This is a genomic window from Corynebacterium sp. HMSC035E02, from assembly GCF_001836065.1.
GTDB classification, from domain to species: Bacteria; Actinomycetota; Actinomycetes; order Mycobacteriales; family Mycobacteriaceae; genus Corynebacterium; species Corynebacterium hiratae.
This window is the reverse complement of sequence record NZ_KV827333.1, coordinates 55900-111953: the sequence shown is the minus strand read 5'-3', so window position 1 is coordinate 111953 and position 56054 is coordinate 55900. Positions and strand designations below refer to the sequence as shown.

General features: G+C 63.5%; 55 protein-coding genes and 1 tRNA gene (2 of these 56 only partly in view). 33 read left to right on the top strand and 23 right to left on the bottom strand.

The features are described from left to right. The 12 genes in view from tilS to HMPREF2635_RS04840 are tightly spaced (at most 48 nt apart) and all read left to right on the top strand, a layout consistent with a single transcriptional unit that may run on beyond the window. Positions 1–942 carry the 3' portion of a tRNA lysidine(34) synthetase TilS gene (gene tilS / locus HMPREF2635_RS04895; RefSeq protein ID WP_083321279.1) on the top strand. It extends 12 nt beyond the left edge of the window, so 942 of the gene's 954 nt are visible here — the last part of the coding sequence; its start codon lies off the left edge, out of view; it ends in the stop codon at positions 940–942. Then, positions 932–1519, top strand: a complete 588-nt coding sequence (hpt, locus tag HMPREF2635_RS04890; protein ID WP_046647197.1) for a hypoxanthine phosphoribosyltransferase — start codon at positions 932–934, stop codon at positions 1517–1519. The genes tilS and hpt overlap by 11 nt, the downstream gene beginning before the upstream one ends. 48 nt (positions 1520–1567) lie before the next feature. Then, a complete protein-coding gene (gene ftsH, locus HMPREF2635_RS04885; RefSeq protein WP_070821352.1) occupies positions 1568–4024 on the top strand; it encodes an ATP-dependent zinc metalloprotease FtsH in 2457 nt (818 codons plus the stop codon). After that, on the top strand, positions 4014–4604 hold the full coding sequence (gene folE / locus HMPREF2635_RS04880) for a GTP cyclohydrolase I FolE (protein WP_046647199.1): 591 nt from the start codon (positions 4014–4016) through the stop codon (positions 4602–4604). Before ftsH ends, folE begins: the two co-directional genes overlap by 11 nt. A gap of 5 nt (positions 4605–4609) precedes the next feature. Beyond that, positions 4610–5539, top strand: coding sequence for a dihydropteroate synthase (gene folP, locus HMPREF2635_RS04875; RefSeq protein ID WP_046647200.1), 930 nt, complete (start codon positions 4610–4612; stop codon positions 5537–5539). Between the two features lie 3 nt (positions 5540–5542). Beyond that, complete coding sequence (folB, locus tag HMPREF2635_RS04870) at positions 5543–5914, top strand: dihydroneopterin aldolase (RefSeq protein WP_070821351.1); 372 nt, start codon at positions 5543–5545, stop codon at positions 5912–5914. Beyond that, positions 5914–6387 carry a 2-amino-4-hydroxy-6-hydroxymethyldihydropteridine diphosphokinase gene (folK, locus tag HMPREF2635_RS04865; RefSeq protein ID WP_070821350.1) on the top strand — a complete coding sequence of 158 codons (474 nt, stop codon included), beginning with the start codon at positions 5914–5916 and terminating at the stop codon, positions 6385–6387. Before folB ends, folK begins: the two co-directional genes overlap by 1 nt. After that, positions 6387–6860 carry a DUF3180 domain-containing protein gene (locus HMPREF2635_RS04860; RefSeq protein WP_070511118.1) on the top strand — a complete coding sequence of 158 codons (474 nt, stop codon included), beginning with the start codon at positions 6387–6389 and terminating at the stop codon, positions 6858–6860. Before folK ends, HMPREF2635_RS04860 begins: the two co-directional genes overlap by 1 nt. Positions 6861–6865: 5 nt before the next feature. Beyond that, the gene (locus HMPREF2635_RS04855) at positions 6866–8146 is read left to right on the top strand and encodes a DUF6779 domain-containing protein (protein ID WP_070821374.1); all 1281 of its coding nucleotides are present in this window, start codon (positions 6866–6868) and stop codon (positions 8144–8146) included. Continuing rightward, the gene (locus tag HMPREF2635_RS04850) at positions 8147–8824 is read left to right on the top strand and encodes a Rossmann-fold NAD(P)-binding domain-containing protein (protein ID WP_052750503.1); all 678 of its coding nucleotides are present in this window, start codon (positions 8147–8149) and stop codon (positions 8822–8824) included. A 23-nt stretch (positions 8825–8847) separates the two neighbouring features. Then, positions 8848–9579: a pantoate--beta-alanine ligase gene (locus HMPREF2635_RS04845; RefSeq protein WP_046647273.1), complete on the top strand. Its 732-nt coding sequence runs from the start codon at positions 8848–8850 to the stop codon at positions 9577–9579. 39 nt (positions 9580–9618) lie between these two features. Then, positions 9619–10566, top strand: coding sequence for a 2-dehydropantoate 2-reductase (locus tag HMPREF2635_RS04840; protein ID WP_070821349.1), 948 nt, complete (start codon positions 9619–9621; stop codon positions 10564–10566). Positions 10567–10593: 27 nt separating this feature from the next. On the opposite strand, the gene HMPREF2635_RS04835 is transcribed toward HMPREF2635_RS04840, so the two are convergent. Beyond that, the gene (locus tag HMPREF2635_RS04835; protein WP_070821348.1) at positions 10594–12690 is read right to left on the bottom strand and encodes a PhoX family protein; all 2097 of its coding nucleotides are present in this window, start codon (positions 12688–12690) and stop codon (positions 10594–10596) included. 170 nt (positions 12691–12860) lie between these two features. Between HMPREF2635_RS04835 and lysS the strand changes: the two genes are divergently transcribed. Both lysS and HMPREF2635_RS04825 read left to right on the top strand, forming a co-directional pair. After that, complete coding sequence (gene lysS / locus HMPREF2635_RS04830) at positions 12861–14435, top strand: lysine--tRNA ligase (protein ID WP_070511110.1); 1575 nt, start codon at positions 12861–12863, stop codon at positions 14433–14435. 147 nt (positions 14436–14582) lie between these two features. Beyond that, entirely contained in the window at positions 14583–15521 is a 939-nt protein-coding gene (locus HMPREF2635_RS04825) for a hypothetical protein (RefSeq protein ID WP_070821347.1), read from the top strand. Position 15522: 1 nt separating this feature from the next. On the opposite strand, the gene HMPREF2635_RS04820 is transcribed toward HMPREF2635_RS04825, so the two are convergent. Then, complete coding sequence (locus HMPREF2635_RS04820) at positions 15523–15864, bottom strand: hypothetical protein (RefSeq protein WP_070821346.1); 342 nt, start codon at positions 15862–15864, stop codon at positions 15523–15525. A gap of 269 nt (positions 15865–16133) precedes the next feature. Between HMPREF2635_RS04820 and HMPREF2635_RS04815 the strand changes: the two genes are divergently transcribed. Continuing rightward, positions 16134–17534 carry an MDR family MFS transporter gene (locus HMPREF2635_RS04815; RefSeq protein ID WP_070821345.1) on the top strand — a complete coding sequence of 467 codons (1401 nt, stop codon included), beginning with the start codon at positions 16134–16136 and terminating at the stop codon, positions 17532–17534. On the opposite strand, the gene HMPREF2635_RS04810 is transcribed toward HMPREF2635_RS04815, so the two are convergent. From HMPREF2635_RS04810 to HMPREF2635_RS04795, 4 genes are all read right to left on the bottom strand, one after another. Next, positions 17531–18778, bottom strand: a complete 1248-nt coding sequence (locus HMPREF2635_RS04810; protein WP_070821344.1) for a serine/threonine-protein kinase — start codon at positions 18776–18778, stop codon at positions 17531–17533. The two genes, HMPREF2635_RS04815 and HMPREF2635_RS04810, sit on opposite strands and share 4 nt — an antisense overlap. 111 nt (positions 18779–18889) lie before the next feature. Continuing rightward, positions 18890–20368 (bottom strand): serine/threonine-protein kinase, encoded by a 1479-nt coding sequence (locus HMPREF2635_RS04805; RefSeq protein WP_070821343.1) that lies wholly within the window; start codon positions 20366–20368, stop codon positions 18890–18892. A gap of 2 nt (positions 20369–20370) precedes the next feature. Beyond that, entirely contained in the window at positions 20371–21036 is a 666-nt protein-coding gene (locus tag HMPREF2635_RS04800; protein WP_070821342.1) for a hypothetical protein, read from the bottom strand. A 122-nt stretch (positions 21037–21158) separates the two neighbouring features. Continuing rightward, positions 21159–21845 (bottom strand): hypothetical protein, encoded by a 687-nt coding sequence (locus tag HMPREF2635_RS04795; protein ID WP_070511101.1) that lies wholly within the window; start codon positions 21843–21845, stop codon positions 21159–21161. A gap of 234 nt (positions 21846–22079) precedes the next feature. Between HMPREF2635_RS04795 and HMPREF2635_RS04790 the strand changes: the two genes are divergently transcribed. Beyond that, positions 22080–24857, top strand: coding sequence for an ATP-dependent Clp protease ATP-binding subunit (locus HMPREF2635_RS04790; RefSeq protein WP_070821341.1), 2778 nt, complete (start codon positions 22080–22082; stop codon positions 24855–24857). A 484-nt stretch (positions 24858–25341) separates the two neighbouring features. On the opposite strand, the gene HMPREF2635_RS04785 is transcribed toward HMPREF2635_RS04790, so the two are convergent. Together HMPREF2635_RS04785 and HMPREF2635_RS04780 are read right to left on the bottom strand one after the other, a co-directional pair. Next, complete coding sequence (locus HMPREF2635_RS04785; protein WP_046647215.1) at positions 25342–26232, bottom strand: cation diffusion facilitator family transporter; 891 nt, start codon at positions 26230–26232, stop codon at positions 25342–25344. A 71-nt stretch (positions 26233–26303) separates the two neighbouring features. Continuing rightward, positions 26304–27482, bottom strand: coding sequence for a lipase family protein (locus HMPREF2635_RS04780; protein WP_246824850.1), 1179 nt, complete (start codon positions 27480–27482; stop codon positions 26304–26306). 79 nt (positions 27483–27561) lie between these two features. On the opposite strand from HMPREF2635_RS04780, the gene HMPREF2635_RS12935 reads away from it, so the two are divergent. Together HMPREF2635_RS12935 and HMPREF2635_RS04775 are read left to right on the top strand one after the other, a co-directional pair. Continuing rightward, complete coding sequence (locus tag HMPREF2635_RS12935; RefSeq protein ID WP_080975064.1) at positions 27562–27732, top strand: DUF4236 domain-containing protein; 171 nt, start codon at positions 27562–27564, stop codon at positions 27730–27732. Next, positions 27732–29048, top strand: coding sequence for a threonine/serine exporter family protein (locus tag HMPREF2635_RS04775; protein ID WP_049154726.1), 1317 nt, complete (start codon positions 27732–27734; stop codon positions 29046–29048). Before HMPREF2635_RS12935 ends, HMPREF2635_RS04775 begins: the two co-directional genes overlap by 1 nt. On the opposite strand, the gene HMPREF2635_RS04770 is transcribed toward HMPREF2635_RS04775, so the two are convergent. Next, on the bottom strand, positions 29014–29874 hold the full coding sequence (locus HMPREF2635_RS04770; protein ID WP_070821339.1) for an HhH-GPD family protein: 861 nt from the start codon (positions 29872–29874) through the stop codon (positions 29014–29016). The two genes, HMPREF2635_RS04775 and HMPREF2635_RS04770, sit on opposite strands and share 35 nt — an antisense overlap. A 41-nt stretch (positions 29875–29915) precedes the next feature. On the opposite strand from HMPREF2635_RS04770, the gene HMPREF2635_RS04765 reads away from it, so the two are divergent. Further along, the gene (locus tag HMPREF2635_RS04765; RefSeq protein ID WP_046647221.1) at positions 29916–30539 is read left to right on the top strand and encodes a carbonic anhydrase; all 624 of its coding nucleotides are present in this window, start codon (positions 29916–29918) and stop codon (positions 30537–30539) included. Between the two features lie 114 nt (positions 30540–30653). Further along, positions 30654–31379: a hypothetical protein gene (locus HMPREF2635_RS04760; protein WP_070821338.1), complete on the top strand. Its 726-nt coding sequence runs from the start codon at positions 30654–30656 to the stop codon at positions 31377–31379. On the opposite strand, the gene radA is transcribed toward HMPREF2635_RS04760, so the two are convergent. Beyond that, complete coding sequence (gene radA, locus HMPREF2635_RS04755; RefSeq protein WP_070515862.1) at positions 31366–32748, bottom strand: DNA repair protein RadA; 1383 nt, start codon at positions 32746–32748, stop codon at positions 31366–31368. The two genes, HMPREF2635_RS04760 and radA, sit on opposite strands and share 14 nt — an antisense overlap. 169 nt (positions 32749–32917) lie before the next feature. On the opposite strand from radA, the gene HMPREF2635_RS04750 reads away from it, so the two are divergent. Together HMPREF2635_RS04750 and HMPREF2635_RS04745 are read left to right on the top strand one after the other, a co-directional pair. Beyond that, positions 32918–33127, top strand: a complete 210-nt coding sequence (locus HMPREF2635_RS04750; RefSeq protein ID WP_049154730.1) for a hypothetical protein — start codon at positions 32918–32920, stop codon at positions 33125–33127. Positions 33128–33170: 43 nt separating this feature from the next. After that, positions 33171–33404 (top strand): hypothetical protein, encoded by a 234-nt coding sequence (locus tag HMPREF2635_RS04745; protein WP_070821337.1) that lies wholly within the window; start codon positions 33171–33173, stop codon positions 33402–33404. A 123-nt stretch (positions 33405–33527) separates the two neighbouring features. Here the strand turns inward: HMPREF2635_RS04745 and HMPREF2635_RS04740 are convergent, their stop codons facing one another. Next, on the bottom strand, positions 33528–34103 hold the full coding sequence (locus tag HMPREF2635_RS04740; RefSeq protein WP_070511090.1) for a hypothetical protein: 576 nt from the start codon (positions 34101–34103) through the stop codon (positions 33528–33530). Between the two features lie 288 nt (positions 34104–34391). On the opposite strand from HMPREF2635_RS04740, the gene HMPREF2635_RS04735 reads away from it, so the two are divergent. From HMPREF2635_RS04735 to HMPREF2635_RS12930, 8 genes are all read left to right on the top strand, one after another. After that, positions 34392–34976: a CarD family transcriptional regulator gene (locus HMPREF2635_RS04735; protein ID WP_046649265.1), complete on the top strand. Its 585-nt coding sequence runs from the start codon at positions 34392–34394 to the stop codon at positions 34974–34976. Beyond that, positions 34948–35700: a 2-C-methyl-D-erythritol 4-phosphate cytidylyltransferase gene (gene ispD / locus HMPREF2635_RS04730; RefSeq protein WP_070821336.1), complete on the top strand. Its 753-nt coding sequence runs from the start codon at positions 34948–34950 to the stop codon at positions 35698–35700. The genes HMPREF2635_RS04735 and ispD overlap by 29 nt, the downstream gene beginning before the upstream one ends. Further along, positions 35693–36184 (top strand): 2-C-methyl-D-erythritol 2,4-cyclodiphosphate synthase, encoded by a 492-nt coding sequence (gene ispF / locus HMPREF2635_RS04725; protein ID WP_070511084.1) that lies wholly within the window; start codon positions 35693–35695, stop codon positions 36182–36184. Before ispD ends, ispF begins: the two co-directional genes overlap by 8 nt. A 444-nt stretch (positions 36185–36628) precedes the next feature. After that, the gene (gene cysS, locus HMPREF2635_RS04720; protein WP_070511082.1) at positions 36629–38035 is read left to right on the top strand and encodes a cysteine--tRNA ligase; all 1407 of its coding nucleotides are present in this window, start codon (positions 36629–36631) and stop codon (positions 38033–38035) included. A gap of 59 nt (positions 38036–38094) precedes the next feature. Further along, positions 38095–39045, top strand: a complete 951-nt coding sequence (rlmB, locus tag HMPREF2635_RS04715; RefSeq protein ID WP_070511080.1) for a 23S rRNA (guanosine(2251)-2'-O)-methyltransferase RlmB — start codon at positions 38095–38097, stop codon at positions 39043–39045. An 18-nt stretch (positions 39046–39063) separates the two neighbouring features. Further along, positions 39064–39798, top strand: a complete 735-nt coding sequence (locus tag HMPREF2635_RS04710; RefSeq protein WP_010188884.1) for an AAA family ATPase — start codon at positions 39064–39066, stop codon at positions 39796–39798. Beyond that, positions 39795–40445: an AAA family ATPase gene (locus tag HMPREF2635_RS04705; protein ID WP_010188886.1), complete on the top strand. Its 651-nt coding sequence runs from the start codon at positions 39795–39797 to the stop codon at positions 40443–40445. Before HMPREF2635_RS04710 ends, HMPREF2635_RS04705 begins: the two co-directional genes overlap by 4 nt. A 305-nt stretch (positions 40446–40750) precedes the next feature. Continuing rightward, positions 40751–41032 (top strand): ATP-binding cassette domain-containing protein, encoded by a 282-nt coding sequence (locus tag HMPREF2635_RS12930; RefSeq protein WP_080975062.1) that lies wholly within the window; start codon positions 40751–40753, stop codon positions 41030–41032. 33 nt (positions 41033–41065) lie between these two features. Here HMPREF2635_RS12930 and HMPREF2635_RS04700 read toward each other — a convergent pair whose 3' ends face one another. Genes HMPREF2635_RS04700 through HMPREF2635_RS04685 form a run of 4 tightly spaced genes read right to left on the bottom strand, consistent with a single transcriptional unit; the run spans position 41066 to position 44681 of the window. Beyond that, positions 41066–41905 (bottom strand): CE1 family esterase, encoded by an 840-nt coding sequence (locus tag HMPREF2635_RS04700; protein ID WP_049154736.1) that lies wholly within the window; start codon positions 41903–41905, stop codon positions 41066–41068. Between the two features lie 9 nt (positions 41906–41914). Continuing rightward, the gene (locus HMPREF2635_RS04695) at positions 41915–42877 is read right to left on the bottom strand and encodes a metal ABC transporter permease (protein ID WP_210401589.1); all 963 of its coding nucleotides are present in this window, start codon (positions 42875–42877) and stop codon (positions 41915–41917) included. Further along, the gene (locus HMPREF2635_RS04690; RefSeq protein ID WP_070821334.1) at positions 42855–43556 is read right to left on the bottom strand and encodes a metal ABC transporter ATP-binding protein; all 702 of its coding nucleotides are present in this window, start codon (positions 43554–43556) and stop codon (positions 42855–42857) included. The genes HMPREF2635_RS04695 and HMPREF2635_RS04690 overlap by 23 nt, the downstream gene beginning before the upstream one ends. Then, positions 43557–44681: a metal ABC transporter solute-binding protein, Zn/Mn family gene (locus tag HMPREF2635_RS04685; protein ID WP_070546305.1), complete on the bottom strand. Its 1125-nt coding sequence runs from the start codon at positions 44679–44681 to the stop codon at positions 43557–43559. Positions 44682–44752: 71 nt separating this feature from the next. Here HMPREF2635_RS04685 and HMPREF2635_RS04680 point away from each other — a divergent pair, with 71 nt between their 5' ends. Next, positions 44753–45838, top strand: coding sequence for a LacI family DNA-binding transcriptional regulator (locus HMPREF2635_RS04680; RefSeq protein WP_070511070.1), 1086 nt, complete (start codon positions 44753–44755; stop codon positions 45836–45838). Here HMPREF2635_RS04680 and otsB read toward each other — a convergent pair. The 5 genes from otsB to HMPREF2635_RS04655 are packed head-to-tail and all read right to left on the bottom strand — an operon-like array spanning position 45835 to position 50616. Further along, entirely contained in the window at positions 45835–46578 is a 744-nt protein-coding gene (otsB, locus tag HMPREF2635_RS04675; RefSeq protein WP_070821333.1) for a trehalose-phosphatase, read from the bottom strand. The genes HMPREF2635_RS04680 and otsB overlap by 4 nt on opposite strands. A gap of 30 nt (positions 46579–46608) precedes the next feature. Then, positions 46609–47121, bottom strand: coding sequence for a hypothetical protein (locus tag HMPREF2635_RS04670; RefSeq protein ID WP_046649275.1), 513 nt, complete (start codon positions 47119–47121; stop codon positions 46609–46611). Then, the gene (locus HMPREF2635_RS04665; RefSeq protein WP_046649276.1) at positions 47118–48539 is read right to left on the bottom strand and encodes an alpha,alpha-trehalose-phosphate synthase (UDP-forming); all 1422 of its coding nucleotides are present in this window, start codon (positions 48537–48539) and stop codon (positions 47118–47120) included. The genes HMPREF2635_RS04670 and HMPREF2635_RS04665 overlap by 4 nt, the downstream gene beginning before the upstream one ends. 2 nt (positions 48540–48541) lie before the next feature. Then, positions 48542–48889 (bottom strand): hypothetical protein, encoded by a 348-nt coding sequence (locus tag HMPREF2635_RS04660; protein WP_046649277.1) that lies wholly within the window; start codon positions 48887–48889, stop codon positions 48542–48544. A 50-nt stretch (positions 48890–48939) separates the two neighbouring features. Next, positions 48940–50616, bottom strand: coding sequence for a threonine/serine exporter ThrE (locus tag HMPREF2635_RS04655; RefSeq protein ID WP_046649278.1), 1677 nt, complete (start codon positions 50614–50616; stop codon positions 48940–48942). 186 nt (positions 50617–50802) lie between these two features. Between HMPREF2635_RS04655 and HMPREF2635_RS04650 the strand changes: the two genes are divergently transcribed. Continuing rightward, a tRNA-Thr gene (locus tag HMPREF2635_RS04650) sits at positions 50803–50875 on the top strand. A gap of 40 nt (positions 50876–50915) precedes the next feature. Here HMPREF2635_RS04650 and HMPREF2635_RS04645 read toward each other — a convergent pair. Next, positions 50916–51443 (bottom strand): TetR/AcrR family transcriptional regulator, encoded by a 528-nt coding sequence (locus HMPREF2635_RS04645; RefSeq protein ID WP_046649279.1) that lies wholly within the window; start codon positions 51441–51443, stop codon positions 50916–50918. Beyond that, positions 51430–52929, bottom strand: coding sequence for an MFS transporter (locus HMPREF2635_RS04640; RefSeq protein ID WP_070546760.1), 1500 nt, complete (start codon positions 52927–52929; stop codon positions 51430–51432). The genes HMPREF2635_RS04645 and HMPREF2635_RS04640 overlap by 14 nt, the downstream gene beginning before the upstream one ends. A gap of 169 nt (positions 52930–53098) precedes the next feature. On the opposite strand from HMPREF2635_RS04640, the gene HMPREF2635_RS04635 reads away from it, so the two are divergent. After that, positions 53099–54844 carry a pyruvate dehydrogenase gene (locus HMPREF2635_RS04635; protein WP_070546757.1) on the top strand — a complete coding sequence of 582 codons (1746 nt, stop codon included), beginning with the start codon at positions 53099–53101 and terminating at the stop codon, positions 54842–54844. 82 nt (positions 54845–54926) lie between these two features. On the opposite strand, the gene HMPREF2635_RS04630 is transcribed toward HMPREF2635_RS04635, so the two are convergent. Beyond that, positions 54927–56054 carry the 3' portion of an MFS transporter gene (locus tag HMPREF2635_RS04630; protein ID WP_070546754.1) on the bottom strand. It continues 162 nt past the right edge of the window, so 1128 of the gene's 1290 nt are visible here — the last part of the coding sequence; its start codon lies beyond the right edge, outside the window; its stop codon occupies positions 54927–54929.

The following is a 56054-nucleotide window of genomic DNA, read 5'->3' as shown; positions in this document are numbered from 1 at the left end:
AAACCTTTTTGGCCGCGCAGAAGCCCCAACTTTTTGGCGTGCCGCGTCGCCGCCCGCGCCGTGGTCGGTGAGCAGCCACGCGCCATCGCCGTGGGCTTGTCCGGCGGGGCCGATTCCTTGGCGCTGACCGCCGCTCTCGTGGCCGAAGGACACGAGGTGACAGCGCTCTGCGTCGACCACGGCTTACAGGAAGGCTCGGCCGCGCAGGCGCGCCGGGCTGCCGAGCAGGCCCACGCCTTGGGAGCGGGGGCGGAGGTGTTGCGGGTGGACGTCGGCAAGCAAGGTTCCGTGGAGGCCGAAGCCCGCGCCGCCCGGTATCGTGCCTTCGCGCCCTGGGGTGAGGTGGCGGTGGCGCATACCGCTGATGACCAGGCCGAAACCCTGCTGCTGGGTGCCCTGCGGGGGAAGGTCGCGGGCATGCGCGAGCGCTCCGAGGTGGAGGGCGTGCGCGTTGTGCGCCCCCTGCTGAGCGTGCGCCGCGCCCAGACCGAGGCCGCCTGTGCGGAGCTGGGGCTGGAGGTCTGGCAGGACCCCCAGAACCAGGATGCGTCTTTCCGCCGCGTAGCACTGCGCCGCGAGATTCTCCCGCGCCTGCAGGAGATCGTGGGCGGAGACCCCGTTCCGGCCTTAGCCCAGGCAGCCCACGACGCCGCGCTTGACGACGCCTTCCTCAGCACCCACCCCACCGCCGACTGCGCCGAGCTGGCCGTTCTCCCCGAACCAAAACGCCGCCGGGCGATCGCTGCGTGGCTGCGCGTGGAAGGAGTGGAGGTTACGCGCGAGGCAGTGCGCGGCATCGATGCCCTGTGCACGCAGTGGCATGGCCAAGGCCCCGTCGCCGTCCGTGGGGAAAAGAAAGGTACAAGGTTGGAAGTCGCACGCGTTGGTGGCAAACTGTCACTATTGCCTCGGTCAGCAAAGGAGCGCTCACGTGCACGATAACCATGATTTAGCCGTCCCCGCCCATCCTTATGGAGAGGACATCAAAAACGTTCTCATCACCGAAGACGATCTTCAGGCGCGCATCCAGGAAATGGCGGATCGCGTGGCGGAGAAATACCGCAACACCGACGAGGACCTCATCTTGGTCTGCGTGCTCAAGGGCGCGGTTTTCTTCCTGACGGATTTCGCCCGCAAGCTTGCTATCCCGTCCCAGCTGGAGTTCATGGCGGTGTCCTCCTACGGTAACTCGGCCTCCTCCTCGGGTGTGGTGCGCATTTTGAAGGACTTGGACCGCGATATCGAGGGCCGCGATGTGGTCATCGTGGAGGACATCATCGATTCCGGCCTGACCTTGTCCTGGCTTATCCGTAACCTGCAGGGCCGCCAGCCACGATCCCTTGAGGTGGTCACCCTGTTGCGCAAGCCAGAGGTGGTTAAGGCAGAGCTTGACCTGTTCGATGTAGGCTTCGATATCCCCAACGAGTTTGTCGTGGGGTATGGCCTGGATTTTGCCGAGCGCTACCGTGACCTGCCCTATGTAGGTACGCTGCATCCGGCGGTCTACAGCAACGATTAATCTTTATTCTTGTCCGGCGCTTTAAGCCGCAATTGTGCAAGGTAGTTAATGAAAAACAAGAACATCATCCGCTACGGCTCCATCGCGGGCCTGGTTCTCATCCTGCTGTACGCATTCACGTTCTTTACCAACGATGCCCGCAGCTTCAAGCAGGTGGACACTTCGGTGGCCATGCAGCAGTTAGCGGATAAGAACGTTGAGGAAGCGCAGATCGATGACCGCGAGCAGCAGCTGCGCCTCAAGCTCAAGAAGCCGGTAACGGTAGAAGAGCAGGAGGGCATCGAGGAGGTCATTGCCAAGTACCCGGCACGTGCCTCCGAGCAGGTCTTCAACGCGGTCAAGGATTCCGGTGCGGATAAGTACCAGACCAAGGTCACGCAGGATTCCTTCATCGGTTCCATGATCAGCTTCCTGCTGCCCATGCTGATCCTCTTCGCGTTGCTGTTCTGGATGATGACCCGCATGCAGCAGGGCGCGGGCGGCATGTTCGGCATCGGCGGCTCCAAGGCGAAAGAGCTGACCAAGGACATGCCCACCAACACCTTCGCGGATGTGGCCGGCGCGGATGAAGCGGTGGATGAGCTCCAGGAGATCAAGGACTTCCTGGATGATCCGGAGCGCTACCATGCGCTGGGCGCGAAGATCCCGCGCGGCGTGCTGCTCTATGGCCCGCCGGGTACCGGTAAGACGCTTCTGGCCCGCGCCGTGGCGGGCGAGGCCGGCGTGCCTTTCTATTCCATCTCCGGTTCCGACTTCGTGGAGATGTTCGTCGGCGTGGGTGCCTCCCGGGTGCGTGACCTGTTCAAGCAGGCCAAGCAGAATAGCCCGTGCATCATCTTCGTCGATGAGATTGACGCCGTGGGCCGCCAGCGCGGTTCCGGCACCGGCGGAGGCCACGACGAGCGCGAGCAGACCCTGAACCAGCTGCTCGTGGAGATGGACGGCTTCGGTGACCGTGAAGGCGTCATCCTCATCGCCGCGACCAACCGCCCCGACATCTTGGACCCAGCGCTTCTGCGCCCGGGCCGCTTCGACCGCCAGATCCCGGTGACCAACCCGGACCTGGCCGGCCGCGAGCAGATCCTGCGCGTGCACGCCAAGGACAAGCCGTTGGCCAAGGAGGTCGACGTGGCGCAGCTGGCCAAGCGCACCGCCGGCATGTCCGGCGCGGATCTGGCCAACGTACTTAATGAGGCCGCCCTGCTTACCGCCCGCATCGGTGGCAACGTCATTACCTATGACGCGCTGGAGGAGGCCACCGACCGCGTCGTAGGCGGCCCGCGCCGCCAGGGCAAGATCATCTCCGAGCACGAGAAGAAGGTCACCGCTTACCACGAGGGCGGCCACACTCTGTCCGCGTGGGCGCTGAAGGATATCGAGCGCGTCTACAAGGTGACCATCCTGGCCCGCGGCCGCACCGGCGGCCACGCCATGACCGCGCAGGAAGACGACAAGGGCATGTACACCCGCGATGAGCTGTTTGCTCGCCTCGTCTTCGCTATGGGCGGGCGTGCCGCGGAGGAGCTCGTGTTCGGCGCACCCACCACCGGTGCGTCCTCCGATATCGAGCACGCCACCAAGATCGCGCGCTCCATGATCACTGAGTACGGCTTCAGCCCGGATTTGGGCACCGTCAAGTACGGCAAGGAGCAGGGCGATCCCTTCGCCTATGCCGCCAGCGGCGGCTCCATCGACTACTCGGATGCCGTGGCCGCCAAGATTGATGAGCAGATGGCCTACCTGCTGGACCGCGCGCACCAGCAGGCCTATGACATCCTGTCCGAGCACCGCGACTACCTGGATAAGCTCGCTGAGATGCTATTGGAGAAGGAAACCCTGCGCCGCCCGGACCTCGAGGGCATCTTCGAGGGCATCGAGCCGCGCGAGGCTTTCGACGTCTTCCCGAACGAGGACGCTCGCTTCCCGCGCCAGGCCGGCCGCGAGCCGGTAAAGACCCCGGTCGAGCTTGCCCAGGAGCGCGGCGAGGAGCTGCCGAAGCGCATGACGCTTCTCGACGCCTCCCGTGCCGCCCGCGAGCGCCGCCACGCGGAGCTCGAACGCGCGAAGGAAAACGGTGACGAGGCCGCCGCCGCGACATCGGAGGCGCCGGTCGAGGAGATTGGCTTCAGCTTCGGCCAGCACGCGGGTGACTACGTGGATCCGGAGAAGGGTAATACCTTCTTCGGCGAGTCCGATATCACCGAGCCCACCGGTCGCGAGCTCAGCGCAGACGAAGCGGTCAGCGATGGGGCGCAGGAAGAAACTGTTGCCCCAGAACAGGCTGGCCCCAGCCACGAGGACACCCAAGAGATTCCGCGTGTGCCGGATGCCGCCGCATCGCAGCCAGAATCCCAGCCCCAACCAGAACACCAGCCGCAGCCACGCGAACCGGAACGCCGCGGCCGCCACGCCAAGCCGGAGGAGCACGCCTGGGGCGCTCCCGGCTGGGGAGAACATGAACACCGCAACAACCCGTACAAGGATGGCGACACCAATGAGCGATAACATCCCGGCGCAGCGCGACTTCGACCACGAGCGCGCCGAAGCAGCCATCCGCGAGCTGCTCATCGCAGTGGGCGAGGACCCCGACCGCGAGGGCCTGCGCGAGACCCCGGCCCGCGTGGCCCGCGCCTATGCCGAGGTCTTCGCAGGTCTCCACCAGGACCCGACTGAGGTCCTGCACAAGACCTTTGCCGAGGAGCACCAAGAGCTCGTCCTCGTGCGCGATATCCCCATCTATTCCACCTGCGAGCACCACCTCGTGCCCTTCTACGGCACGGCGCACATCGGCTATATCCCTGGCTCCGACGGCCACGTCACCGGCCTGTCCAAGCTGGCTCGCCTGGCGGACATGTACGCAAAGCGCCCGCAGGTCCAGGAGCGCCTCACCAGCCAGATCGCCGATGCGCTGGTGGAGGTCCTCCACGCGCAGTCCGTCATCGTCGTCATCGAGTGCGAGCACCTGTGCATGGCCATGCGCGGTATCCGCAAGCCGGGGGCGACCACGACGACATCCGCGGTGCGCGGCGGATTCAAGAAGAATGCGGCCTCCCGCGCGGAGGTCATGAGCCTGATTAGGAGCTAGCAGCAATGGCAGTCAGTGATCTCACCGTTCCCGGCCGCACGCTGGTCATGGGCATCGTCAATGTCACCGAGGACTCCTTCTCCGACGGCGGGCGCTGGATCAACATCGACGATGCACTTACCCACGCCCGCCACCTTGTCGCCTGCGGCGCGGACATGATCGATGTCGGCGGTGAGTCCACCCGCCCGGGTGCGGTGCGCGTGGCTGCCGAGGAGGAAGAACGCCGCGTCGTGCCCGTCATCAAGGCGCTGCGCGAGGAGGGGATTAAGACCTCGGTGGACACGATGCGGGCCTCGGTTGCTCAAGCCGCTGCGGAGGCCGGCGTGGACATGATCAATGACGTCTCCGGTGGTGCGGCCGACCCGGACATGTACCGCACCATGGCCGAAACCGGCCTGCCGGTCTGCCTCATGCACTGGCGCACCGTCCAGTTCGGCTCGGCCGCCGGTGTGGCCGACCATGGCGGGGATGTGGTGCGCGATGTCCACGAGTCCCTGGCGAAGCTCGCTGATAACGCCCTGCAGGCCGGTGTTAGCCACGACAATATCGTCGTGGATCCGGGCCTGGGTTTTGCCAAGTCCCCGCAGGATAACTGGGCTTTGCTCAAGGCTCTGCCGGAGTTCCTCCAGGGCGAGTTCCCGCTGTTGGTGGGCGCGTCCCGCAAGCGCTTCCTCGCCGCCATCCGGGAAGATCGCGGCGCCGAGTCCAGCCCGCTGCTCGCGGACCCGGCCACCGCGGCCGTCACCGCCATCTCTGCGCAGATGGGTGCGTGGGGCGTGCGCGTGCACGAGGTGGAAGTCTCGCGCGATGCCGTGGATGTCGCCGCGGCCTGGAACGCGGGCGCGGCCTACACCGGCGGCGCGCATGCCTCCGGCAGCTACGCCAACGGCGCGGACGGCGGAACAGTGGTGTCCACTTCTTTGGGAAAGGCATAAAACATGGCGGATCGCATTGAACTCACCGGCCTGGAGTGCTTTGGCTACCACGGCGTCTTCGAGGAAGAGAAGAAGACGGGGCAGCCCTTCATCGTGGATATCACCTGTTGGTTGGACACCGCGGGAATCGGGGATGACCTGTCCCGCACGGTGAATTACGCCGAGCTTGCCGACGTCGCCGCGGACATCGTCGAGGGCCCCTCCCGGGACCTTATCGAGACGGTGGCTGAGGAGGTCGCCGAGACCGCGATGCAGCGCTTCGGGCTTCTCCATGCCATCGAGGTGACCATCCACAAGCCGAAGGCGCCCATCCCGCGCACCTTCGCGGACGTGGCAGTCGTGGCCCGCCGCTCCCGAAAGAGGATGGCAGGCTAATGCGCGCCGTGCTGTCTATCGGCTCCAACATGGAAGACCGCTGCGCGCTGCTGCAGACCGTCTTCGACGAGTTTGCCGATGAGACCATCGCCGCCTCTCCGGTCTATGCCACCCCGCCGTGGGGCGTGACTGACCAAGATGAATTCCTCAACGCGGTGCTCATCGTGGACGTGGACTGCACCCCGCTGGAGCTGCTGCGCCGCGGCCAGAAGTTGGAGGAGGCCGCTGAGCGCGTGCGCGTGCGGCACTGGGGCCCGCGCACCTTGGACGTGGACATCGTGCAGATAGACGGCGTGACCTCTGAAGACCCCGAGCTTATCCTGCCGCACCCTTATGCCCACGAGCGCGCCTTTGTGCTCGTGCCGTGGCTGGCCGCGGATGAGCACGCGGAGCTCAACGGCACCCCGGTGCGCGAGCTCATCGCCGACCTCGATGAGGACGAGGTCGCTGCGGTGAAGGAACTGGGGGAGTAATGACGAGGACGTCGATTGGCGCGCTTGTCGGCACCGCCCTCTTCGTGGCTGCGGCGGCTGCCACCCTCACCACCCGCTTTTATGGCTCCATGCTGGCCATTCCGGCAACCGTATCGATTTCTCTGTGGGCTATGGCGCTGGTGTGCGTGCTGTTGACGCTCAAGGTGCGCGGTGCCAAGGAGGACGAGCACGGTATCGGCCTGGATAACTCGCAGCTCAATCCCATGACCATCGCGCAATTCCTGCTTGTCGGCAAAGCCTCGGCGTGGACCGGGGCCATCGTGGGCGGGGCCTATGCTGGCATGGCGGTCTACGTGGTGCCGCGCGCCGGTGAGCTCGTCGCTGCGGCTGGTGACCTGGCCGGGGTGGTGTCTTCGGCGCTGGGCGGTGCCGCGATGTGTGTTGCCGGAGTGGTGTTGGAGCGACACTGCGAGGTGCCACCTCCAACTGATGGGGCACAAGCGGTAAGTTAGTGGGCATGACGAGCCCGCACCACGCCCCTGATCCCCAGTACGAGTCGGCCCCGGATGATCGCCCGACCACCCAGTTTTCTGCGCAGCCGGACTCTCAGCCACCGACAACGGCGGAGTCTTCCCAGGACGGTTCGAAGACGGATGCTGGTTCTATTGGGCTTATCATCCTCGTCATCCTCGCGGTCATCGCCAGCCTGGTCATGTTGATTTCGGGTTCGGCGAACGCACTGAAGATTGCCCTGCTGGCTGCCCTGTGGGCCGCGGTGTTGGGCTTCTTCTTGGTGGTGCGCTATCGCCGTCAGGCCCATGAGGCCAAGGAGCTTCTGGCGGTGGAGCGCGCCCATGCCGCATCCACCTTGACCGCTTCCGGTGCTTCGAGCGCGGATAACAGCAAGGTCCTGGCGGAGATCCGATCGGAGCTGGAAGCCATCCGCACCCAGATCGAGGAGATCTCCGGGCGCGAGTGGGTCTACGAGCCGGCCGCCCTGTATGCGGAGGCTCGCCGCATCCAGGAGCTGGAGCGCAAGGCTGGCGGCGCTGGCGTGGATGAGCGCGGCGATGCCCCCAACGTGAACTTCACCCAGAAGTCCGGCGGCGCGCCGTCTGCCGACGCCGTCGCAGGCCGCCTCGGCTCGCAGCCGACCCACCCGGTGAGCAACCCGCTGGATAACCTGCTCGCGGATAACGCCCGTTCCAACACCCAGCAGCCTGCTGCGAAACCCGCCGAGCAGCCTGCTCAGCAACCCACTCCGAAGCCAGCCGAGCAGTCTGCCGCGAAACCCGCGGAGCAGCCCGCGGATCAGCAGGGCACCCGCCCGGCACCATCCCCGTTCGGCGCACCGCAGCCGTCGCAGGGCCGTCCTCCGGCGTTTCGCCCTATGGGAGCACCGCAGCCTCAGCCTCAGCCAAAGGCCGACAAGCCCCAGCCCAAGGATGACAAGCCACAGGCAAAGGCAGAGAAGCCGCAGGCGCGCACCGAGCAGAAGCCGCAGCAGTCGAAGCCCCAGACTCGGTCGCAGCAGAAGGCGCCGGAGTTCAAGACCGATAGCTTCCAGGCCGTGCAGTGGAACCAGGGTGCTGCGGGTGCGCAGCACGTCAAGGAGGATGCTAGCCCCGCGCAGCAGCCGCACCACCGCCACCGCAAGCCGGAAGCAGATACCGCACAGCCCGACACCCGTGGCCGCCGTCGTAGCGATGAACACCGCGAGGGCGCGGTCTCCGTGGCTGAACTCATGGCGCGTAGCAAGCGCCGGAAAGAACAGCAGAACAAGGACGTGAAGAAGTAGATGTCTGCTCCGCGCATGCGAGTGGCGGTCTGGGGTAATTCCCGAGCCGGCATTAACTTCGCCCTCCGTCTGGAGATGGCTGGCCACACCATTGAGAAGCTTGAGGACCCCGCCCAGCTGGACCGCTTCGATGCGCTGATTCTCGCCGCGACGGCGAGGGAGCTGGAGGGGGCAGTGGGGGACGTCGAAAAGCACGTGCGCCCCAAGCAAATCGTCATCCACACCTCATTGCTGGCTGGGGTGGAAGCCCTTGATGAGCTGGAAACGCGCGGGTGCCTGACGATTGCCGCAGCTCCCCTGGGCGACTCCTACGCGGTGGGCACCCTCGATGAGGTGGCGGAGACCGTCATTGGGTTGCTGCTCTCGGAGATTCACCAAACTGCAGAAACGGTGCCGGCGGCACAACGTGCCGAGCGAGCCGCGCGGTTGTACTACGCGGAGATGCTCGGTGAACTCAGCGCGTGGGCGGCGCTTAAGGCGGGGATTATCGAAGATTTTATGGGCAGTTCCTTCGACCTTGACGCTGGCGACATCATCGATGCTTACCCCGCCGCCGTGGAGCTGGGCATGGCGCGCAACTACCGCGACGTCGCCCGCATGGTGGGTGAGAAGAAGAACATGGAAGAACTGGAACTGTGGGCAGTAAGAAAGGAAGCGCCGTGGCAGAGCAACTCCTAGTGGAGGACAACGAGCGCATCCGCATGGTCGGCAGCGCCTACCGCAAGACCGGCAAGCGCGTAGTGCTGGTGCCACTCGGCCGCGATATTCACGCCGGGCACCTGGCACTCGTGCAGGCAGCACAACGCGTGCGCGGTGGCATCGTGGTCGTGGCAGTGGACCCGGAGACGGACATCTCTTCCCTCGATGGGGTTGATGTGGTGTGGCGCTACGACCAGCAGAGTCAGCGCACGCGGGTCCTTGCACCCGACCACGGCATGGAGGACGTGAGCGCGGAGCTGACCCGCATTGTGGCGCTGACCTGCGCGCTGGGTCCCAGCGATGTGTTCATGGGGGAGAAGGACTACGAGCTGCTCGTGGCCACCCAGCAGGCCTTTACGGACCTCCACATTGCGGCGCGTGTGCAGGGCGTGCCCTCGGTGCGTATGCCCGATGGGGTGGTGATGAGCCTGCGCAATGCCGACGTCGCACCGGAGGCCCGTGAGCAAGCCAGCGCCTTGTCAGCGGCACTCACCGCCGGTGCGTACGCGGCGGAATCCGGAGCCGAGGAAGTTGTCCGTGTGGCACGTGAAGTGTTGGCCGCCGCGGGCGTCGAGCCGGAGTACGTGGAGCTGCGCGGACGCGACCTGGGTGAAGCCCCAGCAGAGGGCGATGCCCGCCTCTTTATCGCCGCCACCATTGGCGGCGTGCGGCTCATCGATAACGCGGGCGTGCCGTTGGGCATTGGCTTCCGTAACTTAGAACAGCGCGGATAAAAGTCTGTGGCGCAGGTCTCCACCAGCTAGGTTGGAGACATGAAGATTGGAATTCTGGGAGCCGGCGCCATCGGCGGATACTTTGGCGGAAAACTGAAAGCAGCGGGCCACGACGTCGCCTTCGTCGCCCGAGGTGAGACCTTGCGGGTGCTGGGGGAGACGGGCGTGACGCTGATCGACGCCCACGCAGAACCTACCACCACCGAGGTCATTAAGGTCCCGGCTGCGCGAACCTTTGCCGAGGTCAAAGAACTCTTGGGTGGGCTGGACGTGGCGATTATCGCGTCGAAGGCGCTGCCGGGTAATGAAACCTTTGGAAGCGCGGAGGACCGCGAGGCCCTGCGAGGAACCCCGGTGGTGACCACACACAACTCGGTCGAGATTCCGTACCTAGCGGCCGAGGAGTTCGGGGAGGAGAACATCCTTGCCGGTGTCGCGCGCGTTTATGCCACCCGTCTGGGGCCGGCGCAGATCAAGCGCAACCCGGGGCCCTTGGCTTTGGCTTTCGGGCCGCTGAGTGACGATGCGCCGGAGTCACTGCGCCGCACGGGCGAGGAGCTGTCGGCAGCGCTGAAGGAGGCGGGTGCCTCCAGCAAATTCCACGACGCCGCGCTTGTCGACGTCTGGTCGAAAGCCATGTTCGTCACCCCGACAGGCACTCTGGGCGCCTTGGTGGATAAACCTATCGGCTACCTCTGCCAGGAAATCCCCGGCCAGCTTGAGGCATTCATGAGGGAAGTCGAGGCTGTCGGGTGCGCACTCGGCGTGAAGCTGCCGGAGAACGTGGTGGAACAGACCATGGAGTTCGCCCGCCAGCAGCACCCGGACAGTACGTCCTCGATGCAGCGCGACATCAAGGAAGGGCTTCCCAACGAATTAGACGCCCAGGTCGGAGCGATCCGACGCATGGGCGTCAAGGCTGGGGTTGCAACCCCGTTGTGGGATTTTGCGCAGGAGGTGCTGGAGGCACAGTTGCGCACCGCCTAAGAGTGCGCACTGCGCAACGTCGGTGCCTTATTCGGTACCGATCTTGCCGTCCTTCTTCCACACCACAACCACGGCCGGGCGCGGGGTGGACTTGCCGCCGTCAGGCCAGTGGGAGGTGGCGTTCTCAAAGGTGGCGTCGTCAGCCTCGCCCGGGTGTTGAACGTTGACCATGACGCGGTCATCGTCGACGATCGGTCCACAGGTCTCCGCGCCCGCCGGGACGGTGAGGAAGCACTTGAGTTCGCCGCGGGTCTCACCCTCGGTGGTCACGGCGTAGAGGCCATCGTTGGAGTCCAGCGCGTTGCCGTCGGTAGAGATCCACAGGTTGCCGTGGTTGTCGAAGGCCAGGTTATCCGGGCAGGAAATCGGGGAGACCTTCTCCTTATCGAAGCCACCGAAGTAGGTGCTGGCCTCACGCGGGTCACCACACACCAGGAAGAGGTTCCAGGTGAACTTCTCGCCGGCGTGGTCATCCTCGAGCTCCATGACCAGGCCGTTCTTGTTCTCCTTGACCGGAGCCCATTCCTTGGCGTCTTCCTTGTTCTTCTTGGCGTTCTCGCCGGTGGCGCCGCGGTACTTGTTGTTGGTCAGCGCGATGTAGACCTTCTCGGTCTCCGGGTGAACCTCAACGTCTTCCGGACGGTCCATCTTGGTGGCGCCCACCTTGTCGGCGGCCTCACGGGTAAAGACGGCGACTTCTTCGGCGGACATGCCGTCCACGTGGGACTCGAACTTGTTGTTCTCCGTATCGGAGGTCAGCAGCTTGACCCACTCGCCGCTGCCGTCGAAAGCGCCGTCCTCCGGCAGGACACCGGAGCCGTCGATTTCCTTCTCCGGGGAGTTACCTTCCATCTTGGCCACGTACAGGGTGCCGTGGTCCAGGATGGTCATGTTGTGCTCAAGGTCGCCTTCCTTGTACTTCTTGGAGGAGACGAACTTGTAGACGTACTCGAAGCGGGAGTCATCGCCGGAGTAACAGACCACAGTGCCATCCTTGGTGATGTGGATGTTGCCGGCCTCGTGCTTGAAGCGGCCCACAGCGGTGTGCTTAATCGGGGTGGACTTCGGGTCCAGCGGATTGATCTCCACGAGCCAGCCAAAGCGGTTCGGCTCGTTCGGCTCCTTGGTTACATCGAAGCGGTCATCGTACTTTTCCCACTTGCGGTCGGACGGACCTTCCTCGATGCCGAAGCGCTTGAGGGATTCAGCGGCCTTCTCATCCTTGACATCGCCACCGGCGAAATACTGGTCGAAGTTCTCTTCGCCGGAGAGCATGGTGTTCCACGGGGTCACGCCACCGGAGCAGTTGTTGAGGGTACCAAGGACCTTCTCACCCTTCGGGTCGGCGGAGGTCTTCACCAGGTCGGTGCCCTTAGCGGGGCCAACCAGGGTGAACGGGGTGGTAGCGGTAATACGGCGGTTGAGCGGGCCGAATTCGCGCTTGAGTTCGCCGGAGCCCTTCACCTTGGAAACCTCAAGGATGGTGTGGCCGTGGCCAGCCCAACCGATCTTTACCTGCTCCTCGGTGGGGTTCTCCGGGTCGTAGTCCGGGAACATCATCGGCTCGGTGGTGTACTCATGCGAGCACATGTAGATCATGCGGTTCTTGTCATCCGGGTGCTCGATGAGGCCGGCGAAGTCATTGTTGAAGCCGAACTGCTTCTCCGCATCCGCGGCAGTCTGGTTGTTGACGTCGAATTCCGGCGCGCCCTCGATGACCGGGTCACCCCAGGCAATCAGGACGGACTGCTCATAGCCCTTGGGGATGACGACCTCATCCTTGGTGTTGGCCTCCACGGCTTCAAAATGCATGCCCTCGGCAGAGGTGAGCTCGATGTCAGAGCCCTTAACCTCGCTGGTCTTGTCGGAGGAGCCGCCAGCCGCAGACCCGTTGTCATCCGGCGCGGCACACGCAGCCAGCGCAGAAGAACCACCGACGGCGACGACGGCCAGACCACCGGCGCGCAGAGCAGTGCGGCGGGAGAACTGGTCACCAAAGTAAGGGTTATCGGAGGTGTTCTCGCACTCGCCGAAGCAGGCATTACCGCACTTGTAGGTGCAGGTAAGAGAAGAACGAGAAGAGGTAAACATGTTAGCCAAGAGATTGCGGCCGTTGAGTGCCATGAAAATATGCTCCAAAAATCGAACTCGTTGGTTGCGCGGGGATGTCGCAACGGACGCACTGAGTTAATACGGTTGAGATGGCCGCGCGGTTGATACTGTCTAACGGCTAGATGAACACTCTGTGAACCGGGATCGCGCCAGCGTATGGGGATCGACTACCCTAGACAACCGTGAGCGAGAAGAAGAATACTGAAGTTACTGACGTCCCCGAGCAGCTGCGCATCCGCCGCGAGAAGCGCGCCCGACTGTTGGAGTCCGGCACCGAGCCTTATCCGGTGACCGTGGACCGCACGATCTCCCTGCGGGATCTCCGCCAGCAGTTTCAGGTCGTTGCAGAGGGCGAAGAGCCGGCCGCGGAAGAGGGCGTCACCTACCTCAGCGCGGGTGAGGAGACTGACGTCGAGGTAGCCATCGCCGGCCGCCTTATCTTCATGCGTAATACCGGCAAGCTCTGCTTTGCCACCTTGCAGGATGGTGATGGCACCCAGGTACAGGCCATGCTGTCGCTGGCGGAGGTAGGGGAGGAGCGCCTCGCCGCGTGGAAGTCTGACGTTGACCTGGGTGATTTCATTTCCGTACGCGGCCGCGTCATTGCTTCGCGCCGCGGCGAGCTCTCCGTCATGGCTTCCGAGTGGACCATGGCGGCGAAGTCCTTGCGCCCGCTTCCGGTTTCCTTCGCTGACATGAACGAGGAAACTCGCGTGCGCCAGCGCTATAACGACCTCATCGTGCGCGAGGAGGCCCGCAAGAATGCCATGACCCGCGTGAAGGTCATGCGTGCGTTGCGCAACTACCTGGAGGATCAGGGCTTCGTGGAGATCGAAACCCCGATGCTGCAGACCATCCACGGTGGTGCGGCGGCCCGCCCGTTCGTGACCCACTCCAATGCCCTGGACATCGACCTCTACCTGCGCATCGCTCCGGAGCTCTTCCTGAAGCGTGCTGTTGTCGGCGGCATTGACCGCGTCTTTGAGATCAACCGCAACTTCCGCAACGAGGGCGTTGACCGCTCCCACTCCCCGGAGTTCGCCATGCTGGAGACTTACGAGGCGTGGGGCGACTACAACGACTGTGCTCGCACCATTCGCGAGTCCATCCAGTCGGTGGCCCGCGCAGTCTTCGGTTCCACCACCGTCACCCTGGCGGATGGCACGGAGTATGACCTCGGCGGCGAAGAGTGGCCGGAGATTGAAATGTACCCCTCCCTCAACGAGGCTCTGCAGCGCAAGTTCCCCGGCCAGCCGGAAGTGACCATCGACTCCACCGTCGAGGAGCTCAAGGCGATTGCCGACGTCATCGGGCTCGACGTCCCGAAGAACGGCGGCTGGGGCCACGGCAAGCTGGTGGAGGAGATCTGGGAGGTGCTCTGCGAGGACCAGCTCGAGGGCCCGATCTTTGTGAAGAACTTCCCGGTTGAGACCTCCCCGCTGACCCGCCAGCACCGCTCCCAGCCGGGTGTGACGGAGAAGTGGGACCTGTACGTGCGCGGCTTCGAGCTGGCCACGGGCTACTCGGAGCTGGTGGATCCCGTAATCCAGCGCGAGCGCTTTGAGGATCAGGCTCGCCTTGCCGCCGGCGGCGATGAGGAAGCCATGGTGCTGGATGAGGACTTCCTGGCCGCTATGGAGCAGGGCATGCCGCCGACAGCCGGTGCTGGCATGGGTATGGACCGCCTGCTCATGGCCCTGACCGGCCTGGGCATCCGCGAGACCGTGCTCTTCCCGATCGTGAAGCCGGAGCACTAGTTTCTCCTAGCTTCCACCTGCCCGCGCCCGCCACTGTGGTGGCTGCGCGGGTTTTCGGGTTTTCTCATTGCTGCGCCTCCAGCCCCCAATGAGGGAAAGTTGCTGCGGCTAGCCGCAGGATTGACCAATCCATGAGAAAATGCAGGTGTGACAAAGCTTCTGAATGCCCTGCCCTTCGCACTGATCGCCTGTACAGCGGCAGCGTGTTCTGCTGCCGAGGATTCCACCAGCGGTGAGCCGCAATTCCACAACACCTCCACCGCCGAGACTTCCGCCGATAACACTGAATCTACGGAATCGAGCCCGGCTCCGACGTCCGCGAAGGACAAGGAAGGTGACTCGGGCCTTAAAGAATTAGATAAGGAAGACTTCATCGCCACCAACTTGGGACACGCGACCTCCACGGTGTATGGAGTGAGCAGCCCGAATGACCGTGTGGCCTGCACAGTCACCGAAGATCAAGGTTTGATCGGGTGCAGCGTAGTGTTCGCTGATCCGCCCCTGTACCCGGCGACCGGGCAGCCGCTTTGGCTCTCCAATTCCGTTAACTTCGATGCGACCGCGGGCTTTTATCCCAATGTGAAAATGGGCGGAGACGCCGCGGCACCCACCACGCTAGAAGCAGGGAACACCGTCACGATGAACGGTGTGACGTTTGAATCCGTGAGTGAGGATGAATTCACGGTCAAGATCGATGGCCACCACTTCACAGTGAAAGACGATGGTGAGTACTACTCCGATACCTTCCCACCGCAGCCAGATGGGGAAGGGAAAGCTATGACCGGAACCATCTGTGGGGACCTCGGCAATGGCGAGTATGTCTATGCCAAAGAGAACGGGACGGATTGCGCGCGGGCAATGGAAGTTCTTGAGTATTACAAGAACTATGACTTCGCGCCCATGGAGGGCGGCAACCGTGGGTACCTCATGGAGGATGACTTCAGCTGCTCCTATAACGCCGATCCCGGCTGGCCAGACGAGCCCGACTATCGGTGGCTTGGCTGCAGCATCGAAGATGGCGGCGCAGTCGTCGTCCTGGACCCGGCCGCGCGTGCACTCGTGTCAGAGAAAGGCGGGCAGCGCTAGATCAGTGCGGGCCGCGCGTCAGCGTGAGTTCGTAGGAACCGCTGGGCGTCGTGAAGCACAGCAGCGAGGTGCCCTCGGGGATGGCTGCGGTAGCGCGCGGCAGTAGACGGATGGGGCCGTGCGTGCGGATGTGTGGGGAGGATAACTCCGCCGCGAGGAAGCTGCCCACGTTACTCACCATCCAGTTGTCCTCTTGCTGCCAGAAGTGGAGGAAGTGGCGGTGCATAGAGGCGTCATCAGGAGCCAGCGGGAAGTCCCCCGCGCGGCCTGCCACTAGCTGCTGACCTGGGCGCACGACGGCGCGTTCCCCAGCGGAGTTAGTGACAAGGAGGTCGCGCTGCATCCAGAGGCCTTTCTGTAGCTTTAGGCAGTAGCGTTTAGAGCTTTGAGTAGCACGGAGGGCGCTGTCACCTTCACACTGCCGTGTGGCCTAACGCACCTGCTGAGATTCCGGGGAGTGCCACCCAACGAGGGCTCACATCTGACTCGTGTGGCACCCCGGCCACCAGAGGAATACACTAAATCGCTCACGTGTTGTCTCTTGGGTGCTGACGGTGTGAGTAGCAGCGCTGAAGACCCAAAATAGAAAAGTTGAAAGGTGTAGCCGGCCGCATGTCCGCTGAAATCCCTTCGAAGGTAATAACTACCCTCAGCATCCTGGTGCTGGGAGCGATGGTCATGATTCTCAACGAGACCTCGCTCTCCGTTGCGCTACCGGCCATTATGGCGGACTACTCCATTCCTGCCACGAGCGCCCAGTGGTTGTTGACGGGATTCATGCTCACCATGGCTGTGGTTATCCCCACCACCGGCTTCCTTCTGGAAAGACTTACGACGCGCCAGATCTTCGTTGCGTCCGCGGGGCTCTTCCTGGCCGGAACCGTGGTGGCGGCCCTCGCGCCGAGCTTCTTCATCCTGCTGGTGGGCCGCGTCCTTCAAGCTGGCGGAACCGCTTTGATGATCCCTACCCTTATGACCGTGGCCATGACGCTGGTCCCAGCGCAGCGTCGTGGCACGGTGATGGGCATCATTTCCGTGGTGATCTCTGTGGCCCCGGCATTGGGGCCCACCGTCGGCGGAGCGATTCTCAACCACTTCACCTGGCACGCCATCTTCTGGTCCATGGTTCCGCTCATCGCCCTCATTCTCATCGCCGGGCTCTGGCGTTTAGACAATGTGGGTGAGAACCGTGATACCCCGCTCGACGGCCTCTCCGTCATCCTTTCCGCCCTCGCGTTTGGCGGGTTGATTTACGGCCTGTCCTCGATGGAAAAGATCCTGCAGGGAGACGGCTGGGTGGACATCGCCGTTACCGTGGTGGGCGTCATCGCGCTCGCCGTATTCATCCGTCGGCAGCGGCGCTTGGCGCTGGAGGATCGCGCCCTGATGGATCTGCGTCCCTTCCGCGTCCGCAATTTCACCCTCGCGGTGATCATCCTCCTCCTGTCCTTTGGGCTCATGCTGGGAATGGTCACGGTCTTGCCCATCTATCTGCAAACCACCCTGGGTGCTACGGCCTTTGCCACGGGGTTGGCGGTGATGCCGGGCGGCATCCTCCAAGCCTTCCTTTCCCCGATTGTGGGCCGGCTCTTCGATTCCTATGGCCCGCGCCCGCTCATGATTCCTGGCTCACTGCTCATGGTGGCCGGGCTGTGGCTCATGGCCACCTTGGGTGAGAACTCAGCTGTGTGGATGGTCGTGGGTATGCACGTGATCTTCTCCCTCGGCATGTGCTTGATGATGACGCCGCTGATGACCACTGCGCTGTCCTCGCTTCCGAAGAAGCTCTACTCGCATGGCTCGGCAATCATGAACACTTTCCAGCAGTTGGCGGGTGCGACGGGAACGGCTTTGCTCGTTGTCTTCCTCACCCGCGGCACCCTGGCTGGCGCTGCCGCTGGGCTAAGCCCGGCCGCGGCGACGGCGCAGGGAACGCACTGGGCTTTCCTGTTTGCCGGCGTGGCCGGCATCGCCATTGCGGTGATAGCACCGCTGCTTAAGCGCGCGGTTTAACACAGAGGTAGGTTGAGGCGGATGTCCTCTGCGTCCTCGCCCCAGACGAGGACGGCGTCGGTGGAGTCCTCGGCGCTCATGTAGAACACCGGCTCGGAATCGGAAATGTCGTAGCTGTACACGGTGCAGCGTCCGTTGGATAGTTCCTGCGCGCCCTGCGTCGGGCCGGCGGCCTCGCGCTGGGTGACGTCCCCGTACCGCGCCACGGAGTAGCTCACGCCGTCACCAACGCACGTAATCTTCGCCTCTTGGCCGTCCTCCGGAGCACGGGATTCGCAGGTGGCGCCGTTGAAGCCTTCGTCGCCAGGGCGGGAGCTGATGAGCCCGGGGTGGCCGTCGGCAAGCGCCTGCTCTGAGTCGGACCACGCCGACCTCCCCAAGAAGAACCACAGCAGCCCACCAACCAGGAGCAGGAGAAGAAGGCCCACGCCCAAGCCCGCAAAGACCTTGCCCTTCGATTTCGAGGTGCGCGTGGTGGGTGATGACTCCGCGGGATCGGCAGCATAGCCAGGCTGGGGTTGCTGGGGTTGCTGCGGCCCGGCCCAGTCCTCCTGCGGGGCAGCGGTATGCTGCGGAGCTGACTGCCACGGGGCCGCGCCCGGGCTCGGGCTCGAGCTGTCGGTGTTTGTGCTGCGCACGGCGTCGATAACGGCGGCGGCTGAGGGGTAGGCGGCCGCAGCGCGGAAGCCTGGGTAGGCCGCGGAGACGAGCTGGGCCAGGCGGTCGATGACCTCCTTCGCGGAGGCAGTGGGGGCGTCGGTAGCGGTGGCCGGGCCGACCGTGGCGAAGAAGGCTTTCGCGCGGTTATCGGTGAGGATGATGCGTCGCGGGTTGAGCGCACGGAGAGCGAAGCCAGCGCGGCCCTGCTGGATAAGGAAGTCCGTGGCGTCGGCCAAGGGAGCAAAGACGGCGAGAGCTTCCTCTTGGGAAAGGTGGTGGGCGCCGATGCCAGACGACGTGTACTTCGACAGCTGCTCGCCCGGCAGGCTGCGGCGCACAAAAAACTCCTGGCCGTTGTTCATCGTGCCCGTGCCCACGACGGGAGCAATGGCGCTGTGCTGCAGCTGGCCAACGATTCCGGACTGGCGGAGCACGCCGCGGTGCTCCGGACCATAAATTTCTACGAGGAGTTCGTCTTGCGAGGGATCTTCCACGAGAAACAGCGAGGAGCCCGCCCCTTGGTCCAAGACAGCCTTCTCGCGCAGCCGGTGCTGGGTAGTGAAAAATTCAGGAAGCGTAGTCACGGTGAGAGAAATCCTTCGTGGAGGAGGTCGACGGTGAGGTATAAGAATCTTCCTCATTCTAAAGGCGACACCGTGTCCATGGGCGTGACACAGCGCTCCCGCCACGGTGGGCTAACAGATGGGCAAGCTCAAACGGTCCTCGCGAGCATGCGGACCAGCAAGAACGAGAGCAAAACGCGCGGAGACTCCCGAGGGGTACACTCCCCACGTTCCCGGCTGGTGAGGGATTTCCGCCGAGGTGATGCTGCACGCATCCTGGACTAAGACGTCGAGGCGGCGCGGCATGATGGAGTTACGGTTGTCCTCCGTGCCGAAATCAGCTGCGACAAGCGTGAGGTCGTCGCTCCTGCACACGATTCGAGCTTGCTGCCCCGCTTCCGGCAGCGCGGGGCGGCAGTCGAGGTTGCGCCACGGGGCGCGGCCAGGGTGCTCCGGCAATAGCTGTGGAAATTGTTGGGCCAGAACCTCGTCGTGCTCGTCCCACCCCGCGCCGTACAGCGCTAGTCCGCCGGCGACTGCCAGACACAGCAACACCGCCGCAAGCACGCCCCCGAGGATGCTCAGATGGCGACGCCGCGGCTGCTCGGCGCGCTCGTGGTGGGGGCTGGCCGGTGGCGTAGCAGGGCCGGCGGCAGCATCCGGGGCTGCGGGGCGCGGCGCGGACGCCAGCTCACTCAGCTCCGCGAGCATAATCGATGCAGTGGCGAAGCGCTGCTGAGGATCCGGGTTCAACGCGGAGGCGAAGAAAGTGTTGAGGGCGGGGGCGAGGGGATCGTCGCCAGGCGCCAGATTATGAGCGGTCAACTGCGGTATCACACGGCTGTGCGCCCACTGCTGGGGACTGGTGGCGCGGCGCAGATTAACCAGAGTGAGCATCTCCAGCGCGATGAGCGCGAGCGAGTAGCGGTCACTGGCGGCGGTCGGCTGCGGTGGGTGCTTGACCAACTGCGTGGGGTAGAGCTCCGGCGCCATGTAGGCATCCGTGCCCACGCGCAGGCCTTCGCGGGTCAAGCGCGTCGTGTCCTCATTGATGGCGATGCCAAAGTCCGCCAGCATGACGGTACAGCCCTCGTTATCACTGTGGGCAGTGGGAGAAGGCGTGCTATCGGCGATGATGTTCGCGGGCTTGACGTCGCGGTGAATGACCGGCGATGGAAGGGCCGCCAGGTAGTCCAGGGCCTGTGCGATGGGCGCGAGCAGCTGCACGGTTTCCTCCACCGTGAACTTGGAATTGTCCAAGATGCGCTGGTTGATGTGCGCCTCCAGGCTGGGGCCGCGCAGGAATTTCATAATGAAATAAGGCACGCCGCCCGGGGTGATGTCGCCATCGTAGATAGGCACGATGGCCGGATGCTCGAGTGCCGCGACGGTGCGCATCTCCGCCATGAAGCGGCGGACCTCCTCATCGTCCTCGGCCGCATGCTGCGCGATGACCTTGATGGCTACTTCGCGGTCCAAGCTTTCCTTGCGGGCAAAGACGATGGTGCCCATGCCACCCGCACCGATCTGGTGGAACTGCGAGTAGCCCTTGGCGCTGAGCTCGGGCTCAAGATCCAAAGGCAGACCGGAAGCGGTGGGCTGGCTGTTCATGGCTATGCGGCGACGATGATGGGCTGGTGAATGACAAAAGGCTCATAACCGGCCTGCCGGATGCTGATCTCTGCGACGAAGTCGCCGGGGTCGGTGAGCCGAGCAACCAGCGTGCACTCGCCGGACTCACAGTCCACGGCGAAATCCTCACCCTCCTTGAGGTGGTGTGACTGGGTGTCGTCGAGAAGCGCCACCTGCCATTCGGCATTGTTGTCCAGATCTGCCTCGTCCCCACTCAAGTTCGTGGCCTGCACGCTGAGGACAAGGGCACCCCCGGTAGCCCACTGCAGTACGCCGGTCGGGGCAGAGCCGCCGATGGCCCCATCGTAGCGCCGGTTGTCCAGCTCAACGCGCAGGGTTTGGAAACCGTAGGGCTCCACGCCCGAGTAGGTGGCCACGATTTCGTTGACCACCCCTGGGCCCGCTTCCTTCTTCGTGAGCAGGTAGGTGCCGTCCTCCTGGCGCAGGTGCGAAGGTTCGCTGGGTTCTGGGATCTCGGAATCGGTCCCCTCGACAGGAACGTCTTCGTGCTGGGACAGGGTGGTCTGGCCCGTGACCGTGAACTTGGGCGCATCCTCCGCGGTGTCTTTGTTCGTCGCGCACGCAGACAGCGCGAGGAGCGCTACGCCGAGTCCAGCTAGCGCGCGCGGAGAGACGGAGGCGAACATTGGTTGTCAGATCCTTGCAGAGGGACAGATGAGGGATAGAAGGGGATAAAAATAGATAGGGGCCAGAATCAGACAAAGAATAACAGCACCGGTGAGCGGCTTAAAACAATAATGCTGAATTGTTATGAAAGGTGCGCATAGTAGTGCGGGTGCGCGGCCGCGAATTGGGCGAGCACAATGCGCCATGAGATCTTTTGGCCCGGCTGGAACTGCGGAACGCCGAGCTTTTGCAAGGTCTCCGCCAGCGTCTGAATCTTGCGCTCTACTTTCTTTTCCGTCCAATCCAGGGCCTCTGCTAGCTCGCGCTGACTACTCACGACCACCCGTGGCTCCGCGGCGGGGTTGTCGAGGAGTGGCTGAGCGAGGGTCTTGAGCAGCAGGCACTGCTCCTCATTCGGCTCGAAGACGTGGGTGGTAAACGGCCCATCCGGTGGAAGGCTGGGCTGTGGGCTGCGCAGCGACTGCATGACGGTGAGCTCGCACTCGTAGCTCATGGTGGCAGTGGAGAAATAGAGCGTGGAGGTTCCCGGGTGCAGAACTTCAATGCTGCCGGGGCTGATGAGGGTGCGGCCGAAGCCGCAGGCGGCGGGTGGCTGGATCGTAGCGGCGATGAAACTGCCGATGTTCTTGATGAACCACTGTGAGCCATTGGACCACACCTGCAGGAACGTACGGTGCATGGCGGGATCATCGGAGGCCAGTAGGAAGTCCCCCTGGCGGCCAAGGGTGACGCTTTCGGAGACCTCGAGGAGGCGGGAGTGCCCAATCAGATCGTCGATAAGCAGGGTGCCGTGCTGTGCCTGTTGCATCGGGGGAGGCTCCTTCCCGCGGGGATGTAACCAGTGTTGACTGAAGAGTTACTTTACTTTAAGGCTTGCGCGCAGGCGCTTGGCGACGCCTCCCGCCACCTGTTCGCTACCGGCGTACAGTGGTTCTACCTGGGGAAACGAGGTTTTTGAGAAGGGGGGTGCGGAATTCACGAATGGAGTGTCCGCCCCGCGCGTTAGAGTGGATGACACATTTACAGCGAAAGGTAAGAGGTAATGTTCGAGAGGTTTACTGACCGTGCTCGCCGCGTCATTGTTTTGGCGCAGGAGGAAGCACGCATGCTCAACCACAATTACATCGGCACCGAGCACATCCTCCTGGGGCTTATTCACGAAGGCGAAGGCGTAGCGGCCAAGGCTTTGGAGTCCATGGGTATCTCGCTGGAGGACGTCCGCCGTGAGGTGGAAGAGATTATTGGTCAAGGTTCTCAGCCGCACACCGGTCACATCCCATTTACCCCGCGCGCGAAGAAGGTTCTCGAGCTCTCCCTGCGTGAGGGTCTTCAGATGGGCCACAAGTACATTGGCACTGAGTTCCTGCTGCTCGGCCTCATCCGTGAGGGTGACGGCGTGGCGGCCCAGGTGCTGACCAAGCTGGGCGCCGACCTGCCGCGCGTGCGCCAGCAGGTTATCCAGCTGCTCTCTGGTTATGAAGGCAACGAGGGAGAAGGCAACCAGTCCCAGGGTGGCCCCGGCCCGGTAGGCGCCGGTGCCGGCGCTGGCCAGGGTGGCCGTGGCGGCCCGGGTGGCTCCGGCGAGCGCTCCAACTCCCTGGTGCTGGACCAGTTCGGCCGCAACCTCACCCAGGCTGCGCGCGACGGCAAGCTGGACCCAGTCGTGGGCCGCGATTCCGAGATTGAACGCATCATGCAGGTGCTGTCCCGCCGCACCAAGAACAACCCGGTGCTCATCGGTGAGCCCGGCGTGGGTAAGACCGCAGTGGTCGAGGGGCTGGCCCTCGATATCGTCAACGGTAAGGTCCCGGAGACCCTCAAGGACAAGCAGCTTTACTCGCTGGACCTCGGCTCCCTGGTGGCTGGCTCGCGCTACCGCGGTGACTTTGAGGAGCGCCTGAAGAAGGTGCTCAAGGAGATTAACCAGCGCGGTGACATCATCCTCTTCATCGATGAGATCCACACCCTGGTCGGCGCCGGTGCCGCCGAGGGCGCTATCGATGCCGCTTCGCTGTTGAAGCCGAAGCTGGCTCGCGGCGAACTGCAAACCATCGGTGCCACCACCCTGGATGAGTACCGCAAGCACATTGAGAAGGATGCCGCCTTGGAGCGCCGCTTTCAGCCGGTCAAGGTGGAAGAGCCTTCCCTCGATGACACCATCCTGATCCTCAAGGGGCTGCGCGATAAGTACGAGGCACACCACCGTGTCTCCTACACCGATGAGGCGTTGAAGGCTGCAGCCTCCCTGTCTGACCGCTACATCAATGACCGCTTCCTGCCGGATAAGGCTGTTGACCTCCTCGATGAGGCTGGTGCCCGTATGCGCATCAAGCGCATGACCGCCCCGGAGGGCCTGCGCGAAGTGGATGATCGCATCGCAGAGGTCCGCAAGGAAAAGGAAGCTGCGATTGACGCCCAGGACTTCGAGAAGGCCGCTGGCCTGCGCGATAAGGAGCGCAAGCTGGGTGAAGAGCGCGCGGAAAAGGAAAAGCAGTGGCGCTCCGGTGACTTGGAGGAAATCGCTGAGGTCGGCGAGGAGCAGATCGCTGAGGTTCTCGCGCACTGGACTGGCATTCCGGTGCTCAAGCTCACGGAGAAGGAATCCAACCGCCTCCTCAACATGGAAGAGGAGCTGCACAAGCGCATCATCGGCCAGGACGATGCCGTCAAGGCCGTGTCCCGCGCCATTCGCCGCACCCGTGCTGGCCTGAAGGACCCGCGCCGTCCTTCCGGTTCCTTCATCTTCGCCGGCCCCTCCGGTGTGGGTAAGACGGAGCTGTCGAAGTCCTTGGCTAACTTCCTCTTCGGTTCGGATGATGACCTCATCCAGATCGACATGGGTGAGTTCCACGATCGCTTCACCGCGTCTCGCCTCTTTGGTGCTCCTCCGGGATACGTTGGCTACGAAGAGGGCGGCCAGCTGACCGAGAAGGTTCGCCGCAAGCCTTTCTCCGTGGTGCTCTTCGATGAGATCGAAAAGGCCCACAAGGAGATTTACAACACCCTTCTGCAGGTGTTGGAGGATGGCCGCCTGACTGACGGTCAGGGCCGCGTGGTGGACTTCAAGAACACCGTGCTTATCTTCACCTCCAACCTGGGTACCCAGGACATCTCGAAGGCCGTGGGCTTGGGCTTCACCGGCTCTTCGGAGAATGACGCCGATGCACAGTACGAGCGCATGAAGAACAAGGTCAACGACGAGCTGAAGAAGCACTTCCGCCCTGAGTTCCTCAACCGTATCGATGAGATTGTGGTCTTCCACCAGCTCACCCAGGAGCAGATCGTCGAGATGGTGGAGCTGCTCATCGCCCGCGTAGAGAAGCAGCTCTCCGAGCGTGACATGGGCATCGAGCTCACTCAGAAGGCCAAGGACCTGCTGGCCAAGCGCGGTTTCGACCCGGTCTTGGGTGCACGTCCGCTGCGCCGCACCATCCAGCGCGAGATTGAGGATCAGCTCTCCGAGAAGATCCTCTTCGGCGAAATCGGCGCGGGTGAGATCATCACCGTGGACGTTGAAGGCTGGGACGGCGAGTCCAAGGACAACTCTTCTGCCACCTTCACCTTCACGCCGCGTCCACGCCCGCTGCCGGAGGACACCTTTGACAAGGAGCTCGAGGAGACCGCCGTGCGTGAGGCCGATGAGGAACTCGCCACCGAGATCGACGCCGAAACTCACGGCCCCGACTCCAATGGTCCGGACACGGTGACCCCGGACGTCCTCGACGAGTCTGGTAGCGATTCCGCTGAGGAATCCCACAACGACGATGGCGATGACGGCAACCCGCCGCCGGCAGGTGCCGGTGCTGGCCAGCCGCTCTAAGCGCTGACTTGGGCCCCGTGCTGGACCCATAAGGAATAAGCCCCGAACCGCATGCGTGTGACACCGCGTGCGGTTCGGGGCTTTCTTTGTGTGTCCTCCAGCCGCGATGGGAGGCACGCCCCAGTGGGCGGGAAGGCCCAGTGGGCGGGAAGGCCCGCCCACCACTAGAAGGGAATCAGCACACCGTCTCGTGAGATTCGTGCTCCGGGTGCTCGACCTGGATGATGGAGGCGTTTGGTAAAAGGCGTCTGACAAAAGGCATCTGTCATAAGGCGTTTTCACGGCTGAAAACGCCTTTTACGCCTTGTAGATGGCGTTTTTAGACCCAAAGATGCCGTTTGCCAGATGCCTTTTGCGGGACGCCCTTTTGACTTGGTTCAGTTTCGTGCGGAACAATCCCACCCCACCGCCGAAAAGTACCAGGTAGCAGTGTTAGGAGTGACGTTGCTCGCCCGCTCATGACCTAAGCCGGGCTAGAAGGGAATCAGCACACCGTCTCGTGGGATTCGTGCTCCGGGTGCTCGATCTGGATGGTGGAGTGCTCGATGCCGTGCTCGCGCAGGGCTTGCTGGGCGGCATCCAACAGAGGGCCGGTCTCGACGGTACCGTCGCGCACGATGTGCACGGTCGTCAGCACGTTCACGCCGTCCAGGCTCCACAGGTGTAGGTCGTGGATGTCGGCAACACCCTCGATCTGTCGCAGCGCGGGCTCGATGACGCTGGCGTCGAAGTCCGCCGGGACCTGCTCGAGCAGCACGCTCGCCGAGAGCCGCATGAGCTGCCAGGCGCGCGGGAGCACCATCGCCGCGATCACCAGGGAGGCGATCACGTCCGCCGCCACAAACCCCGTGGTCAGTACCACGACGCCCGCCACGATCACTGCGATCGAGCCGAGCATATCCACCAGCACGTGCAAGAACGCGCCCTCCACGTTGATTGAGGATTCGCGGTGCCGGTGCAACACCCACGCCGATAGCGCATTCGCCACAAGGCCAATCACCGCGATGATCAGCATCGTTGTTCCTTGTACCTCAGCTGGGCTCTGCAGGCGGCGCACCGCCTCGACGACAATCCACACCGAGATCGCCAGGACCATCACCGCGTTCGCTAGCGCAGCAAGCACCTCTACTCGCCGGTAGCCGTACGTGGCCTGGGCTGATGCTTGTCGACGCCCAACCAACACCGCTAACACCGCGATGATCAACCCAGCGGCGTCGGAAAGCATGTGCATCGCATCCGCCATCAGCGCCATTGAGCCCGCCAACCAGCCGCCGATCAGCTCCGCGAAGAAGACGGTTCCGGTAATGCTCAGCGCAATCAGTAGTGCGCGCAGCGGCGTGCTGGAGTGATCGTGGTCGTGGTGCTCGTGTGCCATGCACTCAGTCTATCCCCGCCGGCGCTTATTGACAATTAAATGAAAATGGATGGCGGCGCCAGGGGGCGATTCTAGGATTCGGCAGGTTGGCAGTTTGACGGTGCGGGGACGTCGCGGAAGCGGTCGATGAGGTAGTTCGTGCCCTGCAGAACCGCGCGGACCGTGGGCGCGGCATGGTTGGTGCCCGAGCCCGGGCTCACGTTCACCGCCCAGGCGTCCTCAAAGTAGACGGTCCCACCGGCAGCACAGAAGTCGTGAGCCATGCGGCGTGCTTGCTGGTAGGGGATGATGTCATCGGTCGGGGAGTTGACCACCATCATCGGGGCGTTGAGAGCCCGCTGGCCGAGGCGCTGCTCGTGCAGCATGCGGGAGGCCACCGGCTTGCGGCGCAGGAGCTCGGCGAAGGATTCACCGCTCGTGGTCAGCTCACTGGTTCGAACATTTCCCCAGGTAGACATCGATTCGCGCAAGCAAAAGGTGGCAGCGTCGGCGAGGAATGTGTGGCCGCGTGGATTCATCTCACCGATGATTTCCCGGGAGAACTCTGGGCTGCGCTCCGCAAAACCATTGATGGCGTAGCCCAACACGTGAACGAGCGCTGAGCCGTCGACCGCCTGCATCACCTCGAAGAGGTCCGCTGGAGGTGCACCGGCGAAGGTTCCCTTGACGTTGAGCTCGGGGGCGTAGCTAGCGGCGTATTCGCCCGCAGCGGCAGCTGCGCCACCGCCTTGGGAGTAGCCGACAAATCCCACGGGGGAATCGGCGGGAGCACCGGCGAGCCGGAGCGCGGCGCGGGCGGCGTCAAGAACCGCGTGGGCCTCCTCGACGTTGTTGACATAAGAATGGTGCCCCGGGGTTCCGAGCCCGATGTAGTCCGTGACTACGACGCGCACACCTTGGGAGGCCGCGTAGTTATACACGCGCGTGGCCGCAGCTTCATAGCGCTGGTCAACGCGGTTGCCGTCGGCGGCGAAACGGGCTTGGGACGGCGCACACTGGTCACCCGCCCCACGCGTTCCCGGCGCGTAGACGATAGTTGGGCGCTCGCCCGGCCCGTTCCATGGTGCTGAGGGCTCGTAGACCATGCCGGTCACCGTGGTGGGCGTGCCATTCATGAGGGTGGAGGAATAAGAGATAACAGTGGCCTTAACACCGGGTTGTTCTATCGGTGACGCCGATTGGACGCTGCCCGGCTCCACCGCGTGGGCGGCGGGCGATGCCAGAATAAGAGCAGCGGTGGTCGTTAGCACTGTTAACAGGGATTTTATTCGCACAAAGCTCAGAGTAGCCTGCGGCGTCGTAGTGCGCATCCGCGCTAAGCTGGCACGCATGGGAATTTATTATCGCAAGCGCAAGAAGACCGGAAAGAACAGCTGGATCAACCTCTCCGGCTCCGGTGCCTCGATGTCGACGAAGGTCGGCCCCGTGACGTTTAACTCCCGCGGCGGCATGTGGGTCAACCTGCCCGGAGGCCTGAATTTCCGGGGACGCTGGCGCTAATGACATCTCACCCCAACAGCGACTATGTCCGTATGGGGTACGAGGCCGACGTCGTCTTGCGCCTAGGCATGATGCTCATGGGGGCGGGAACGTCCGGCTACCGCGTGCTGCGCGGCATGAAACGTGCCGCCCGTGCGCTCGGCTTTGATCGGCTCGACGCCAACGTGGGCGTCACCCAGATAACGTGCACGTTTCACCGCGGCCGCGAGTTTCGCACCGTGGTGGCCCAGCAGCATTCACCCGCCGTCGACGCCTCCCGCATCGAGGCGCTGGAGGATCTCACCCACCACAGGCTGTACGCGGGCATTACTGCGGAAGAGCTCACGGAGATGCTTGATTCCATCGAGTCAACGGTGGTCAAGCGTTGGAACCGCTGGCTCTTGGCTGCAGCGGCAGCTATTGCGTGCGCCTCTTTCGCGGTCCTGAACTTCTTCACGCCGCTGGCGATTCTCCTAGTGGCTCTCGCCGCTTTCTGCGGCCAGCTCACCCGCGCGGTCTTGCACGGCAAGCACGTTCACCAGCTGGGTTGCATCGTGGCGGCCGGAACTGTGGCTAGCCTCGTGTACTTCTTCACCACCGAGGCTGTGGCCGCCGCCGGGGTGGCGGACCCGTCGGAGTTTTCCTCGGGCTATGTGGCCGCCGTACTTTTCCTCATTCCCGGCTTCCCGCTATTCTCCGCGCTCATTGATCTCGCGCGCTTCGACTTCGAGGCCGGACTATCCCGCCTGACCTACGCGCTGACGGTGATCACAGCTGCGACCTTTACCGTGGCCTTAGTCAGCTGGACCACGGAACTCACCCCGGAACCGGGAATTCCGGACTATGCGCCCGTGTGGTACCTCGCCGCCGCGGCGGCCAGCTTCCTAGGCATTTCCGGATTCGCGTTCCTCTTTAACTCCTCGCGCCGGATGGTGCTCGTGGCGGCCGCGGTGGGAACGGTGGCCAACCTTGTGCGCCTGCTCCTCATCGGCGTCGGGGCCACGGCCTACGTCGGCGCCTTCGTAGGTGGTCTCATCGTCGGGCTCTTGGGTGCGGTGGCCTCCACACGCGCACACCTACCGCGCATCACCACGACGGTGCCCGCGTCCGTCATCATGATCCCGGGCACCTCCATGTTCCGCACTGTCTATCACCTTAACGTGGGTAACATGGACCAGGCGTTGAGCAACTTCGCTACCGCCTCGATGGCCGTGGCAGCCATCGGCTGTGGGCTTATCCTCGCGCGCCTGTTGACCGACCGTGACTGGACCTTCGGCCACCTCATCGACTTCTCACATGTGCCTAGTGCGGAAGGTGGAACAAACCCTCGTCGTTGACATCCATCAACCCATCCTCGAGCAGTGAGGCTTGTGCGCGCGAGCGCTGTGCCGCGTCCGGCCATACCGCGTCGAGCGCGGATTGCTCGACGGGATGAGGGGTGGCGCGGAGGACGTCGAGAAGCAGCCCGCGCACCTGCCGGTCCGTACCGGTGAACTTTTGCACGCGCTTCTTGGCCCGCGCGGTCTCTTCTTCGCTGGGCTCCGGACAGCCCGCGAGCTGCCAGGCGCACGTGGACTTGATGGGGCAGGCGGCACAGTCGGGGTTCTTCGCCGTGCACACCAGCGCGCCGAGTTCCATGAGTGCGGCCGAAAAACGCGGACCGTTCTCATCCGGAAGCAGGGCTTCTACCTGTGCTAATTCGCGTTTCGCGGGCGTCGGGGCGAGGAAGCGCCCCTCCTCGGCGCGGGCGTAGACGCGGCGGACGTTGGTATCTACCACCGGGACGTTGTGGCCAAAATGGAAACAGGCTACAGCACGCGCGGTGTACTCACCGATCCCCGGTAGCGCCAAGAGCTTGTCGACGTCCCCCGGGACCGCTCCTTCACCAATCTCCTTCGCACACTCCCATAAGCGCAACGCGCGGCGCGGGTAGCCCAGCTTTCCCCATGCGCGCAGCACATCCGCTTTGGAAGCCGCCGCGAGGTCCTGTGGGGTGGGCCAGCGGCGCATCCACTCCTCCCACTGCGGGGCGACGCGCGCGACGGGTGTTTGCTGGCTCATGACCTCGCTTAAGAGCACGCCCCACGCTGAGGTGCCCGGCCGGCGCCACGGTAGGGGACGCTCATGGGCATCGAACCATTCCACGACAGCTTGGGTATCCATAGGCATCTCAGTGTAGGGCGGTGGGGACTAGAGTAAGAATCATGCCTTTAGTAGATGTCCCTCAAAACCCACAGAAGGTGTGGGAAGCCCTCCAGGAAGGTAACCACCGCCTGGTGACGGGTAACCTCATCGACGTAAATCAAGACGCGAAGCTGCGCGCTGGCCTGACCCAAGGCCAGGACCCGCGCGTGATCGTGCTGGCCTGCTCCGATTCCCGCGCGCCCATTGAGCACGTGTTCAACATTGGTTTCGGCGATGCCTTCGTCATCCGCACCGCCGGGCACATTCTAGACAGCGCGGTAATGGCGTCGTTGGACTATGCCCTGGAGAATCTCAAGGCCAACCTGCTCGTGGTGATGGGGCATCAGTCCTGCGGTGCGGTGGGCGCAGCCTCAGACTTCCTAGCGGGCGGTGATCTGCCGACGGGCCTGCAGCGTCCGATCATTGAGCGCGTGGCCGCTGCCTCGATGGTGGCCAAGCGCGATGGCCGCGAGGAGCTCGCCGACTTCGAGCGCGAGAATACCGCGCAGACAGTCTCCCAGATCATTTCTGACGTCCCGGCTGCGCGCCAGCTTCTCGACGCCGGCACGCTCGGCATCGTCGGCCTGCGCTACCTCCTGGAGGATTCCAGCGTGGAGACCGTCGTCCTGCACGGCGTTCACTAGGCTCGCCGGCTGGTCCGGGCACTGAGCGGGGACTAAGCGCATAGAAGTCGCTGCTCAAGACACGCGGCCCCGGGCTGGCCCGGGTTGGGCTCGAATCCCCTTAAACTAAGAGCTGTGACTGAGCCATCCCGTACCCCGAAGCAGCTGCCGCGAGAGATTTACCTGCGTCGCCGCATCGCCGCGCTCGTGGCGATTCTGGTACTCGTGGTTATCCTTATTTGGGCTGCCACCGCGCTCTTTAGCGGTTCGAAGGAGGACCCGGGAGCCGAGTCGCAGCAGGCGGCGGCGTCGGGCACTCTGACTCCGTCGGAGGATGCAACCTCGGCGGTGGAGACGACCGAGTCCACCGCGTCTGAGGAATCCACCGAGCCCGAGGCGGGGGAGACGGACAAAGAAGAACCGACCTCCGAGGAAAAGCCAGCTGAGCTCACCGTTGATCCATCCAAGACAACGTGTTCCCTCCAGGACCTTAAAGTGATGGCCAAGACCAACGAGGACAGCGTCCCCGCCGGTAAGATGCCAACCTTCTACTTGGAGGTATTCAACCCGACGACGGAGGACTGCTCTATCGATCTCGATGAAGAGCAGCTGCGTTTCGAGGTTTACAAGATGGGCTCCAACGAACGCGTGTGGTCCGATACCGATTGCTATGCCTCAGTGGAAACCGGCAAGCAGACTTTCAAGTCCGGTGAGACGCGCTACTTCCAGGCGGATTGGTCCCGCAAGCGCTCCGAGCCGGGCCAGTGCACCGAGCGCGAGGAAGCCGAGCCGGGCGCTTACTTCCTGCATACTGTCATCGGGGAAAACTACTCCCCAGCGTTGCCGTTCAACTTGCTTTAAGCGCTGCAATCGCCTCGCTCAGGGTTGCGGCTTGGCGCACCTGCATGCCGCCGCCGACCTCTACCTTTCCGGGCGGGACGATGGCGTAGCGGTAACCCAAGCGGGACGCTTCTGCCAAGCGGCGGTCTAGGTTCGGTACGCGGCGAACTTCGCCAGCTAGGCCCACCTCACCGATGACCACCGTCTTCGGTGGTAGCGGCTGCTCGTGCAAGGAAGACCACGTGGCGAGCGCTACGGCAAGATCCGTCGCCGGCTCTTGAATCTTCATGCCGCCCACCGTGGCCACGTAAGCGTCCTTATCGTTGGTGCGTTCACCGGCGCGGGCCTGCAGTACGGCGAGCACCATCGGGACACGGTTGGCATCGAGCCCCGTGACCACGCGCCGCGGGTTCTTCGCCACGGGGTCGACGGTCAGCGCCTGCACCTCCGCCAGGATGGGGCGCACGCCATCCATGGCGACGGTCACCGCTGAACCGTCTGGGGTGCTGCCGCGGTGGGAGAGGAAGAGACCGGAAGGGTCCGCCACCTCCCGGATGCCGGCGGCGGTTTGCTCAAAGCAGCCCATCTCATCGGTGGCGCCGAAGCGGTTCTTGAGTCCCCGGAGCAGACGCAGGGAGGATTGACGGTCACCTTCAAAGTTCAACACGACGTCCACGAGGTGCTCGAGCACGCGCGGGCCAGCGACGTTGCCGTCCTTGGTCACGTGTCCGACGAGGAGGATGGGGATGCCGGTGGTTTTGGCCAGCGTGGTCAGGGCTGCGGTCACCGCGCGCGACTGTGCCACGCCACCGGCTACGCCCTCCACCCCGGCCGCGTGCATGGTTTGGACGGAGTCCACGATGAGGAGGCTGGGCTTGAGCTGTTCGACGTGACCAAAGACGACATCCAAATTCGATTCGGCCGCGAGGTAGAGCGTCTCGTGCAAGGCCCCGGTCCGCTCGGCTCGGGCGCGGACCTGCCCGGCGGATTCCTCGGCCGTGGCATAGAGGGCGGTGCGGCCCAGCTGCGCCCAGCGGGAGGCGACCTCCAATAACAAAGTGGATTTTCCGACTCCTGGCTCACCCGCCATAAGCACCACCGAACCGGGAACGATGCCGCGGCCAAGAACGCGATCGAGCTCCCCGATGCCAGTGTTGAGGGCCTTCGTGGCGGCAGCGCCCACCTTCGTAATCGGAACCGCTGGGCTCGTCGGTGTCAGGCCGGTTGGTCGGCGTCCAGACACAGCGGCCTGGGCCGCGGTGCTGCTTTCTGACGCCGCGGTTTCCTGCAACGTTCCCCATGAACCGCACTCGGGGCAGCGGCCAAGCCACTTGGGGGAGACGAAGCCGCATTCAGAGCACGTGTGGACGGGACGAACCTTTTTTGCCATGCCCATCACTCTAGTAAGTGGTGTGGACATTCACGTCGCGGGCAGGGTCGCACCCTTTTCATCGCGCGCGATATGCACAGAGGCGCTACAGTGTTAGCCAGGTTACATCTTGTGTGTGCCTGCCCCCTCTTTATCCCCGTCCGATTTCTCACAACAAGAAGGTATTTCCATGAAGATTCGTCGTACCCTCGTCGCCGCTGGCGCTGCTGCCGCCGTCGCCCTCGCTGGCACCCCGGCTGCTTCTGCCGCACAAGCTCCCGAGCCGCTGGCCACTGTTCTGACCGAGATCACCAACGTCGCTGGCTATGAGGCTCAGAACCTCATCCTCGTCCCGGCGGCGCTGTCCTCCTTGGGCTTCCTGTCGAACCTGCTGTCCTAGTCCAGTTCACTTACCCCCACACCTCACTATTCAAGGAGACCCCATGAAGATTCGTCGTACCCTCGTTGCTCTGGCCGCTGCTACCTCCCTGGCTGTAGCTGGCGCCCCGGCCGCTTCCGCCGCTACCTACCCGGAACCGCTCAACCAGGTTATGGATGAGATGGTGAAGTACGGCGGCCCGCAGGCACCGAACCTTCTTCTCATCCCGGCTGCCCTGTCCTCTCTGGGCATTCTTAACTCTCTGCTTGTGATGACTACGGCATCCTCGCGAGCTTAAGAGTTTCCTGCGTTCGCTGAGGAGCGTTAAACGCACACCGCCCCAACTGCCAAAGTTGAAGCCCGTGATTCGGAGATCCGGGAAAACTTTGGCGGCTGGGGCGGTTCTCTATGAAGAAAAGGCTTACTTGTTCTCGGCGTAGCCCTCGGTGGACTGCGGGTCGCGGTCAAAGTCACCGGACTGCAGCGGGGAGGCGGACACGGTGGCGTCAACCTCGATGGTGCCGGTGTTAAAAGTGAAGGTCACCGGGCGGGCGCCGCCGAAGGCGAAGCCGTCGTTCTCTAGGGTGGTGGCCACGTAGGTGATGTTCTTGTCCTTGCCGTCCTTCGGGAGACGGTCCAGGTTCGTCTGGGAATCAGCGTAGAGGGCGTGATCGCGAGGAAGCGGCTCTGCGCCTTCCAGTGGTACGTCCTGGCCGTCGACGCTCACGGACTCGAGGACGACGTCGTCGACCTTGTAGCCCTGGTTGACGGCCACGAACTTCAGGGAGGTCTCACCGGTGTCCGGTTCAACCTGAATGGTGACGTCACGCACGGCCACCTTGCCATCTTCGGTGCTTGCGGATGCGCCGTCGACAGCAATGACCTTTTCCGCGGTCTGTGCAACATGACCGGCCGAGCAGGACGCCAAGGCCAGCGCGGAGAGGGCGGTAACTGACATGATGGCACCGCAGCGAGCGGCGGACTTCAGGGACTGCACTGTGAGTGTCCTCCATTGAATTGCGATCACAAAGCTTATCAACGCTTTAGCCTAGTACCTCCGCAGTAAAAGCACACAGTTTCCGACAAACCTCTTGGGTAAACCGGGGGTAGCCGCGCTTTATGTTGGCCGTCATCGTGGTGTAAAGCGAGCTGCTCTACGGGCCTGGGTGGGGGAGCAGTGCCGGAAAACTGCGTGCTAGAGTAGATACCCTGTATATGCGGCCCACTGAGAGTACGCCGAGAGCGCACGATGGGCACCGTCTCAAAGGCTTCATAAGGAGTGGCAATGGAATTTAAGGTCGGAGAGGTCGTCGTCTACCCCCACCACGGCGCCGCCAAGATTACGGCGATTGAAACGCGCGAGATGGGCGGCGAGGAGCTCGAGTATCTCGTCCTCCAAATCAACCAATCCGACCTCGTGGTTCGTGTGCCCTCCAAGAACGTTGAGATGGTGGGCGTGCGTGATGTTGTGGGCAAGGAAGGCCTCGAGAAGGTCTTCTCCGTCTTGCGCGAAGAAGACGTGGAGGAGGCCGGCAACTGGTCCCGCCGCTACAAGGCCAACCAGGAGCGCCTTGCATCCGGCGATATCAACAAGGTGGCAGAAGTCGTGCGTGACTTGTGGCGCCGCGATCAGGACCGCGGCCTGTCCGCCGGTGAGAAGCGCATGCTTGCCAAGGCCCGCCAGATTCTGGTCGGTGAGCTTTCCCTGGCTAAGCCGGTCGATGACAAGAAGGCGGACACCATGATGGAGGAAATCAACGCCACCATCGAGCGCCACCGCGCCGCCGGCTTGGTCGAGGACAAGTCCATCACCACCGACATTGACAATGACGTCGATCTCGATGACCTCTCCTTCGACGACGAAGACTAATACCCGCCGCGTGATCGCCCTCGTCGCGGCGGCCGGCCAGGGAACGCGCCTCGGCGCTGACATTCCTAAGGCCTACGTGGAGCTGCGCGGAAGTACCCTGCTTGAACGCTCCGTGAAGGCCATGATTACCTCGGAATTTGTCGATGAAGTCATCGTTCTCGTCAGCCCCGCCATGGAGGATTATGCCACCAGCATCCTCGACCGCATCGATTCTGATGTGCCCGTACGCATCGTCCACGGCGGGGGTGAGCGCGCCGATTCCGTCTGGGCGGGCCTGCAAGCCATCCCAGATGAGGATGCCGTGGTGCTGGTCCACGACGCCGCCCGGGCGTTGACGCCGCCGGGGATGATCGCGCGCGTCGCCAAGCGCGTGCTCGACGGTGCCACCGCGGTCATCCCGGTCCTTCCCGTCGCGGACACCATCAAAGAAGTCGAGGGGACCACGGTGCTGTCTACTCCGGATCGCTCCCGCCTGCGTGCCGTGCAGACGCCGCAGGGTTTTAACCTGGCCGCGCTGCGCCGCGCCAACCTAGACTATTGGGCGCAGGACCCTGACTTTGTCGCCACGGATGACGCCAGCCTGATGGAATGGCACGGTGAGCGCGTGGAGACTGTGCAGGGAGATACTTTCGCGTTTAAAATCACCACTCCCATCGACCTCGTCCTGGCGAAGGCCGTGACGGATGAGGCCGAACCGACCATCTTCGAGGTGCCTAGTGACTAACCCCATCATCCCGCGCGTGGGAATCGCCACCGATGCCCATCAGATCGAGCCCGGAAAACCCTGCTGGATTGCAGGCCTTCTCTTTGAGGACGTGGATGGCTGCGAGGGCCACTCCGATGGGGACGTGGTGAGCCACGCGCTTGTCGACGCCTTGCTCTCCGCCTCCAACCTCGGCGACCTCGGCTCCTTCGTTGGCGTGGGCCGGCCAGAGTACGACGGAGTCTCCGGAGCACAGTTGTTGCGCGAGTGCCGCGAGCTGCTGAAAAAGGAAGGCTTCATCATCGGCAACGCCGCTGCGCAACTGGTTGGCCAGAGCCCCAAGATGGGCCCGCGGCGGAAGGAAGCCGAGGCCGTTCTGAGCGACATCCTCGGCGCCCCAGTGTCCGTCTCTGCGACGACGACGGATCACCTTGGCTTCACCGGCCGCAAGGAGGGCCGCGCTGCCGTGGCCACCGCCGTGGTCTGGCGCGCCACCGAGTCCTAACCTGGTGTCAGGAGAAAGGGGGCGCTGTGGCTTTGACAATGCGAATTACCAATACCGAGGCACTTCGTGCTCGGCACGACGAACTCCTGCACGCCTCCATGGACATGCTTGAGGCATCTGACAAAGGGCGTCTGACAAAAGGCATCAGTCAAATGGCGTTTTCACGGCTGAAAACGCCATTTAGACGTTGCAGATGGCGTTTTTAGACCCAAAGATGCCTTGTGACAGATGCCTTTTACGGGACGCCTTCCTGTCTTAGGTCAATTGGGTGCGGAACAATCCCACCACGCTACTGTAAGCCGCCAGTATCAGTGTTAAAAGCGACGTTGCTCATCCATCCACGACCTAAATCGGGTTGAATGGACAGGCACTGCGCCCAGTCCTGCTCCGTGTGACCATCGGCCGTGGTGAATTCCTACCTGCGGGTCAATTAGACTAGGGCGGGTGAGTACTTTGCGCATTTTTGATACCGCCACCCGCAGCCAACGTGAGTTCGAGCCGGTTCGTCCCGGCCACGCGTCGATCTACCTGTGTGGTGCTACCCCGCAGTCGCAGCCGCACATTGGGCACCTGCGCTCCGGCGTTGCCTTCGACATCCTGCGCCGCTGGCTTAGCGCGCAAGGCTATGACGTGGCACTCGTGCGCAACGTCACCGATATCGATGACAAGATCCTCACCAAGGCCGCTGAGAATAACCGCCCCTGGTGGGAGTGGGTATCCACCTATGAGCGCGAGTTCACCAAGGCCTACAACACCCTGGGAGTTCTGCCCCCTTCGGTGGAGCCGCGCGCGACGGGCTTTGTCACCCAGATGGTGGAGTACATGCAGCGGCTTATCGACGCCGGCTTTGCTTATGCCGTGCCTGGCGAAGACGGTGTTGGCTCCGTCTACTTCGACGTCGCGGCGTGGAATGCCACGGAAGGCTCGGACTACGGTTCGCTGTCCGGCAACCGCGTCGAGGAAATGGAACAGGGCGAAACAGACAACGCGGGCAAGCGCAGCCCCCAGGACTTCGCTCTGTGGAAGGCGGCTAAGCCGGGCGAGCCATCCTGGCCCACCCCGTGGGGTCGTGGCCGACCGGGCTGGCACTTGGAGTGCTCGGCCATGTCCACGTACTACCTAGGCAGCGAGTTCGATATTCACTGCGGTGGCTTGGACTTGCAGTTCCCGCACCACGAAAATGAGATCGCGCAGTCCCATGCGGCGGGGGACAAGTTCGCCAACTACTGGATGCATAACCACTGGGTCACCATGGCCGGTGAGAAGATGTCGAAGTCCTTGGGCAACGTCCTCTCCATTGCCAACATGCTGGAGATCGTCCGCCCGGTGGAGCTGCGCTACTACCTGGGCTCCGCGCATTACCGCTCGGTGCTCGAATATTCCGAGGCGGCGCTGACCGAGGCCGCAGCCGGCTATCGCCGCATCGAGGATTTCGTAGGCAAGTTCGAGGGCGTCGAGAAGGGCGAGTGGACCCCGGCCTTCGAAGAAGCGATGAATGATGACATCGCTGTGCCGAAGGCACTGGCGGAAATCCACACCACCGTGCGCGCGGGCAATAAGGCGCTGAGCGACGGCAACCGTGAAGAGGCTGAGCACCTCGCCGGAGCCGTGCGCGCTATGGCCGCGGTTCTTGGCTTTGATCCACTGGATGAACAGTGGAAAGATAGTGGCGAAGAAAGCGGCGCTGAAGCGGCCCTGGACGTTCTCGTTCGGGCCGAATTGGAGCGTCGCACCACCGCCCGCGCAGAAAAGGACTGGGCTACTGCGGACGCCGTGCGCGACCGCCTTGCAGCCGCGGGTATTACCATCACCGACACCGCCGACGGCCCCACCTGGTCCTTGGCGGATTAACCGTCCTTGGCAAAGGCCAAGGACAGCACAGAAGTCGAGGACAACAAAGGAGAAGAATTATGGCACGTACCCATGGCCGCGGCGGCGCGGGCGCCCGCAAGTCCAATAAGAAGGGGGCTACGAAGGGCTCTGGTGGTCAGCGTCGCAAGGGCCTGGCCGGCAAGGGCCCTACGCCCAAGGCGGAGGACCGCGTCTACCACGCCAAGCACAAGGCGAAGCTGGAACGCGAGCGCCGCAATTCGGGCCGCCACCAGAAGGAGACCGCGGAGATGGTCGTTGGCCGCAACCCGGTCATCGAGTGCCTGCACGCCAAGGTGCCTGCTACCTCCCTCTACATCGTGCAGGGCACGCGTAATGATGCCCGCCTGTCGGAGGCAGTGGCCATGTGCAATACCCGCAACATCCCGATTCTTGAGGTCCAGCGTCACGAGATGGATCGCATGACCGGCAACGGCATGCACCAGGGCATTGGCCTGCAGATCCCGCCGTACAAGTATGCCGACGTTCATGACCTGATGGATCGGGCCCGCGATGCTCAGGAACCGGGTATGTTCGTCATCCTCGATAACATCACCGACCCGCGCAATCTCGGCGCAGTCATCCGCTCCGTCGCGGCCTTCGGCGGCCATGGTGTCATCATCCCAGAGCGTCGCTCCGCCTCCGTCACCGCGGTGGCCTGGCGTACCTCCGCCGGCACCGCCGCGCGCTTGCCGGTGGCTCGCGTGACCAACGTGACCCGCACGGTTCAGGAGTTCCAGAAGGCCGGCTACCAGGTTGTTGGCCTGGATGCGGGAGGCGAGCACACCCTCGATACTTACAACGGTGGCACCGACCCCGTTGTCATCGTCATCGGCTCTGAGGGCAAAGGCATTTCGCGCCTCGTCCGCGAGAACTGCGATGCTATCATGTCCATCCCCATGACCGACTGGGTTGAATCCCTCAACGCCTCCGTGGCGGCAGGTGCGGTGCTTTCCGAGTTCGCCCGCCAGCGTCGCGCGGCCCAGAAGTAGGCTCACGCTTTCGTCGCCATGTTCCTCACGAGTGTGCGTCCCGCCCCGGAGCTTATTGGGGAGGGACTGCCCGGCGTGCCGGAACACATGCGCCGCCTGGGCGTGCTCATCGCAGCGCTGCCGGGCGGCGCCCTGCGTTTGCCTACGCCCGTGACTGTCGTCGTGGGGGATAACGGCGCCGGAAAATCCACGCTGCTCGAGGCCATCGCCGTGGGGCTTGGCGTCAATCCCGAGGGCGGCTCGCGCCACGCCCGGTTTGCCACCGGCGACGAGGACTATCCCGAGTGGCTCATCTGCTCGCGGGCGCACAACCCGCGCGACGTGTACTTCTTGCGCGGCGAGACCTTCCTCAACTTGAGCGAGTATCACCACCAGATCCACAGCCCGGAGAATCCCGATCCGCTCAGTGACCTGCCGTTTCTCAGCCACGGCCAGGGTCTGCTCGCCCTCGTCGAGAGACGCTTCCATTCTGACGGAATGATCATTCTCGACGAGCCGGAAGACGGCTTGTCCTATCCCCGGCAGGTCGAGGTTGTCACGCAGCTCGAGCGCCTCGCCGCCCAGGGCGCGCAGGTCATCCTCGCGACGCACTCGCCAGTCTTCCTCAGCATGCAAGGCGCGACCGTCTACGCGTTCGGCGACAAGGGGATTGCGCCCGTCGCTCCCGAAGCGACGGAAGCTGTCCACGCCGCGCGCGAGTTCCTTGCCGATCCATTGGGGACCGCCGCGTTTCTTATTGGGGAGGGCGAATGAGAGACTTCTATGTCGACGCCTATGCCGCGCTGGACGGCGGCCACGGACCTGAGTGGGTGTCCTCCGTTCCTGGTTTCGTGGCGCTGCGACGCCAAGGACTGGACCTGCGTGCGCCGGTGACCGTGCTGACCGGGGACAACGGGGTAGGAAAGTCGACGCTCGCCGAGGGCATTGCCTTCGAGTACGGCTTTCCTGAGCGCGGTGGGATATGGGGTGTGCAGCGCTCCGCCGGTCCCATCAATCCCCTCCGGAGGTGGGCGAGCCTGCGGCTAGGTACCGCGCCCAAGGACGGCTACTTCCTGCGAGCGGAGGCGCACTACAACGTTGGTTCGACCGCGATGTCGCATGGCGAGTCCGTCATGGACGTCGTGCAGCGTTCCTTTGATGGGCGCGGGCTCTACATCCTCGACGAGCCGGAATCTGGGCTTTCGCTCGTGCGGCAGATGACGCTCATGGCGGAAATCCATCGCGCCGCGGAGGCGGGTGCGCAGTTCATCGTGGTGACGCACTCGCCGATTGTGGCAGCCATCCCCGGTGCGCGGATTGTTGAAATTACAGAAGATGGGTTCTTCCTTGAGCTGCGCGACGTGACACAGACGCTGGCGTTTCAGTCGTTGCGTGAGTTTCTCTACGCCTCCGGATGCTAGATTCAGGGCCGAGAAAGCTGGATGGCGATCTTTACTTCTTGGTTGCTGGCCAGTACTTCACATCTTGAACATTCAGATTGCGTGCGTGTGCCGAATACAAGGTTCTGGAGGATTGGGGTTCCACGGTTTAGAGACGAGGACAACTCGGTCCTTTGCCTGCCGTTTTCACCTTGTACAGATTCAGCTGCGGGTAACTTGAAGAATCTTCGCCAGCAAACCGTGACATCGAGAGTAGATACATGCACAGACGTGTGCAACATCACGCTGGGACGTAATAATTCTCTAGATAACAACGGGTCGCAAGTGTGATTAGTCAGTACTCGAGAAAAGAAAACCTACGCGATGGAACGCGACCTCTACGCGATCGTCAACGACATTGCCGACCACTACAACAAGGTTCACTGAATGATGAACTGAAGGATCTTTTATCCCTTGTAGGCCTTTCATTGCACCACAGTGTTTCCTGCGAGCATGCTTCGCTCGGTATGAAACAGCGTCTAGGAATCGCCAAAGCACTGGTCGGTAATCCACAATTATTGCTTCTCGACGCTCACCTACGAACGGCCTCGACCCGAGGTTGGGGCTGAGTGGAGTGAGACACGATGGGGCGCACGTGCAGTCTAGAGCCCGAAGAATTCCTCCACGAGCTCGGCAGCGATGAAGGAATCCGTGTTTTTACCCAGGCGTGGGTCCAGCTCGTTGCCCGACGGGATGACGTGGCCCATGCCCTCGACGCTCACGAGCTCGACCGGCGCGCCGGTGGCGTCTGCCGGCTCCCAGCGGTCGACAACGGTGTCGGGGAAAAGGTGGGTGCGCTCTGGGCCGGCGGCATGGTTGAGCTCCGCGAAGCGTGCGGCGTTCTCCTGCGCGCCGGTGACGGCACCGCGGGTGCGCTTCGGGTCAATGCCCGCCGTTCCGCCCGTATAGGGCGCGAGCCGGTCGCCCGTGCCGTGGACGAACATGACCGGGGTGGGTTGGTACGCCGAGTCCGGATTGGTGGGCGCATGGTTGGCGCCGGCGCCGAGAGTGGAGGCGAAGATGCAGGCGGCATCGGCAAGCCCGGGGGCGTCGAAGAGCAAGCGGATAACCATCTGCCCGCCGTTGGAGAAGCCGCAGAGGAACACGCGGCTAATCTCCTGCTCCGCGCGCAGCTCGTCGAGGATGGCGCGCGTGAAGGCGACGTCATCGATGCCCAGCTCGCGCGCGGCGACGGGCAGGGTGGCGCGGGCATCGTTAAAGTGCTGTTCCACGCCGGTGGGGTAGACCGCAAGCATGCCGTGGCGGGTGGCGAGGTCATCGAACGTGCCGTTAGTGAAGCGGCGGATGACGTTCGCGGATTGCAGGGAGCCGTGGAAGAACAGGAGGAGGTCTCTCTGGCGATCGACGTCATCATTCGGGCGGTACACGAGGTACGTGCGGGTGCGGTCTTGTAATTCGAGGCTACGGCGTTCCAAAGTCACGCATCTAGCCTAATCCTGATGCGCGCAGTGCTCATCGTGCGTCGAGGTGTGGTGTGTCTCGGCGTCGGCGCGATCGGTGGCGGCGCGGAAGTGTTCCTGGGAGGCGCGGCGGGCGGCGACGTCGTCGCGGACGGCCTTGCGGCTGCGAGCCCAGCCGATGCCGCGGCAGACCAGGTAAATAACAAAAGAGATGCTCGTGACGAAGACCGAGACGGGCAGGCCCGGCGCCAGGGAGAGGACCAGGCCGCCCACGGCGGAGACTTCCGCGAAGATGGTGGACCACACCACCGCGCGCAGCGGGGAGGAAGTTACCTGCACCGCCGCGGCACCCGGGGTGATGAGCAGCGCCATGACCAACAGCGAGCCGACAATCTGCACCGACTGCGCGGCCGTCAGACCCACGAGGATGGCGAAACCCACCGCGAGCCACCTGACCGGCAGGCCGGCCGCCTGGGCCATGACGGGGTCCGCGGAGGCGAAAAGCAGCGGGCGCCAGAAGAGCACCACGACAGCAACCACGATGGCGGTCGTGGCGGCGAGCAGCCACACCGAGGCGGAGGACACACCGACGATCTGGCCAGTGAGCAGCGTCATCGCGGTCTTGGCGTTGCCGGGGTAGAGGTGCAGGAAGAGCACCGAAAGGCCGAGGCCGAAGCTCATGACCACGCCAATAGCGCTGTCCTGTTGTCCTTTGAGCCCCAGCACCGCCAGGATGATGGCCGCGACGATGGCGCCGGCAATCGCGCCGAAGCCGATGTTGAGGCCGAACAGCAAAGCGGCGGCCGCGCCCATAAGCGCGAGCTCCGAGGTAGCGTGCACGGAGAAGGACATTTGGCGCAGGACGATGAGCGAGGTCATCACTCCGGAGAGGATTCCCAGCAGCGCGCAGGCGATGAGCGAGGACTGGACGAAATCAACACCTAGCAGGTACTGGGTGTCCTCGATGAACTTAGACAACGATGAGCCTCCCATCGAGGTTGAGGACGGTCACGGAAGAGCCATAGAGCTCCGAGAGCACCTCGGAGCGCATGACTTCGTCGACCGGGCCGAACGTGTGACCATTGGGCGCGAGGTAGAGCACCTTATCCACGACGCCCAGTACCGGGTTGATTCCGTGGGTAACAAAAAGCACGGAGGTGCCGCGCTCGTGGCGCCACGCATTGAGCTTCTCGACGGTCGCCTGCTGCCGCGCCGGGTCCAAGGACAAGAGCGGCTCGTCCGCGAGGATGAGCTCTGGGTCGTTGGCTAGGGCCTGGGCTTGGCGGATGAGCTGTTGCTGCCCGCCCGAGAGCTGGCCCACGCGGCGGTCAGCGATGCCGGTGGCACCGACTTCGGCGAGGAGCTCGTCCACGCGCCCCCGGGCAGGACGTCGGTTGCGCAGCGTGCCATGCGCCAGGGACAGCGACACGAGGTCTCGGGCGCGCAGGGGCAGGTCCTGAGGGAACATCCTTTGCTGCGGGATAAAGCCCACACGGCAGTTGATATCTACGCTGCCCGCGGTGAGCTGGCGGGTACCCAAGATAGTGCCGAGGAGCGTGGATTTGCCCACGCCGTTGGGGCCTAAAACGGCGATGAACTCGCCGCGGTCTACGGCGAGGTTCATGTCCGACCACAGCGGTTCTACTGCGGCGTTCTTAAAAGAGATGAGCACTTACACAGCCTCGAGTGCGTTGACGACTTCCTCGTAGTAGTCGAGGAAGTTGGTCCCCTCCGGCGGGGTTTCACCAATCTCTACCACCGGGATGTTCTTATCCTCGGCGGCGGCGCGGATGCGCTTGGTCATGTCGGTTTCGGTCTGTGGGTTAAAGATGAGCAGGTCGATCTTGTCCTGCTTGATGTCCTCAAGGAAGCGGGCCAAATCGGCGGCGGTGGGCTCGCCCTCAGCGACGGTGGCCTTGCGGTAGCCCTCCGGGGTGGCGTCGGTGCTGTCGGTGTACTTGAAGATGTAGTCCGCGATGGGCTCGGTCTGCGCGTAGTTGCGCTGCGGGAGCTTCTCGATGCGTGCCTTCAGGCCCTCCACGCGCTCGACTAGCGGATCGGCGGTGGCCTTAGCCTCTGGGTTGGTCTCGTTAACGAGCTCGGCCACTTCGGTCGCCACCTTCTCGATGGCTGCGGCGTCGTACCACACGTGCTCGTTGCCATCGATGTTGGTGACCTGCTCGGGGTGCTCGGCGGCGATCTTCTTGGCCTCGTCCATGGTCACGGTGTCGCCTTCGTGAGCGTGGTCATGGTCATGCCCGTGTTCGTGCGCATGGTCATGCGCACGCTCGTCATGGTCGTGCGCATGGTCGTGCCCTTCTTCATGATCATGCTCGTGTTCCTCGCCATGATCATGCTCGTCATGGTCATGGCCACCATGATCGTGAGCGGTAAGCGGGAGCGCGTGAATGATCTGGTCCTGGTTCTTGACGGCCTGGTAAAGCCAGGCGTCGTAACCGCCGCCACCGGCGATGATGACGTCAGCCTCGTTGGCGCGGGCGATGTCCGCGGCGGTGGGCTCGAAGTGGTGTGGGTCCACGCTGTTACCGCTCACGATGGGGTGAACGTCGATGTTCACGTCGGTCTGCGCGGTGTTGACGACCGCCTGGGCCACATCAGCCCAGATGGAGGTCGAGGCGACGACCTGAATGGTCTCCTTGTCGGAACCGGCATCCGAGCCGCCATCGGCGTTATCGCCGCTGGAAGAACAGGCGGTGAGCGAAGCGGCGCCCAGGGTGGCTGCGAAGAGGAGAGCGGTGGGACGTCGGAAAGCACGGCGTGAGAGGGAAGTGGTCATGCCCCTATTTCTACGTTTAGTGAAAATTGTTGTCAAATGATAATGAGTTGAAAAAGGGTAATGTTGCCGTCATGTCCAAACGCAGCACGACGCTGGCCTCCCTAGCGGCCGAACTTGGGGTTTCGCCCACCACGGTGTCCAACGCGTACAACCGGCCGGACCAGCTGGCGCCTGCCACCCGCGAGCGCATCCTCGCCGCCGCGGCTGAGCGTGGATACACAGGCCCGGATCCCACCGCACGCAGCTTGCGCACGCGCCGCCAAGGTTCACTGGGTGTTCTGCTCACCGAGCACCTTTCCTATGCCTTCGAGGACATGGCTTCTGTGGACTTCCTCGCCGGCATGGCGGAGGCCTCGGCGGGGGCGAGCACGACGTTGACTCTCATCCCTGCCGGGCCGGATACCGCCGGCGCGCCCAACGACGCCCAGGCAGCGCAGCTCGTAGGTTCGGCTGCCGTCGACGGTTTCGTGGTCTATTCCGTGGCAGCGGGAGATGCTTACCTCGACGCCGTGCAGCGCCGTGGCCTGCCGGTGGTGGTGTGTGACCAGCCCACGGATTCCGGCCTGCCCTTCGTGGGCATCGATGACCGCGCCGCGATTGCCCCGGCGGCGCAGGCGCTTGTCGACGCCTCCCATACCCGCATCGGTATCCTTGCCATCCGCCTACACCGCGAGCGCCTCGACGGCGAAGTGACGGCCGCACAACTGGCCGCGGCGGACATGCACGTGCAGCGCTCACGTGTATTGGGTGCGCTCGATGTTTTTGCAGACGCGGGACTCGATCCTGCAGACATCCCCGTGGTGACGCGACACATCAACGATTCGCGTACGGCTTACGCGGCCGCGGAGGAGCTGCTGACTAAGTACCCGGATCTCACCGCGGTGTTGTGCACGACGGATTCGATGGCGCTCGGGGTTATGGCTTATGCGCGCGATCATGGAATCGCGGTTCCCGAGCAGCTCTCCGTCACCGGCTTCGATGGCATCGCGCCGGCCCTGGCGCTGGGCCTGAGCACCGTCGTGCAGCCGAACAAGGAAAAGGGGGCGGCGGCGGGGCGCATGCTGGCCAGCCTCATCGAGGGGCGCGGCGAGGTGCCGCGCGTGTTGTTGGAGACCACCTTCCGCCCGGGGCGCACCGTGGCGCCGGTCGGGGCTTAAGAGCTGTGCTGCGCGCGAGCGGCGGCGAGTTCTTCGAGGAACTCTGTCACCGCCGCGATATCGGGCACGCGCAGCGCCGCCTGCGTTGCGCCCTCACCAACCTTGACACCGAGGTCCGGCGGCTGATTGAGCGCGGCGAAGCCGTCTTCGTCGGTGGTGTCATCCCCTAAAAAGACCACCGCTGTGGCCCCGACGCGGTGACGAAGCTTGTCAATCCACGTGCCCTTCGTGGCCTGCGTTGCGGAGAACTCGACGACGCACTTGCCCGCAGTCTTGGGGAAACCATCGGCGCTTAAGGCCTCGCCTTCCGCATAAGCAGCAGCGGCGGCGTCTGGGTCTTGCAACTCCAGCGCCCGCAGGTGCAGCACGCGCTGGAAGGGTTTAACCTCCAGCTCCGCGCCGGGGTGGCGGGCGATAATCTCCTTGATTTCCGCTTCCTTCTTGGCCAAGTAGGCTTCCATCTCCGGGGTGAGCGCGGATTCTTCCCACGAGGATTCGGCCCCATGCGAGCCACCAAAAAGCACCGGCTCGCGCAGCGGGCATACTCGCATCAGGCCATCGAGGTGGCGCCCAGAGAGCACTGCCGCGGTGGTGTTAGGTAGTTGCGCCAAGGCAGCGAGAGCATCCAGCGAGCGCTGCTCGGGGCGCACTGCGTAGGCGTTGCGCGCGAAGCCGGCCAAGGTGCCATCGAAGTCGGAAACAACCGCTAAATGTTCGGCGGCGGCGAGAGCATCAATCATGCTCCCCACCCTAGCGCTGAAACTTCGGAGCTATAGCGCGGCCATGCGGATAATCGGTGAATCCACCTTGTCGGTGCGCAGCGTCAACACGAGTTGGTTGTTGGGGTTGAGCGCGAAGTCGAACTCATGGCCTTCGGCGATGAGGTTGCGCATCAGCGAATCAGCCCATTGCATCGAGCCCTCGCAGTCGCCGCTTCGCGGTGGGCTTTCATAGGTGGCTTTCTCCACCCGCATGATATCGCCCTCCCAGATCGTGGAGGTTTTGTCATCCTTGTGGAAGGACACCTCAGCGGTAAACGGTACGCAGCCAGTTGAGCCCACCGCGGTGTGCTCACCGAAGCTCATATGGGGCACGTGTGCAGTATCGGCAGGGAGGGAGGAAGGAGCGTCCGGTGAGGTGTAGAGGTTGATGACCTGCCAATCCTTGCCCACGATGCGGTCATCGCCGCGCGGGGCAGGTTCCTCCTCAGCGGAGCTGCATCCAGCTAGGCCAAGCGCAAGCAGCACAGTACTGAGCACAGCGGTGAGCCGGCGCCGCATCATGCTTCCTCCTGGTCCAAAGCGCCGAGGAAGGACTGCGACCACAGCGCGATATCGTGCTGACACACCTGCTCGTTCATAGCAATCATGCGCTCGCGCATGGTCTCGGGGAATTCCTCCAGTGCTTTGACCGCGGAGAGTAGGGCGCGCTTGATGGATTCGATGTCGAAGGGGTTGCACAGGTTGGCTTGGGTAAGCTCTGCTGCCGCGCCCGCAAACTCGGAGAGCACGAGTGCACCTGTGCCGTCGCCGTGGGAGGCCACGTATTCCTTGGCCACTAGGTTCATGCCGTCCTTAAATGGCGTGACCAGCATGATGTCCGCGAGCCGGTAATAACGCCGCAGGACGTCCTTCGGTACGGAACTGTGCTGGTAATGCACCACCGGCGCGCCGAGGCGCCCAAAGCGGCCATTGATGCGGCCCACGGCCTCCTCCACCTTTGAACGCGTGGCGCGGTAATGGTCGATGCGTTCGCGCGAAGGAGTAGCCAGCTGGACGAAGGTTACCTCGTGTGGGTCCAGCGCACCGGTCTCGAGGAGCTCCTCGAAGGCGGTGAGGCGCTGCAGGATCCCCTTCGTGTAATCCAGGCGGTCCACACCCAAAATGACGTGCTTGGGGTTCCCCAGCTCAGCGCGCAGCTGGGCGACGTCCCCCGCATCGCCACCGTCAGCGAATTCACCCGCCGCAATAGAAATGGGGAAAGCGCCTACCCCGACAGAATGCCCGCTACCGGTCACGATGCGAGCGGTGACCGCGCGGGTGCTGACCTCCCCTTCTACGTCCAGCCCTTGGGTGCGGGCCAGCTCCAAGAAATTGCGGGCGTTGGATTCGAGGTGGAAGCCGATCAGGTTGGCGTCGAGAAGCCCCCGCACCAACTCCTCACGCCACGGCAACTGGCGGAAGAGATCCGGGGAGGGGAAGGGAATGTGCAGGAAGAATCCAATGGTGAGGTCGGGGCGTAGCTGGCGCAGGATGCCGGGGACGAGCTGGAGCTGATAGTCCTGCACCCACACCGTGGCATTCTCTGCGGCGACGGCTGCTACCTCGTTGGCAAAACGCAGGTTGACCTCGCGGTAGGCATCCCACCAGTCGCGGTTGTAGACGGGGGTGACGATGAGGTCGTGGTAGAGCGGCCACAGGGTGGCGTTGGAAAAGCCCTCATAGAAGGCCTCAAAATCCTCCTGTGTCAGGCGCACCGGGTGAAGGAGGACACCGTTATCCGTGGTGAAGGGCTCGGGAGCTTCGTCGGCTACGCCCGGCCATCCCACCCAGCAGCCCTGGTGTTCTTCCAAGACCGGGGAGAGCGCGGTGACGAGGCCGCCGGGGGATGCCTTCCACTCGCGGGTGCCATCGGCGGCGGTCTCGAGGTCCACCGGCAGGCGATTGGCAACGACGACGAAGCTATTGGTGCGCCCGGACATAGCTAGGCCTTCTTTGCGGCCTTTTTAGTTGCCTTCTTCGTGGCCTTCTTAGTTGTCTTCTTGGTGGCTTTCTTCGTGGCCTTCTTAGTCGTCTTCTTCGTGGATTTCTTAGAAGCCTTCTTCGTGGCCTTCTTGCTGCTCTTCTTGGGGGCAGCATCGGCTTGCTCGGCCAGCACCTTGCGGTGGACCAAGCCTTCTGGCTCGACGCCCAGCATCGACATGAGGGTCACGCCGTCGAGGAAATCCTCCGCATAGGTGGCGACAACGCGGCGCGCGGAGCGGGCGGTCTCCTCCTCTACTGCGTGAGTCTGGTCAGCCGCGGGCTGGGTATCTGTGACCTTTGGTGGCACGGAGTCCTCCTGGGATGAAGTATGAAAGCTTTCAGACCGGCTATTCTACGCTATTGCGACTTCGTTGGGGCGCTCGGGTCATCTTTGCCGGGCACCGTGTAGGTGGGGCGCTGCGCCGGAAATTGCGTGGTAACGGGCCACATGTCCGTGATGGCATCGCCCTGCTGGAAGCGCGCCTGCTGTGCGGGCGTCGGTGGTTTGGGCCCATATTGCGGCGGCGGGGCCGGCAGATTGTGGCGCGGGGCGAAGGGAGACAGGGGTACGCGGGGAATGCGGGCGCGCTGCGCCAGGCGGGTGGCGCGCGCGAAGGAGAACGTGCCTAGGCGCTTGAAGGCGGTGTAGGGGCGGAAGTACTGCGGGCGGCGCAGGCGGCGGGCGACTCGCTCGCCGAAGACGACGCCGGCGGCAAGTGCACCGGCGATGGCGAGGGCGCTGGCCAGGTTGGTCAGGCCGGTGATGAGCTGCTCGTTGAGCATGGCGTACATGCCGCGGTACAACGTCAGGCCTGGAAGCATGGGCGTATAGCCCACGATCATAGTGATGAGTGGCGGCATCATGTAGCGACGGGAGAGTAGGCCGCCGGCCAAGCCCACCGCTGCGGCAGAAATGCCCGAGGCAATGACGGCCCCGACGCCCAAGAAGACGACGAGGAAGTAGTAGAACACCATACCGGCGGCGGCCGTGAGACCGGAGATGGTGACCTCGGACCAGGAGGCTCCCAGCGCCAGCGCAAAGGCGGCGGAGCCGATGCCGCCGCACAGTACGAGCAGTGGGATTTGGTGATAGACGGGCGGGGCGAGCGTGGCTAGTGGGGGAAGGCTAAAGCCCAACCACGACGCCACCTGGATACCCAGGCCCACGCCGGCGATGATGGCGCCGGTGGACATGAGAGCCTCAAAGAACTTCGCGGACGAGGTCACGGGTGCGCGGGTGATGCCGTCCACGAGGCACTGTACGAGCGTTAGTCCCGCCACCAGCACGACGATGCCGGAACCGATGATTTGGGAGGGTAGCATCTGGATGCCAAATCGCGCGAAAACGTTGTAGAGGATGGCCGCGGGAATGACGGCAAGCAGGCCGCCGACAAGGTTCTGATAGAACGGCGGCAGCCGGTAGCCGGCGAGGAACATATTCGTGCCCATGATGAGTGCCGAAATGAGGAAGGTGACAACACCGACGAGAAGGTCACCGCCCAGCATCACGGCGATGAATCCACCCATGGCACCCCACGCGCTGACGATGGTGGTCTTGGAATAGGGGTTCTTCATCGCATCGATGTCATCCAAGATCTTCTCCGCCATTGCCGGTGGCGTAGCACCGGAATGGATGGAGCGGATGAGCCTGTCAACGGCGGATAGTTTGGTGAAATCCACGGCGATGCTCGGCGCCACGCGGAAGACGTGGAGGTTGTGCCGATCCGGCCCTGTGCCGATGGCGGTGTGGATAGTGATGGTGTTCATCAGGATCGACACGTGGCAGTAGTGCAGGCCATAGGAGGATGCGACGAGGTGAATCTGTGCCTGCACGTCGGTATTGGCTGAGCCCGCTGCAATCAGGATTTCGCCGACGCGCGCGGCGATCTCCATGACGCCGGTGACCTGGGCCGGATCGGTGAGATCGACTGGGGCGAGCGGGGAGGGCGGCGGTGCGGCCTTAGCGGCGTCAATGGTGGCGACCGGAGCCGACCGGTACAGCAGGCGCTGGCGCAAGGAAGAAAGAACAGACACGGAAAAGAAAGACCTCAACAACACTTCTGGGTTCGGTAAGTCAGCACTTTAGTAACTGCCGCGGATTTATGCACCTGCCAGTGCTTTTCGGGCCCCTGACGGCCGCTTTTTCGCAGTGCAACCACCCTGGCTTTCCGTCCATGGGGTGGGCTCAGGTACGATTCCCCATAGCGGATGAGCCGCGGTGCTGGAGTGGCGCAATCGGTAGCGCAACGGTCTTGTAAACCGTAGGTTGCGAGTTCAAGTCTCGTCTCCAGCTCAAAAGGGCCTTTTTCAAGGCCCTTTCTCTCTTTTAGGGCCTATTCGGCGAGGTGGCCCAAGGCGACGTCGATAAGCGCGCGGCGCCTTTGCGGCGGCAGGGGGCGGTCGGTGAGGTGATCGTGGACCCACAGGCCGTCGGCGATGATCGAGGCCAGCACGACGGATTCATCCTCCGAGACAGGATCGGGGAGCCAGCGCCTGTCGACGTCCCTCCACACCTTCTGGAAGTCCGGATGGGACTGTGAGTGGATGGACATGAGCAATTCAATGAGCGGGTCATTCTTTCCCATGGACTCCAGCGCGGCACGGTAGCGCTGGCGTGGGCTCAGCTGGTCTGCCGTCTTGCCGTCGGAGAGACCGACGAGCTCTTCCTCCCAGCGCTCCGCGCAGAGCTTGTGGCAGTCAATGAGCAGCTCGTGGCGGGTGGGGAAGTGGTAGATGAGCCCAGACTTACTCATACCCGTTGCGGTGGCCAAGGAATCGTAGGTCAGTGCGTGGACGCCATCCTCTTCGATGATGGCGAGCGCCTTTTCGAGCGCCTCGACCTTTTTACTAACGCGTGGCATCGGCACCTCCTGAGGTTGGATTGCTGCGGAAGCACCAGCCGGTGACCGCGGCAAAAATGAGCATGACTACGCCGAGCCCAGCGGCGGTGGCTAGGTAGGCGTCGTTATACGCGGCGCCGGCGGCCTCCGCGAGTGCGGGGTTGTGGAGTGCTTCCATGCCTAAGTCCTGGATGTCCTCGGGGAGCCCGCTCTTGTAGAGCATCGGCAGCACTGATCCAGTGACCGCAATGGACAGCAGCGTACCGAATTCATAAGACACTTCCTCCACGCCCGCGGCCATGCCGGAGCGTGACGCAGGAGCGGCACCGATGATGGCAGTGGAGGACACCGACATCACGAACCCCGCGCCGAGGCCAGTGATGAACAGACCAGCCAGGTATGCGGGGAAGACCTCGTGCGTGCCGCCCCACACCACGCCGCCAATGCCCGCTGCCATGGCGAGGAAGCCGCCAGCGATGATGGGCAAGAAACCCCAGCGGTGCAGGTTAGCCCCGCCCAGCGCGGACATCGGCAGCGCCGCAATCGCGATGAGGGAAATGATGAGCCCAGCGTGCAGCGGGGAGTAGAGGTCCACCAACTGCAGCTTCTGCGTGGTGGTCATTTCCAGCCCTGCCATGCCAAACATGGCGCCGGCTGCGGCCAACACGCCGCCGCTGAAGATGGGCGAGCGGAAGATATCGAAGGTGAGAAGCGGCTCCTTCAGTTTGTGCTGGCGGCGAGTGAAGAGGATGGCACCGATGAGACAGGCAGCCAGCGCGCCGCCAATAAGCATGGCGTTGAGATGGGAGCTGGCGACAGACTTGATGACGAGCACCAGCGAAGCCAGCGTGATCAGCGCGTAAAGGGAAGACAAGAAATCCCACTGCTTCGCCGGGTTCGCCACATTAGGCGGGGCGAGGAAGGCGGTGAGGATGAGCGCGATGATGACGATGGGCACGTTGACCAAAAAGACCGATCCCCACCAGAAATGCTCGAGCAAGAAGCCGCCTACCGTGGGGCCCGCCGCCGCGCCGACGACGGCGATGGAGCCCCAAATGCCGATGGCGGTGTTGCGCTCAATCTCATCCTCAAAGGTCAGGCGAATCAGCGCCAGGGTAGCGGGCATCATGATGGACGCACCGAGACCTAGGAAGGCGCGAGCGGCGACGAGCTCCCACGCGCCGGGGGCGAGTGCGGCGGCCAGCGAAGCGATGCCGAAGACCCACAGGCCGATGACGAACATGCGGCGGTGACCGATCTTGTCACCTAACGTGCCGGTGCCTAGGAGGAGGCCGGCGAGCATGAGCGCGTAGGCGTTGATGATCCACAGCTGCTGCAGCGAGGTGGCGTGCAGCTGCTCGGAGAGCTCCGGCAGGGCAGTGTAAAGGATCGAGTTGTCCAAGCCGATCATGAGCAGACCCAAGGAGATGACACTAAAAAAGATCCACCGTCGGGTCGCTGAGGTGCTTAAGGCCTCTGCGGAGGCTTTCGTGTGAACGTCTGTCATGCTGCGAAACTATAGCGAACGGTCGTTACAGTTTCAAAGTCTTGAATGTTGACTTGTTGTTAAAGTCACAAAGTGCGCGTGACGTGAGAAGGCAGCTTTATGGTGGCGAAACACCACCGGGAGGGAGAACACTGGGGTCCGTTAGCGATAAAAGTTAGAGAGGTACAACATGGCACGCAATTACGCCACGCAACTCGTAGAAACCTTGGAAGCCCAGGGAGTTAAGCGCATCTATGGGCTTGTCGGTGATTCCCTCAACCCCATCGTGGACGCGGTGCGGCAGTCCTCCATCGAGTGGGTCCACGTCCGCAACGAAGAGGCCGCGGCATTCGCCGCTGAGGCGGATTCCCTCACCACCGGCAACCTCGCCGTGTGCGCCGCCTCCTGCGGCCCGGGAAATACGCACCTTATTCAGGGGCTTTACGACGCCCACCGCAACGGCGCCAAGGTCCTTGCCCTAGCCAGCCACATTCCTTCCCGCCAGATCGGCTCGAAGTTCTTCCAGGAAACCCACCCTGAGGCCATCTTTCAGGAGTGCTCCGGCTACTGCGAGATGGTCAACTCCGCTGAGCAGGGAGGCGTGGTCTTGCACCATGCCATTCAGAGCACCATGGCCGGCAAGGGCGTGTCCGTCCTCGTTATCCCGGGTGATGTCTCCACTCAAGAGGCGGAAGAGGACACCTTCACCTCCTCCGTGATTTCCTCCGGCCGTCCGGTTGTCTACCCGGACCCGGCAGAGGCCGCCGCGCTGACCCAGGCCATCAACGAGGCCAAGACCGTCGCCCTCTTCGTCGGTGCTGGCGTCAAGGACGCGCGCGAGCAGGTCCTTGCGCTGGCCGAGAAGATCAAGGCTCCCATCGGCCACGCCCTGGGCGGCAAGATGTACATCCAGTACGACAACCCCTTCGACGTCGGCATGTCCGGCCTGCTCGGCTACGGCGCGGCGCACGAGGCCACCCACGAGGCAGACCTGCTCATCCTGCTGGGCACGGACTTCCCCTATAACGACTTCCTGCCGGATGCCAACGTGGCCCAGGTCGACATCGATGGCTCCCACATTGGCCGCCGCACCCGCATCAAGTACCCGGTGACGGGCGATGTCGCCGCCACCATCGAGAACATCCTGCCGCACGTCGATGAAAAGAAGGACCGCTCCTTCCTCGACAAGATGCTGAAAAAGCACTACGACAAGCTGCATCACGTCGTTGAGGCCTACACCTCCGGCGTCGAGAAGCACACGCCGATCCACCCGGAGTACATCGCCGACCTCATTGACCAGCAGGCCGATGAAGACGCCATCTTCACCGTCGATACCGGTATGTGCAACGTGTGGGGCGCGCGCTACATTACTGCGAACGGTAAGCGCGAGCAGATCGGTTCCTTCCGCCACGGCACCATGGCCAACGCCCTGCCGATGGCCATCGGTGCGCAGGCGGCGCACCCGGACCGCCAGGTCATCACCTTCTCCGGCGACGGCGGGCTGTCCATGCTCATGGGCGAGCTGCTCACGGTGAAGCTGCACAACCTGCCGGTGAAGATGTTCGTGTTCAACAACTCTTCCCTCGGCATGGTCAAGCTGGAGATGCTGGTCCAGGGCCTGCCGGAGCATGAGACCGACCACGAGCACGTCAACTACGCCAAAATTGCGGAGGGTGCGGGCATCAAGCACTTCCGCATCGAGGATCCGAAGGACGCGCCGCGCCTCATCAAGGAGGCCTTGGCCTACGACGGGCCTGCGCTTATCGACGTCGTCACGGACCCCAACGCCCTCTCCTTGCCGCCGACGCTGACCTTTGAGCAGCTGCTCGGATTCTCTAAGGCGGCAACCCGCACCGTCTTCGGCGGCGGCGTGGGCCAGATGCTCTCCATGGCGAAGTCCAACCTGCGCAATATTCCGCGCCCGCAGGACTTTTAATGTGTCGGCGTTAGCGCCACACATTAAAAGAGGCCCACGCCGAAGAGATCGACATGCTCGCGGGTTTACCCCCGCCAAGGTTTTATTCCTTGGCGGGGTCTTTGACTGGGATGAGGACCAGCGCGCCAACGAGCAAGACTAGCCCGATGGCGAGCACGCCTCCCCGATCTCCCTGCCCGAGCAGGGAAACGAAGACGCCAAAGAGGAAGGGCGTCAACCACGCCACGGCTCGGCCGGTCGTGGCGTAGAGGCCAAACATCTCGCCTTCGCGCCCCGGCGGGGCCACACGCGCCAAGAAGCCGCGGGCGGAGGCCTGGGCCGGTCCGACGCAGAGACACAGGATGAGCCCGCAGATCCAGAAGGCCGTCGGCCCCTGCGCCACAAACATGATCCCGGCCATGAGCGTCAAGATGGCCAGGCAGGTGAGGATGATGGCTTTGGGGCCCACGTGGTCGTCGATCAGCCCGCCGACCACCGCGCCCAGCGCGGCCGCAACGTTGGCGGCAACACCGAAGATGAGGACGTCGCCAGGCGAAAGCCCATAGACGGATACGCCCAGCACGGCCCCGAAGCTAAACACCGCGGACAGGCCATCGCGGAAGATGGCAGAAGCAAAGAGGAACGCAAAGGCATTGCGGTCCTCCCGCCACAGCGTTCGCACCGTGCGCCACAGCTCGCGGTAAGACTCCGCCACACCGCCCGTCGATTCACCCGACGGCGCAATCTCCGGCACGCGCAGCAACACGGGGATGGCAGACAGCCCAAACCACGCCGCCGAAAGCAGTGCCACGAGCCGAATATTCCAGCCACCCTCCGTGGACAGCCCCAGTCCGCCGCCCTCGCCGGAGACGAAGCCGAAGTAGCAGATGAGCAGCAGTACGATGCCGCCGAAATAGCCTGCCGACCAGCCCAGGCCGGATACGCGGCCCACCTTGTCCTCGGTGGCCACCTGGTTGAGTTGGGCAAAGTAGTTGACCTCCGCGAATTGGATGGTCACCGAACCTACCGCTAGGCCGATGAGGCCGAGCCAGAAATACGCGGGCGCATCATTGCGGATGAAGAACAGGCTGGCCATGACCAGGAAGGTCAGCAGCGACCAGAAGCCCAGCGCGCGACGCCGCGTGCCCAACCGGTCAGAGCGCTGCCCCATCACGGGGGTCACCGCAAAGATCACCAGGCCCGCCACCGTCATGGACCACGACAGCCACTG

Coding starts and splice junctions, on each gene's coding strand:
- folP (WP_046647200.1), top strand. CDS start 4,610: ATGGCAGTCAGTGATCTCACCGTTCCCGGCCGCACGCTGGTCATGGGC.
- HMPREF2635_RS04680 (WP_070511070.1), top strand. CDS start 44,753: ATGTCCAAACGCAGCACGACGCTGGCCTCCCTAGCGGCCGAACTTGGG.
- HMPREF2635_RS04750 (WP_049154730.1), top strand. CDS start 32,918: ATGAAGATTCGTCGTACCCTCGTCGCCGCTGGCGCTGCTGCCGCCGTC.
- otsB (WP_070821333.1), bottom strand. CDS start 46,578: ATGATTGATGCTCTCGCCGCCGCCGAACATTTAGCGGTTGTTTCCGAC.
- HMPREF2635_RS04805 (WP_070821343.1), bottom strand. CDS start 20,368: ATGAACAGCCAGCCCACCGCTTCCGGTCTGCCTTTGGATCTTGAGCCC.
- HMPREF2635_RS04665 (WP_046649276.1), bottom strand. CDS start 48,539: ATGTCCGGGCGCACCAATAGCTTCGTCGTCGTTGCCAATCGCCTGCCG.
- folB (WP_070821351.1), top strand. CDS start 5,543: ATGGCGGATCGCATTGAACTCACCGGCCTGGAGTGCTTTGGCTACCAC.
- radA (WP_070515862.1), bottom strand. CDS start 32,748: ATGGCAAAAAAGGTTCGTCCCGTCCACACGTGCTCTGAATGCGGCTTC.
- HMPREF2635_RS04735 (WP_046649265.1), top strand. CDS start 34,392: ATGGAATTTAAGGTCGGAGAGGTCGTCGTCTACCCCCACCACGGCGCC.
- HMPREF2635_RS04635 (WP_070546757.1), top strand. CDS start 53,099: ATGGCACGCAATTACGCCACGCAACTCGTAGAAACCTTGGAAGCCCAG.
- HMPREF2635_RS04840 (WP_070821349.1), top strand. CDS start 9,619: ATGAAGATTGGAATTCTGGGAGCCGGCGCCATCGGCGGATACTTTGGC.
- HMPREF2635_RS04685 (WP_070546305.1), bottom strand. CDS start 44,681: ATGACCACTTCCCTCTCACGCCGTGCTTTCCGACGTCCCACCGCTCTC.
- HMPREF2635_RS04845 (WP_046647273.1), top strand. CDS start 8,848: ATGGTCGGCAGCGCCTACCGCAAGACCGGCAAGCGCGTAGTGCTGGTG.
- HMPREF2635_RS04835 (WP_070821348.1), bottom strand. CDS start 12,690: ATGGCACTCAACGGCCGCAATCTCTTGGCTAACATGTTTACCTCTTCT.
- HMPREF2635_RS04790 (WP_070821341.1), top strand. CDS start 22,080: ATGTTCGAGAGGTTTACTGACCGTGCTCGCCGCGTCATTGTTTTGGCG.
- HMPREF2635_RS04800 (WP_070821342.1), bottom strand. CDS start 21,036: ATGTTCGCCTCCGTCTCTCCGCGCGCGCTAGCTGGACTCGGCGTAGCG.
- HMPREF2635_RS04695 (WP_210401589.1), bottom strand. CDS start 42,877: ATGGGAGGCTCATCGTTGTCTAAGTTCATCGAGGACACCCAGTACCTG.
- ftsH (WP_070821352.1), top strand. CDS start 1,568: ATGAAAAACAAGAACATCATCCGCTACGGCTCCATCGCGGGCCTGGTT.
- HMPREF2635_RS04860 (WP_070511118.1), top strand. CDS start 6,387: ATGACGAGGACGTCGATTGGCGCGCTTGTCGGCACCGCCCTCTTCGTG.
- HMPREF2635_RS04850 (WP_052750503.1), top strand. CDS start 8,147: ATGTCTGCTCCGCGCATGCGAGTGGCGGTCTGGGGTAATTCCCGAGCC.
- HMPREF2635_RS04815 (WP_070821345.1), top strand. CDS start 16,134: ATGTCCGCTGAAATCCCTTCGAAGGTAATAACTACCCTCAGCATCCTG.
- HMPREF2635_RS04645 (WP_046649279.1), bottom strand. CDS start 51,443: ATGCCACGCGTTAGTAAAAAGGTCGAGGCGCTCGAAAAGGCGCTCGCC.
- rlmB (WP_070511080.1), top strand. CDS start 38,095: ATGGCACGTACCCATGGCCGCGGCGGCGCGGGCGCCCGCAAGTCCAAT.
- HMPREF2635_RS04640 (WP_070546760.1), bottom strand. CDS start 52,929: ATGACAGACGTTCACACGAAAGCCTCCGCAGAGGCCTTAAGCACCTCA.
- HMPREF2635_RS04770 (WP_070821339.1), bottom strand. CDS start 29,874: ATGGATACCCAAGCTGTCGTGGAATGGTTCGATGCCCATGAGCGTCCC.
- HMPREF2635_RS04820 (WP_070821346.1), bottom strand. CDS start 15,864: ATGCAGCGCGACCTCCTTGTCACTAACTCCGCTGGGGAACGCGCCGTC.
- HMPREF2635_RS04795 (WP_070511101.1), bottom strand. CDS start 21,845: ATGCAACAGGCACAGCACGGCACCCTGCTTATCGACGATCTGATTGGG.
- HMPREF2635_RS04710 (WP_010188884.1), top strand. CDS start 39,064: ATGTTCCTCACGAGTGTGCGTCCCGCCCCGGAGCTTATTGGGGAGGGA.
- ispD (WP_070821336.1), top strand. CDS start 34,948: ATGACCTCTCCTTCGACGACGAAGACTAATACCCGCCGCGTGATCGCC.
- HMPREF2635_RS04855 (WP_070821374.1), top strand. CDS start 6,866: ATGACGAGCCCGCACCACGCCCCTGATCCCCAGTACGAGTCGGCCCCG.
- HMPREF2635_RS04765 (WP_046647221.1), top strand. CDS start 29,916: ATGCCTTTAGTAGATGTCCCTCAAAACCCACAGAAGGTGTGGGAAGCC.
- folK (WP_070821350.1), top strand. CDS start 5,914: ATGCGCGCCGTGCTGTCTATCGGCTCCAACATGGAAGACCGCTGCGCG.
- HMPREF2635_RS04745 (WP_070821337.1), top strand. CDS start 33,171: ATGAAGATTCGTCGTACCCTCGTTGCTCTGGCCGCTGCTACCTCCCTG.
- HMPREF2635_RS04670 (WP_046649275.1), bottom strand. CDS start 47,121: ATGATGCGGCGCCGGCTCACCGCTGTGCTCAGTACTGTGCTGCTTGCG.
- HMPREF2635_RS04775 (WP_049154726.1), top strand. CDS start 27,732: ATGACATCTCACCCCAACAGCGACTATGTCCGTATGGGGTACGAGGCC.
- HMPREF2635_RS04705 (WP_010188886.1), top strand. CDS start 39,795: ATGAGAGACTTCTATGTCGACGCCTATGCCGCGCTGGACGGCGGCCAC.
- folE (WP_046647199.1), top strand. CDS start 4,014: ATGAGCGATAACATCCCGGCGCAGCGCGACTTCGACCACGAGCGCGCC.
- HMPREF2635_RS04785 (WP_046647215.1), bottom strand. CDS start 26,232: ATGGCACACGAGCACCACGACCACGATCACTCCAGCACGCCGCTGCGC.
- HMPREF2635_RS12935 (WP_080975064.1), top strand. CDS start 27,562: ATGGGAATTTATTATCGCAAGCGCAAGAAGACCGGAAAGAACAGCTGG.